This window comes from Bradyrhizobium sp. HKCCYLS20291, from assembly GCF_051167715.1.
In the GTDB taxonomy this organism is placed as follows: domain Bacteria; phylum Pseudomonadota; class Alphaproteobacteria; order Rhizobiales; family Xanthobacteraceae; genus Bradyrhizobium.
Window position 1 is genome coordinate 115,344 of sequence record NZ_JBNPTO010000014.1, and the last position, 56,247, is coordinate 171,590.

Here is a 56,247-nt window from a genome sequence, read left to right on the forward strand (position 1 = left end):
GGCCAGCTACAACCCGATCATGGGTCCCGACGGCAAGCCGTTCAAGGTCGTCAAATACGCCACCGACATCACCGCCCAGGTGAAGGCCTCCGAGATGATGCAGGCGGCCGTGGCGCAGACCCAGGACGTCGTGAACGCCGCCAAGCAGAACGACCTGCGCGAGCGCATCCCGCTCGACGGCAAGTCGGGCGAAATCGCCCAGCTCTGCGAGGGCGTTAACGGCCTGCTCGACACGATGTCGGCGATCATCGCCGATGTCGCGGAGAGCACGGAGACGATCAGCTCGGCGGCCCGTGAGATCGCGTCCGGCAACACCGACCTGTCGCAGCGGACCGAAGAGCAGGCGGCGAGCCTGGAGGAGACCGCAGCGAGCATGGAGGAGCTCACCTCCACCGTGCGCCAGAATGCCGAGAACGCCCAGCAGGCCAACAAGCTGGCATCGTCGGCATCCGACGTCGCGATCAGGGGCGGGTCTGTCGTCGCCGAGGTGGTCCAGACCATGGACGGCATCACCCAGGCCAGCCGCAAGATCGCCGACATCATCGGCGTCATCGACGAGATCGCCTTCCAGACCAACATCCTCGCGCTGAATGCCGCGGTCGAGGCCGCACGCGCCGGCGATCAGGGACGTGGGTTTGCCGTGGTGGCCGCCGAGGTACGCAACCTCGCGCAGCGTTCCGCCAACGCCGCGAAGGAGATCAAGGGCTTGATCTCGGACTCGGTCTCGAAGGTGGAATCGGGCTCGCGCCTGGTCGATACCGCCGGCAAGACCATGGAAGAGATCGTGCAGTCGGTGAAGCGTGTCACCGACATCATGGCCGAGATCTCGGCGGCGTCGCAGGAGCAGCGCGGCGGCATCGAGCAGGTCAACAACGCCGTGACCCAGATGGACAAGGTGACGCAGCAGAACGCTGCTCTGGTCGAGGAGGCTGCAGCCGCGGCCAAGTCGATGGAGGACCAGACCGGCACGATGGCCGAGATGGTCGGCAAGTTCCAGGTGCTGAGCGCGTTCGAGAGCGGCCGCGCGGCGCCCACCCGGACCGGCAATCCGGTGGTCGACCGTTCGCTCGGCTCGGGCCGGGAGAAGCTCGCCAACGTCCGTCCTGCGCCGGCAAGGCCTGCGGCCGCGAAGCCCGCTCCGCAGCCGAGCCGCACGGCCGAGGCGGAGCCCGCTCGCCGCCGCGCCTCGGGCGATGTCGACTGGAAGGAATTCTGACAACTGGACGGGCGTCACCTGCTTCGGGTGACGCCCGTTTGTAACGGGGAGAGTCGAGGGTGCACGAAGAATTCGCGCTTCAGGACAGGGAGTTTCACAAGCTTTCGAAGCTTGTGATGGATACCGCCGGGATCGTCCTGAGCGAGCGCAAGCGCGCGTTCATTCACGGCCGGCTCGGCCGGCGCCTGCGCGCGCTCGGCATGGGCAGCTTCTCCGAATATTGCAAGCTGCTGGAGACCGATGCCGGCGACGACGAGCTGCACAATTTCATCAACGCGGTGACGACCAACCATACGAGCTTCTTCCGCGAGGCACATCACTTCGAGTATCTGGCCAAGACCATCCTTCCCGCCATTGTCGCCGGGCATGATCGTCGCCGGCTGCGCATCTGGTCGGCCGGCTGCTCGACCGGCGAGGAGCCGCATAGCATTGCGATGACGCTGCTGTCGTGCGAGCAGCTGTTGTCCGGTTGGGACGTCAAGATCCTGGCGACCGATCTCGACACCAACGTGCTCGCGCATGCCGCCCAGGGCGTCTACGATTTCGAGCGCGCGGAAGGGATTCCGGAGACCTTCCGCAAGCGCTTCGTGTCTCTTCGCGGCAGCCAGGCCGTGATGAAGGACGAAGTGCGCGAGCTGATTTCGTTCGGCCATCTGAACCTGCTCGGGCCCTGGCCGATGTCGGGCCCGTTCGACATCATCTTCTGCCGGAACGTCGTCATCTATTTCGACCAGAACACGCAGCGCCGCCTGTTCGACCGCTACGCCGAGATGCTCAAGCCCGACGGCTGGCTCATCATCGGTCATTCTGAAAATCTGCTCAACATCTCCGACCGCTTCGATCTGATCGGCCGGACCATCTATCGCAGGATCAAATGAACAGCGCCAGGATGCCAAGGCGGTCCGCACGATCCGTGGATACTGATGCTTTCCACGGAGCGCGCAAGTATTACGACCCGCAGTTCGAGGCCACCGCCGTGAAGGTCTTCCCCGGCGATCACTACGTGTGCGCGAGCGAGGAAGAGATGCTGGTCACCGTGCTCGGCTCCTGCGTGGCGGCATGCATTCGCGACCCGCTGACCGGCGTCGGCGGCATGAATCATTTCATGCTGCCGGAATCGGCCGGCGCCGGATGGGGGAGCACCGCGTCGGACAGCATGCGGTATGGCAACGTCGCCATGGAGCGACTGATCAACGACATTCTCGCCCGCGGCGGCGCACGGCAACGACTGGAAATCAAGGTGTTCGGCGGCGGCAATGTCCTGAAGAGCGTCACCAATATCGGCCATCGCAATGCGGATTTTGTCGAGGAGTACCTGCTGGCAGAAAATCTTGGCATCACGGCCAAGCATCTGCGCGGGTCGCTGCCGCGCAGGGTCCATTACTGGCCGAGCAGCGGCAGGGTGATGCTGCTCGAACTGGCGCGCACCGAGCAGGATGCGGTCGTCAGGGAGGAGACATCCTACAAGAAGAAAATCCAGGTCGAGCCCGTTGCCGGATCGGTCGAACTCTTTTGAGGCTTGCGATGAGTGCCATCCGCGTCCTGATCGTCGACGACTCTGCCTTCGTCCGGCAGATTCTGACCGAAATCATGTCATCCGATCCCGACATCGACGTGGTGGGGGCCGCCCCCAATCCGATCGTTGCGCGTGACATGATCAAGTCGCTGAACCCCGACGTGCTCACGCTCGACATCGAGATGCCGCGCATGGACGGCCTCGCCTTTCTCGAGAAGGTGATGAATCTCCGGCCGATGCCGGTGCTGATGATTTCGTCTCTGACGCAGAAGGGCGCCGATACGGCCGTCCGTGCTCTGGAGATGGGGGCCGTCGATTTCGTGGCCAAGCCGGTGGTCGGTCTGGTCGAAGGCCTGCCGATGCTGCGTGAGGAGATCATCAGCAAGGTGAAGGCCGCGTCGGTCGCGAAGATCCGCTCGCCGGCGCAGCGGACGATCGAGACGGCTCACAAGCCCGGCGGCTCCTATTATTCGTCGGAAAAGATCATTGCCATCGGAGCCTCGACCGGCGGCGTCGAAGCTCTGCAGGAACTGCTGACCGCGTTTCCGTCGAACGCGCCGGCCATCGTGATCGCACAGCACATGCCTGCGGTGTTCACCGCCTCTTTTGCCGCGCGCCTGAACCAGCTGTGCGCCGTCACGGTCAAGCAGGCCGATGGCGGCGAGCGCGTTCTGCCGGGCCATGTCTACATCGCCCCGGGAGGCTACCATCTCGAGCTCGCGCGCAACGGCGCGAACTACGTCTGCCGCGTTCATGACGAGCCCGCCGTCTCCGGTCATCGGCCCTCGGTCGACGTGTTGTTCCGGTCGGTGGCGCATGCCGCGGGCCCGAATGCGATCGGGATCATTCTGACCGGCATGGGACGGGACGGCGCGCTCGGTCTGCTGCAGATGCGCTCGGCGGGTGCACCGACCATTGGACAGGACGAGGCAAGCTGTGTGGTTTACGGCATGCCCAAGGCCGCGCGCGAATGCGGCGCGACCGAAATCGAGCTGCCGCTCGGCAACATCGCGGCCAAGGTCTTGAAGCGCTGCGAGTCGCTGGCTGCGCGCGGAGTGAGAGTTTAGTCATGTTCAGATGGAGGCAGAGCAGCGCGGCATTGCCGAAGCTGGAGGAGGTCGAAGCCGTGCCGCTGGCGCCTGAGGCGCCGCAGGAGTCGATGGAGCCGGCCCGGCACGAAGAACTGATGCAGCGCTGGATCTCGTTTGCAGCCATGCAGCAGCGCGTGATCAGGACGCTGGTGTCCGAGATTCAGCAGACCTCCGCCGTCGTAGAGACGGAGGCGGACCATCTGAGCGGACGCTTTCAGCGCCTGGCGGTATGCGCCGAGCAGCAGACGGCACGGGTCGATGATTTGAGCAAGCTCGCGGTCGGAATCGAGGTCGACGGCGAGATCGTACCGATCGACCGGATCGCAGGTCTGCTCGAGGACACGCTGAGCGATGTCGTCGAGAAGATCCTGATGTTGTCCAAAGACGCGATGCAGATGGTGTATGCCTTGAGCGAGCTCAACACCAATGTCGACCGGGTCGACAGCTGCATGGCCGAGCTCAGCAAGATCAACCGGACCACCAACATGCTGGCGTTGAACGCCCGCATCGAGGCGGAGCGGGCCGGAGGGGCTGGTGCGGCGTTCAGAGTGGTCGCCGGCGAGGTGCGCGAGCTGTCGGGTGCAACGGCGCGCCTGTCGGTCGATATGGAGTCCGAGCTCAAGGCCGTGACAGACGGAATCGCCAGTGGTCATGAAACGCTCAAGCGCGTCGCCACGATCGACATGTCGCACAACCTGATGGCAAAGGACCGTCTCGAGGTTCTCATGGCCGCCCTGATCAAACGCAGCTCGAGCCTGGCCGCGGTCGTCGGCGCCGCCGTGAAGGAAGCCGAGGTGATTTCGTCCGATGTCTCGGCGATGATCACGGGGATCCAGTTCCAGGACAGAACCCGTCAGCGGCTCGAGCATGTGGTTGATACGCTTCACGTCGTCGACGAGGCGCTTGACGAACTGAAGGTCGCGACCGCGGAGGCGCTTCCGCCAATCCCGGAAGGACAATCGACCGATACCGAGTGGGTCAAGAAGCTGCTCGACCGCTTCACTCTCGGCGATCTGCGCGCGCGGTTCGTCGCCCAGATTCTCGACGGCGAGCAGCCCGTCGAAGCCGTTGCCGCCGAGAGCGCCTCGGCAAGCAGTGGAACCATCGAGTTGTTTTAGGAGGAAACCATGCAGATTCAAGTAGACCGCGGCGCCGGCCAGATCTCGATGAGCGGCGAGTTCACCTTCACCGATCACGCACCGTTCAAGCAGATGGTCGCCGAGCTGTTCGCAACGAGCGGCAAGTCGGTCATCCTTGATCTATCCAAGCTCGATTTCATCGATTCCGCCGGCCTTGGCATGCTCCTGCTGGCGCGAGACGAAGCCAAGAAGAACGACCGCGATCTCATCCTGCGCCGTCCGAGCGGACAGGTGAAGCGCATGTTCGGCGTGACCAAGTTCAGCACGCTCTTCACCATCGAGGATTGAGACATGAACAATTCCCCGCAGGTTCCGGAGTCCGCGCCGCGTGTCACCTGCTGGGACGGCGCCTCGGAGGCGACGCTGGAGGCAGCGTTGGAGCCGCCGGCAGTCCAATGCGTTGAGGTCGGACTCGCCGGCTCGTGCGACGGCGATCTCGATCGTGCCGCCGAGCCTGGGCATCTCAGCCTGGTGGTGACGACGCGCTCGGCCTACAAGCACTGCATCGTCAAGGTCTTCATTCATGCCATGGAGCACCGGACAGCCCTGAGCGAGGATCTCCGCGTTCGGGTCTACAGCGCCGTTCAGGAGGCGCTGATGAACGCCGTGCTGCACGGCAACCTGCAGATCAACCCGGAGTCGCGCGGCAGCTTCGACGGCCTGCTCGCGGCGCACGAGGCGATCGAATCGAAGCTGACGTCGTCCGACGTTGCTCAGGCTCCGATCCGGATGGATGCCCTCTGGGACCAGGCGCAACTGCGCGTCCTGGTTCACGACAGCGGCGCCGGATACGAGCCGGAAGCCGTTGAGTGCAGGGCGGGAGAAGACTCGATGGGGCGCGGGCTCGCGATCCTGCAGGCGTTTTCCGACAATGTCGCGATCCTCGATGGCGGCACCACGGTCGAGCTGGAGTTTCGGCTATGAACATTCAGGCCCACAGTGCCGGGACGGCCGCCGGCGATCGCAGCGGGGACGACGGAATCTGCGACGCCCGGATCCTGATCGCGGACGACGATCCGCTCTGCCGTCAGCTCGTCGAATCGGTCCTGCGCCGCCGCAACTTCGTCAACCTGGAGTTCGCGGAAGGCGGCGTCTCGGCGCTGGAGCAGTCTCGCAGTTTCAATCCGGATCTGCTGCTGCTGGACATGCAGATGCCGGACATGAGCGGCCTCGACGTGTGCCGCCACGTGCGATCCGATCCCAATCTGGCGGACATTCCGATCCTGGTTCAGACGGCGACCTTCGATCGCAAGAAGATGGGCGAGCTGTTCGCTGGCGGCGCCTCGGACTTTCTGTCCAAGCCGGTCAATCCGTCGGAGCTGATCGCCCGCGTCGTCGTGCATCTGGAGCGCTGGAATTCGCTGCGGGAGCTGCGCAGCTATCGCGAGCGGATCTCCCGTGAACTGGAGGCCGCGCGGCGCATGCAATTCGATCTGTTGCCGTCCAGCGCATCGCTCTCCGAGCACGCCGAGAAGGCCGGCATGAGGATCGCTTCCTACAACCGGCCGTCGTCCGAGCTCGGCGGCGATCTCTGGGGCATGCTGCCGATCGATGATGGGGTGCTCGGGTTCTTTCTCGCCGACTTCACCGGCCATGGCGTGAATGCCGCGCTCAACACGTTCCGGCTTCATGCCTTGATCCACGAGTACAAGAACCTTCATCATGCCCCTGCCGCGCTGCTCTCGATGCTGAACGAGCGGCTGGTGCACCTGCTGCCGCCCGGACAATTCGCCACGTTCCTGTATGTCGTCATCGATCATCGGCGAGGCGAACTGAGATTTGCCTCGGCCGGCGCGCCGCCGGCGATCCTGGTGCAGAGCCAGTCCGGAAGGCCGCGGCTATGCGAGGGCACCGGGCTGCCGCTCGGCATCGAGCCCGGCGTGAAATATCAAACTCACAAGCGCAAATTCCCCCAGGGTTCGCTTCTGCTGCTGTTCAGCGACGGACTTCCGGAATATCCCGACGCTCTCGGTGAGCGCATCGGCGAGGACGGCCTGCTGAATGTCCTGAATGCCTGCCACGGTGGGCTCGCGCCGCACGAGGTGATCGATCGGCTCTGCGCGGCAGCGGGAATCACCGGGCAGGCCGCGCTGCCGGACGACACGACGGTCATCTGTCTCGATCGCCGAATTCCCGAGCTGGATGATCAATCCTTGCCTGCAGCGGATGCGAAGACGCAGGCACCATACCGCGCGCGTCGATCTGCTCCCAGAATGGACATCAAACATGGATACCGTTGCTGAACGCGACCCGCTGCTCGACTCGGAGCAGATCGAGCTCCTGCGCGACGCCCTCGGCGACGAGGAGCTGCTGCGGATGTTGTCGCAATTGCCCGCTGCGGCTTCCGACACCCTGCAGAGAATTCGTGAATGCCTGGCCGCGGCCGATCTTGCCGAGACACGCAAGGCTGCCCACGTTCTGAAGGGTTTCTCTTCGAGCCTTGGCGCCGCGCGGCTCTCGGCGATCGCCTGCGAGATCGAGCTCGAACTCGCCACGATTGCGGACGTCGAGGCTCGCATGCCGGCGCTCTCCGAGACGATCGAGGCGACGATTGCTGCCGTGGCAGCGATGCAGGCGCGCTCATGACCCAAGGGGCGCATCACCCTGTCGGGGCCGGTACTGATGCCATGCACGGTCAGGCCCGGGCAGGTAACGGTAGCCTTTCGCGCAGGATGAGGTCGACCTATGCCACGATGATCGTGGCGGCATTTCTGACTGTCCTCATGCTGATCGCTGCAGGACTGACTATCAAGAACCTGCACGATCGGGTCGAGGACGAGACCAAGGCCAATCTCGCTCAGCTCTCCTTCGTGCTGTCCGAGGAGAGCTCTCGTTCGTTCAAGGCGATCGATCTGATCCTGAAGGATGCGATCGAGCACCTCGGATTGCACAACCTTCGCCGGGAGGGGGCCGAGGCGAAGATCGGCTGGCGCGAGACGCACGACTATCTCGACGAAAAGATGCAACTGTTGCCGCAGATCGACAGGCTGCTCATCATTGGCGCCGACGGCCGATTGAGGAATCACTCCCAGGTCTGGCCGATCCCGGAAATCTCGCTGGCGGACCGCGAGCGCTATCTCTTCTTTCGTGATCACGACACGTCGGATCTGTTCATCAGCGAACCGGTGCGCAATCGCCTGGACGGGTCGTGGATCGTGCATATGGCCAGGCGGCTCACCGATTCCGAAGGCAACTTTGCCGGCGTGCTCAGTGCCGGGGTCCGCACCGCCTATTTCACGCAGCTCTACGAGAACGTCGGGATTCATAACGGCGGATCCGTCTCGCTGCTGCGCCGCGACGGAATGATGCTCGCGCGCTATCCGTTCGACGACGACATGATCGGACGCCTTCATCCGAGCGCGAACTCCGGCCGCACCGCCGTCTGGAGCACTGGAGTTGAAGCCAGCTACAGCCACGTGGCCGTTCACGATGTGCCGGGCTTTCCGCTGATGATTTCCACCGCGATGTCGGAGGCCGCGGTGCACGGGTCATGGCGGCGGGACGCCATCATCCTGATGTTCGGGATAGCCGCGGCGGTTGCGGGCATCCTGTCACTGATCGTGCTGCTGGGCCGCAGGGTCCGTGGGATGAAAGACTCCGAGGAACTGCTTGCGAAGCAGAACGCGCTGCTTGCGGAGCAGAGCGAGCGCCTGCTCGAAGCGCAGCGGATCGGCAAGGTCGGGCACTGGGTCACGGATCCCAGCCGCGAGGCGGCGGTGTGGTCGGAGCAGCTGTTCGAGATCACCGGTCTGCCGCCGAGCCCGAACGTGCCGTTCGAGACGTTGCTTGACCTCGTGCACCCCGACGATGTCGTGGGCTATCTTCGGGCACGCGAGGCGGCTCGCGCGGCGTCGTCGGGATACAATCATGAGTTCCGCATCATCCGGCCGGACGGCGAGATGCGATGGGTGCGGATGGAAGCAGGCCCGCGCGGCCAGGGCGCCGACCGCTACTTCTTCGGGATCGTCCAGGACATTACCGAGCGGAAGACGGCCGAGACCGGCGCGGAAGAATCCAGGCTGCGCCTGGTGGACGCGATCGAGGCGCTGACCATGGGCTTCGTGCTGTTCGACAAGGACGACAAGTTCGTGATGTCGAATACGCATTTCCGCGAGATGTTTCCGGCCTGGGCCGCGCTGCTGGAGCCGGGCATCAGCTACCAGGACCTGTTCCGCAAGGCGCATCAGCTCGGCCTGATCAGTCCAAAAGGGGACGGTTTCGAGGACTGGCTGCAGCGGAAGGTCAGGCGGCATGTTGCCGGCAGCAAGGCCGTCGAGCGTCGCGAGCCGAGCGGGCGCTGGATCCAGAGTATCGATCATCGAACCTCCGACGGTGGCTTCGTCGGTCTGCGCACGGACATCACGGCATTCAAGACGATTCAGGCGCAGCTCGAACAGAAGCTCGCCTACGTGCAGGCGATCCGGTCCGACCTCGAGGATCAGAAGCACGAGCTGGAGGCGACGGGCGCCGAGTTGCGCGCCGCCCGCGACGCCGCCCAGGCCGCCAGTTGCGCCAAGAGCGACTTCCTCGCGATCATGAGTCATGAGATCAGGACGCCGCTCAGCGGCATGGTCGGCATGGTCGATTTGTTGCGCGGAACGCCGCTGAACGACGAGCAGAAGCGCTATACGGTGCTCGCCAAGGAATCAGCCGATCTGCTGCTCGAGGTCATCAACGACATCCTCGACTTCTCCAAGCTCGAAGCCGGGCGGCTGCAATCGGAGCAGATCGATTTCGACCTGCCGAACCTGATCGAGAGCGCGGTCTTGTTCATGGGTGAGCGGGCGAAGAAGAAGAATCTCGACATCAAGGCCGTCCTGGCGCCGGGATTGCCGCAGTTCGTCAAGGGCGATCCGACGCGGATCCGCCAGGTGATGTTGAACCTGGTCTCGAACGCCATCAAGTTCACCGAGCAGGGCTCCATCGAGGTGCGTGCCGCCTATCGCTATCAGGGCGATGGCGCGGCCGCCTTGAGGATCGAGGTGATCGATACCGGGATCGGCATGTCGCCCGAGATTCAAGCCCAGATCTTCGATCCGTTCGTGCAGGCGGACACGTCGATCTCGCGCAAATATGGCGGCAGCGGTCTGGGGCTCGCGATCTGCAGGCAACTCTGCACCACGATGGGCGGCACCATCGGCGTCGAGAGCGAACCTGGCCGCGGCAGCCGCTTCTGGCTCGAGCTGCCGTGCCCGCGCGGCGAGGCCCCGGTGGCGTCCTCCGAGCCGGTTGTCGATCCGACGAACCGGGAGCTCGACATCCTGGTTGCCGAGGACAGCCCGATCATCGCGACGCTGATTCGGAGCCTGCTGGTGAAGCAGGGCTTCAAGCCCACGATCGTCGTGAACGGCGCGAAGGCGCTCGCAGCCGTGTCCGAGCGGCGCTACGATCTGGTGCTCATGGACGTGCAGATGCCGGAGATGGACGGCATCTCGGCGACCAAGGCGATCCGCCAGCTGACGGGTCCGGAGGCCCAGGTGCCGATCATCGCGCTGACGGCAAATGCGCTGGTCGGACAGCGCGAGACCTATCTCGCGGCCGGCATGAACGACTACGTCACCAAGCCGATCCAGCCGCCGCTGCTGTTCGCTGCCATCCGCCGCTGGGCGCTGCCGCACAGTGCCGACGCGCCGCCGCTGCAGCCGGACCGCGCAGACCAGCCCGAGATGGTCGCTTCGTCCTGACTCCGATGGCCGTGCTGGCTGCATCGCCAGCGCAGAGATCGTCACACCACGTGAAAATTCGAGACCGAATCGTTGGCGAGCTGCGCGACCAGCTGCAGCTCCCAGTCGATATAGGCCTGCATCGCCTCGGCGGCGTTGTCGGTGCCCTCATAGGGACGCTTGTAGACGTCGTCTGACGGCGAGATCCAGACGTGGTGGTCGGCCTCCGACGTGTAGCCTGCTTCCGTCCAGGCGCGCGTGCCGCCGCTGAGGACGCGGATCTCCCGCGTTGTCGCGGCCCGCGCATCGGCGAGCGCGAACGCCGCCTCGGCGCCGTCGGCGCTCGTGAGCACGATCGGTCCATCGCCCGGCAGCTTGACGAGATCCTGGGCAAAGCGTGACGCCAGAACGAAGCTTGCGCCTGGAATATGCCCGGCCTTGTAGGCTGGACTGCGCGAGAGATCGGCGATCGTGCAGGCCGCGGCCTCGGCAGCGAGCTGCGCGACGCTGATCGCGGCGTCATCGATCTCCGGCAGCGCCGGCCGTCGCGCGGCGCGGATGCTCGTGTCCGTCGGCGCGACGACATCAGGCCCGACGATCGCGACGTCCCAGCCCATCTGCTTGAGCCATGACGCGGTCATGCGCGCGCGCACGCCGTCGTCGTCGAACAGCACCAGCCGCGCGCCGCGCACACCAACCCACTCGTCGGTTGCCTGCACCAGCTGGCCCCCCGGAGCGGAGATGAATCCCGCCGGATGGCCCGCGGCATGTTCCTCAGGGGTGCGAACGTCGAGGCAGTACAACGTCCGAACTTCGGCTTCCGCACGATAGCGCGCCAGGGTCGCGGCATCGAGCACGCCGACGCCGACGCGCTCGGCCCAGGCCTTGGCGTCGGCGAGCGCCGCTGGGTAGCTCGCCTTTGGCCGCTCGAGGACACGCGCCGTCCTGCCGCGCTCGACCTGGTGGCCGGCCAGCGTCCAGCCGATCGTGCCGTTGCGCAGCGCGTAGATGCGGTTGGGCAGCCCGGCATTGATCAGCGACTGCGTGCCGATGATCGAGCGGGTGCGGCCGGCGCAATTGACGATGATCGTGGTCTCGGCCGACGGCGCGATCTCGCGCGCCCGGAAGGCCAGCTCGCCGCCGGGCACGCTGACGCCGCGCGGAATGCTCATGGTGCGGTATTCCTCGAAGCGGCGGGCATCGAGCACCACGAGATTCGACTCGCGCTCGATCAGCGCCTTCGCCTCATCGGCCGATAGCGACGGCGTGTGCCTGATCGCCTCGACCAGCTCGCCGAACGCCTTGCTCGGCACGTTAACGTCGCGGAACACCTCGCCGACCCGCGCGTAGCCCTTGAGGCCGCCGTCGAGCACCGCGACGTCGCGGTAGCCCAGCGCGCGGATGCGCGGCACGGCCCGCGCGGCATAACCCTCGCCATCATCATAGACGACGACGGGCGCGCTCAACCGCGGCACCAGGTCGAGCATGCGCAGCTCGATCTGCGACAGCGGCAGCGACACCGCGAAGAACGGATGCGACAGCGAGTAGGGGCCTTCCTCGCGGACATCGAGCAGCGCCACCTCTTCGCCGGCGCGCCAGCGCCGCCGCAGCTCGGTCGGGGTCATGACCTGCGGTCGATCCGTCGCAGATCCAGTCGAACGAGAAGGTGTCGGCGATGTCATTCAGGGGGTCCGCAAGGTGGGGCTGTTGCGTTCCCAACCTTCGGGACGCCTGCCGTGTCGCCCTTCTGTGGCGGCATGGCGGGCATTTGTCCAGCCGCCACCGCGGGCGGCCGTGCCGGTCAGACGTGCGGGCCGAGCATGGCGAGATAGAACAGATCCTCCTCGTACGGATCGGTCAGTCGCTGGTCGTCATGATGGCCGGCAAAGAATGAGCCGAACCAGCCCTCGAACCACGAGACGTAGCGCATGACACGCTCCCTTGCTGCTCTGATCAGCGCATTGTAGCGCTGCGATCCGGCGTTGACAGAGCTGCATGAGCTCTGGGCGAAGTTCGACAGATCATGCTCTTTGCAGCGCCTCGTCGGCAAAATCCTTTTCCATCTCCTGCGGATCGCGCTGCTCTGCGTCTGCATGCGACGCGCTGTCGTCGATCCCCAGCAGCTGATCCTGCCAATGCGTCCGAAAGGCCATCCACGAGGCATGATCCTGGAACGCGACTTCGGCGAACCATTCGACCGTGACGGCGCCGCTGGGCCAATAGCGCTCCTGGTCATGCCAGCATACGACGGGCCAGCGCGGGTTGCGGAAGGAGCGGCCGGTGTCATCATGCAGCGACGGCCGGCCGAGATGATCGATCAGCCATGACATCACTTCGGGCAGGAACGTCGCAGCAAATGATACGCCGTGGCGGCCGAGCCGCTGCGGCATCCGCATGACGCGCTGATCGATGATGGCGAAAGCCGGCGGCACCGCGCCGACATTGAACTGCCGGATCATCAGCAGGCGGAAGCCGCAGTCGCAGAGTTCGGCGGGGACGGCATGAATCGCCGTCGGCTGCAGTGGAGCCGTCATGTTCATACCAGTGCTCCCTTCGCCTGTTCGAGCATATGGCCGGGTGAAAGCTGCGCTCCGTCGCGCTGGATGATCGCGCCGAAAGTCGTGGCCTTCAACGTCGCTGCGACATCGCATGCATCGGCGCGCTGCCCCTCGATCTCCGTAAAGCGCAGATCGAAACCGGCGTCCTCGCCATCGAGCGTACAGGGCAGGTATCCGGAGGTCTCGAGCGGCACGTAGCCGTCGTCGAGCGTCAGCGGGAACGGAAGGCCCGCGATGGCCTGCTGCAACGCTGTGCGTGTCGGCACCTCGGTGCGCTTTAGATAGGCGGTCAGAACGCGTGCCACATCGTGTCTCCCGTCGACTTCTGCACGATGCGGTTCGCAGCGTGCAGATCACCTCGCGCAGAGACGGTGACTGGGTCCCGCATCCGACGCGACGAACATCAACAATCTCCGACATCCCTGCCGGTGAGAGATAGCAGATCAAGTTTCGTGCCAGATGCGTCGAGATCAGTGGAGGCTGCGGCCGTCCGCGTTGTCGTCCGGGGAGATCATCTGCGCGATCGCACTGGATTGATGGTGGACCATCCGCCAGGCGCCGCCGACGCGCGCAAAGTGATTGGCGGCGGCGAGCGCAGCGCCGTCCACCAGCTCGAGGCAGACCACGTGACCGTGATCGCGGTCGACGATGGCGTGGGGTTCCGCACAGACGATCTGGGGCCGTGCAGGATTGCTCAGAATGTCGCGCCAGCTGCCGATCACGGCGTTGCGGCCGACGATCGCCGGCCATCCCGGGTGAATGCAGGAGATGCCGTCGCCATCCGCCCACAACGCTGCGAGCGCGGCGAAGTCGCCGGCTGCAAAGGCTGCGTAGAAGGCCGCGTTGGCCGCCAGGATGTCGTTCGCGTCGCTCATCGGACTGAGGTGGGCCAATCGATTGCGAAAATCAAGCAATGTTTGGAAACGCACACGACCGGCTCCCGAAAGCTTGCAAGCTTCTTGCAAGGCCTGGCGAAGACGCCATCGCAACGCATCAGCGGAGGTTCTGCCATGCTCGAAACGGCCATTGTCGGCGGCGGATTGTGCGGAATAGCACTCGCGCGCGGCCTGCAGCAGCGCGGCGGTACGTTGGCGTTGTTCGAAGCCCGACATCGCCTGGGCGGGCGGGTGTTGTCGGCCCGGAGCAAGACCGGGCTTGCGCTGGACCTCGGCCCGACCTGGTTCTGGCCCGAGACCCAGCCGCTGCTGACAGGATTGATCGCCGAGCTCGGACTGTCGCATTTCGCCCAGCACGACGACGGTACGGTGCTTCACCTCAAGGAGGCCGACAAGACGGCCGAGCAGATCGACGGGCCTCCGATCCATCAGGGCGCGCGCCGGCTCTCCGGCGGCATGACCCATCTGATCGAGGCGCTGGCGCGAGATCTGCCGCCGTCCTGCATCCATCTCGGTCACGAGCTGATGCGCATCGTCGATTGCGGCACGCATGTGCGGCTGATTTTCGCCACCGCGACGGAATCCGTCGCGATCGAGGCCAGGCGCGCCGTGCTCGCGCTGCCGCCGCGGCTGCTGGTCGACCATGTCGGCTTCTTTCCGGCGCTCGATGACGCGACGTTCGAGGCGATGCACAATGCCGAGACCTGGATGGCGGCGCAGGCCAAGGTCGTGCTCGCCTATGACCAGGCGCATTGGCGCGACAACGGTCAGTCCGGCAACGCCTTCGTCAGTCATGAGCAGGCCGTCATCGGCGAGATCTTCGATGCCTGTGACGAGGGCGGCGACCGTGCCGCGCTCGGCGGCTTTCTCGCCTTTCCTCCGGAGCTGCGTGAAGCCTTCAATGTCGGCTTGCCGCTGCTGATGGACAGCCAGATGGTGCAGCTGTTCGGCTCGGTGCTCGAGGGCGGTGAGCAGCACTACCAGGACTGGGCAGCCGAGCGCTTCACCTGCAGTGCGCTTGACCGCACCACGCCGGGCGGTGAACACAGCGAAATCGCCAATCCAATGCTGCGGCGAGCGCTGCGGGAGGGGCGCCTGCATCTGGGCGGCGCGGAGACCGCCAGCCATGCGGCCGGCTATCTCGAAGGCGCGCTGAATGCCGCGAGGCGTATCGAGCGGACGATTGCGCGCATGGCAGGCGAAGGCGCGCGTCCGGCCGCAGCCGTCGGCGCCGGCCTCTCCGGCAACGATGCCAGCCTCGCCTGGTTCGGCGCGTGGGTCGCGGCGCAACGCGATGCGGCGTTCGACGACTACCGGCAGCGACTGAACCGCAGCCTCGCCACCCAGCAGCGCGAGCAGCTGACGCAGCTCGCGGTGCTCGGCGCGATGGAGCAGGTGTTCGCGGCGGCCTTGCAGGTGCTGGATGCACTGACCTTCGAGATGCGCGATGTCGTCGTCGAGCGCGGGCGCTCGGCGTTGATGCCCGAGATCCAGAAGCCGTTTCGCGACGTGATGCAGTCGCTGCTGGACGATGCCGTCGCCTTCAACCGCACCTCCTGCGCCTTGTCGAACTTCCCGTTCGAGCACAAGCCGTCGAAGGACTACGTGCAGACCATCCTGCGCGACATCGCCGCCGCCTGGCAGGAGTTCTCGCTGGCCGCCAACCGGCTGCTGCTGGCGAAGGCGGAGGCCGCGCGCCAACCGACGAGCGTGACGTCGTGAGTAGCCCGGACCCGAGTGACGACCGATGAAGCTGCAGATCGAACGCCCGACCATCGAGGCCATGGCGGCGGCCTTTCCGAATCTCGCCTCGCTCCAGGAGCAGCTGCGCTTCGGCGACAAGGTCGAGGTCGACATCACCAGGCTCGCCGGCGCCGAGCTCGACTTCCTGCGCGACAGCTACCAGAAGGCCGGTCCGGAATGGCATGCCCGCGCGGCGCATATCGCGACCCTGCAGCGCGCCTTCAACGATTCCGGCACGCGCTTCTCGGAGCATGAGCTGGAATCCGTGCTGCCGGCGATCGCGCGCTATCTGATCTCGGGCGCCATCCGGGGCTGGATGTTCACCGCCAATGTCGCGAGCCGGCCGCTGCCCTATGTCGTGACGCGGCTCGACTACACCGCGCCGTCCAACGACGAGGCCGGACGCGTCTTCATCGAGCTCAAGGCCAATGCCAAGGGCGCGATCACGACGTCGACCTTGCGCATCTCGGTCGGCGACATCGTCGGCAGGACGGTGGCCGAGATCTTCGCTGCCAAGGGCTTTCTGAAGGAGACGCCCGAGCTGATCTCTGCCTATGACGAGACCGCCGAGCGCTACTTCGCCTGGCGCGGCCGCTATGGCGCGCAGTACTCCGGCCGCGGCATCGGCTTCTTCGCCGACGATCCGAATTCCTCGCATCGCGACGTGGACTGGTCGCGCAAGGACGTCATCGTGCTGTCCTCCGGCGGCGGCACCGCGCGGCTCGTCAACGACGAGGGCATCCTGACCGAGCGCGCGCTGACGCTCGAGGTCACCGGCGACATTCTCGGGCAATATCTGCGCAAGGCCGCCAAGAGCAATCTGTACGATGCCGAGCAGGAGGTGGAAGAATCCAAGGCGGCGATCCCGAAGGGCGTGTTCTGCAAGATTCCGGTCCACCCCTACATGCTGATGTTCCATCTCGACCTGCACCATTATCTCTGGGTGCACGCCGACGACATGACGCCGTACGCCTATCAGCCCGAGCTGAAGCAGAAGCTGGTGCTGCCGGAAGAGCAGACCGACCTGATCGACATCCTCACCGCCGAGATGGACCTCCTGATGGACGACATCGTCGCCGGCAAGTCGGGCGGCACCACCGTGCTGTGCGCCGGCCCTCCGGGCGTTGGCAAGACGCTGACGGCGGAGGTCTATGCCGAGATCATCGGCCGGCCGCTCTACCGCGTGCATTCGGGCCAGCTCGGGCTCAACGTCGCCGCGATGGAGAGCGCGCTGAAGGATGCGCTGACGCGCGCGCAGCGCTGGGGCGCTGTCATGCTGATCGACGAGGCCGACGTCTACATCAAGCGTCGCGAGGACGACATGACGATGAACGCCGTCGTCGGCGTGTTCCTGCGCGTGCTCGAATATTTCAACGGGCTGTTGTTCCTGACGACGAACCGCATCGACGACATCGACGAAGCGATCGTGTCGCGCTGCATCGCGCTGATCAAGTTCCAAGCGCCCGACGCCGAAGCACGCGGGCGAATCTGGCGGGTGATGTGCGAGCAGTTCGGCCTCAAGATCGAGCTGGCGCTGATCGAGCTGCTGGTGGAGACGTTCCCCGGCGCGTCCGGGCGCGACATCAAGGGGCTCGCCAAGCTCGTCGCCAAATACTGCCACCACAAGAGCGTGCATCCGACCATCGACGTCTTCCGCCGCTGTGCCATCTTCCGCGGCCTCGACCTGGGTGGCCACGAGCTGCTGCCGGAGGCGGCGGAGTAGGGCGCGGGGGGCGTCAGGCCAGCGATGTCGTTACTCGCCCGCTTTGCCGAGCGTCGCTGGATTGTAGCCTTCCTCGCGCAAGACGCGCTGCACCACCGGCCGCGCCAGCATCCGCCGGTAGTGCGCGAGCAGGTTGGCGGGCAGCGTGATGTCCGTCTTGTCGGCCCAGAACGCGACATAGAACAGGATCGGATCGGCGACCGAGAACGCGCCACCGAGGTAAAGCTGCTCGCCGAGCATCCGGCTCAGGATCGCAAAGCCCTTCACCACGATGTTGCGGCCGAGCGCGCGCACCGATTCCTGATCGGCTTCGTTGCGGCTGAAGGTCGGTGTCGCGAAGATGCGCGCGAAGCCGTGGCCGTGCACGGTGCCGGCGATGTAGGTCATCGCTTCGAGCAGCCTGGTTTCGGTTTCGACATCCGAAGGCCAGAGCCTGGCCCGCGGCCGCGAGCGGCCGAGCCAGTAGGCGATCGCGGGCACCTCGGTGAGAACGCTGCCGTCGCTGCGGACCAGGGCAGGGATCGTCGATTTCGGATTAATCGCCACGTAGTCGGGCTTGAAATTGTCGCCGGCCGGCAGGTTGACGATATAGGCCTCGAACACCTCCTCGAGCTCCTCGAGAATAATGTGGATGCCGGTCGAGCAGGATCCCGGCGTCATGTAGAACTTCATCGCGGCCATACCGCTAAAACCCGTCCGACTTCTTGCCCAGGGGTGACTGCCGGGCACCAGCGGCGCCTTGATGACCGCCTTCTCGACGTCGGCCTGGGACCTGAAGAACGTCGCCTCGTGCACCAGCGTGCCATTCTTGGTCGTCACCGCGACGTAGCGGGCCACGGTGTCGATGTCGCACAGATAGCCGCCGCCGGGATCGGCGGCGCTGCGCAGATTGCCGTCCCAATCGACGAAGAAGCCTTCACTCATCTCGGTCTCCGTGCAGGAAAGCGCTGCCGCCATGCCTCGTAGCCGCCGTCGAGACTGTAGACCTTCGTGAAGCCGAAATCGGAGAAGGTCTGGGCGTAGTCCTAGCTGGCATGGCCATGGTAGCAGTAGATCAGAATGGCGCTGTGCTTGGTCGTGCCGGAGATCAGCGCCGACAGGTTGCGCTGGGTCAGGTGCTGTGCGCCGGCAATATGTGCTGCGTTGAACGAGGCCTGGTCGCGGACGTCGAAGCGCAGCACATCATCGCGATGCAGCAGCTCGGCCGCCTGGCCGACGTCGATGCGCTGGAACGGAATACGCGGTCTCATGGCAGGACTCCCGCTTCATTGCGCGCGCGGCCGGGATAGGCCGGAAGCGTGGTGATGCGATCATCGGTCAGCGGACGGCCGATGGTGAAGTGATAGAGCGTCTGGTATTGGCTGCCGGCGATGCCGAGCATCTCATGCACGGAGTCGTCGAAATAGCAGCCGATGCCGGTGCCGCGCAGGCCGGCCGCCTCGGCTTCGAGATAGAGGATCTGGCCGAGCAGGCCGGCCTCCCAATGCAGCTGGCGATAGCGCCAGGCGTTGCCGCTGACGATCGGCGCGAACTCGGCCAGCATCGCCATCGCGAAGCAGCTGTCGCCGCCGATGGCCTGGTGGCAGCTCGCGGTGCGGATCACGCCGCGGCTGTCGGTCGGCAGCAGCCGGACCAACGGCAGGTGATCAGGCGTGCCCTCGACCCGTTGCCAGTCGAAATCGGGCCGCAGCGCGCGCTGCAGATCGCTTACGGCCTCGCCGCTGCGCGGCAGCGCGTAGAGCCCGGGCGTGAGGCCCTCGACACGGTGCACGAACAACAGCGGATGCAGCCGTGCTGTGTAGGGCCAGACCTGCCACGGCGGCGTGGCGCGCGGCAGCAGCGCATCGAGCATGTGATGGAAGGATGCGAGATCCATCGTGAACCTGGCATCGAAGCGCTGCGCGCTGCGGCGGTTGAGAATGAGTTCGGCCGCGCGTGCCGCTGATCGCTGCACGAGCGGCGGGAGGGACGCGGGCGCATCGATCGGATCCTGCGCCGCGCCCGTCGTCGCCGCACTGACCTCGGGGATCACGGGCCAGCGGTAGAGCGGATGGCGGTCGAGCCGGTTGGCCTGGCCTTTCCAGATGTCCGCGATGGAGCAGGGCGGCGGCAGGTCGGCATGCGCAGGTTCGCCCGTATCGCGCGGCGCGATGGCGACAAGGACATCGGCATCCTCGGCTTCGACGCCGGCGAAATCACTGGCGCGATCGAGGCCCATGATGGCGGCAAGCCTGCTGCCGTCGAGGCCGTCGACGACGCGTGCGGTCCAGCCGAGCGCCGCGGCCGCGTAGCTGATGGCGCCGAGCGCATGGCCGAGATCGAGCTGACAATAGCGGAACGCGCGCTCGCCATATTTCCACACCTCGCGCCAGTGGATCGAGGACAGAGCAAGCCACAGGCGCGGCGCGGCCTGTGATGCCGTGTCACGACGGCAGCGCTGCTCCAGCACGTGATCGCGGCTGACATAGTGATGGACCCCGTCGCTCAGCCCCTCCACGTTCTCCGCGACGATGTAGGCCTCGGTCGGATGCAGATTGCCGCTGGAGGGATTGCAGCGCAGCGCCCAGCGGTCCGGGCCGAGCTCCTTCCACGCGCTGAGCCCGAACGACAGCTCCAGCAGCAGCGCGATGCCATCGATCGTCAGCGGCTGCACCGGGGCCGTGCCGGCGCAGGCGTCGGCGAAGCGCGTGGCGAGGTGGTCCGATCTCAGCGGCAACGCCGTGCGCGGGCTGCCGACGAATTCGCGAAACGGGTTGGGCTGCGCATCCCAGTCCAGCGTCTCCGGTCCCGCCGCATAGCGTTTCAGCCTGTGCTTGGTGCGGGCGTGGTAGGCGAGCGCGATGTCGGCCGGGGACGGGATCATGACCGCGTCGACGGCGTGCGACTCCGGACAGAGCTTCGCGCGTCGCGATGACTGCCGGGCGTCAAGCCCGGCAGCGACCGGTTATCAGCAGCAACGAGCTCGAACGAGGCCATGGCGTGTGCCTCGATGGCCCTGGCCACGACGACCGTGTGCAGGATGTCGGACATCTGACAACTCTATCTTGCGAACCGTCTTACGGACGGCCGATGCAAGCGGAGGGCCAGATGGCCGACGCTGTCACACGATCGTCCCCTAGATCGTCTTGGAGACGGTGGTTGCCGAGCCGACATGGCTGGCACCGCCGATGGCGATGTTGTTGCCGCTGACCTCCTCGGAAGCTGCGCGATGCGAGTTGCATTGTCCCGCGATCGGATGTAAGAGCGTCGCCCACTTTAACTCCCAGAGCGTTCAACGCGAGAGGACTGAAGCCATGTCGAATCCACTGTGCGCGACACGATCCGTGCCGACGCAAGCAGTGCGTCCGGCTGTCAGTCCCTCCCTGAAGTTGAACGACCATGGCACAGTCATTGATGCGCCGCCGGCAGGAGGCCGAGCGCGCAAGAGTTGAAGCCTATGAGCTGACGCTGCGTCGCGTCTCGCGGCAGACTCGTCCGCCGCCGGACCTCTATGCCGCGATCCGCGAGGCCCAGTCCGGCTTCACAGCGCACATCATTCGTCCGGCTGAGGCGTGGAAGCCGCAGCTCAAGACCCGCGACGCCGCGCGTCTGCGTCTGGCGGCTGCGCGCCATCTGTTTGCGCGTTATCCGGTGGCGCCGCATCTGGAGCAGATCTGGATCGATGCGACCGGGCTCGGCCGCGACGAGACGCTGTTGCGCAAGAGCTGGTACATCGTCGCCGCCGGCGGCGGCTCGCTGTACAAGGCGGGCGTCTCGGCATTGCTGTCGCGCAAGGAGGTTCACGCCTTCCTCAATCCGTTCGGCCAGCCCGGCTTCGACGAGGCGATCTGGCAGGCAATCGTGCGCTCCTATACCGACGATCCGGCGCTGGTGACGCGGATCGCGCGGTCGAGGATCGCGCGCACGCCGCGGGGCGAGCTCGCGTTCTGGCGCGAGGCGGCGCAGTTCTTCTGCGCGCAGCCGACGACGCTGGAAGAGATCGACGACCTCTGCGACTACATCGCCCACCGGCGCCGGCGCGAGCGCAAGTTCAGCCTCAAGGGCCGCTCGCTCGCGGCGCTGCGCCGGCTGATGAATGCGTGGCATCGCGACCTCGCAGTGATCGCCCGCATCGAGGCGGCGCGGCAGCGGGCCCTGATGGCACAGCAGCGCGCGGCGGTGTCGGGGGCGGAGCTCGCGGCACATTGGCCGGGTGCGCAGCTTGCCGAGTGGACGTGGAGCCCGTCCGCCAAGGGGAGCGCGAAGCGCGACGACTATGTCGTCACGCAGTTGCGGACTGCCGAGGATCTGGTCGCCGAGTCGCGGGCCATGCGGCACTGCGTGTCGAGCTATGCGAGCAAGTGCATCACCGGCCATGCCTCGATCTGGTCGCTGCGTCACCGGCACATGGGGAGGACCGACCGGCTGCTGACGATCGAGCTCGATCGCCAGCATCGCGCGGTGCAGGTGCGCGGCTTCGCCAACCGCGTGGCGCATCCCGACGAGCGCAAGATCCTGGAGCGCTGGGCCAAGGCGCGCGGGATCGTCCTGCTGGAGACATGACCTGCGTCGCCCTTTCGCGGCGGCGCAGGTCGTGCGCATCTCATTGCGCGTCGATCGCATCCGCCTTGGCGCCGCCGGCCACCGAGTACCGCATCGGCACCTTGCGTGTCTTGAGGAACGCCTCCAGCGTCTCGCCGCGGAACGCCGCATAGACTTCCGGATTCGACACGCCGATCACCGCGGCCATCTTCTCCAGCACGAAGAAGCTCACCCCGCGCCTGATCATCTCGATCCATCTGCGGTTCCGGATCAGCTCGCGCTCCTCCTCCGTGAGCTCGAACTGATCCGCCAGCGCGTCGAAATCCTCAACGAAACGCTGGCGATGCGCCGGGATGACGAGGCGGTGCAGGAAGTCGTTGATGCGGAAATTGGCCTGGCTGCGCGCTTGCGTGAACGGATAGGTGCCGGCCAGCGTCTCTGCGCCGGCGAGCTCATGCGCCATATGCGCACGATAGGCTGCGACCTCCTGCGCATCGGGCGCGGCGCCGAGATCCTCGAACACCAGCGTTGCGATGTTGGTCACCGACGGCGCGTAGGTCTGCTTGTGCACCAGCTTCACCTGCTCGGACAGCGCGCCGCGCATGATCAGCCACATGATCACCTCGGCGCCTTCCATGCCGCCCTTGACCGCGTAGTCGGCGATGCGCATGGCCGTGAGTTGCTCCGGATCCTTCTCCAGCAGGTCGAGGAATTCGTCGTCCCACGCCTCGTTGAGAAAGCCGGCGCGCTCGCCATGGACCTGATGCGACAGCCCGCCGGTAGCGAAGATTGCCACCTTCAGATCCTCCGGATAGCTCTCGATCGCCTTGCGCAGGGTCTTGCCGAGCTTCCACATCCGGCTTGCCTTGGGGATCGGCAGCTGCAGCACGCCGACCTGCAGCGGCACCACGCTCCCCGGCCACGGGCCGCTGGCATCGCCCATCATCGATAGCGGCGACAGCAGGCCGTGATCTACCGGCTTACCCTGGAAGAACGACATGTCGAACTCGTCGGCGACCAGCGCCTGGCCGATGTGCTGCGACAGGCCGAGATGCCCCTTGGCCGGCGGCACGTCGCGCGGTCCGCCGCCTTCGTCGGCTGCGAGATAGCGGTCGTCGATGCCGAGCGCGAAGGCCGAATAGTGGTCGAAGAAGAACGAGGTGATGTGATCGTTGTAGATCATGAACAGGACGTCGATGTCCTTGCGCTTCACCCAGTCGCGGACGGCGTCGAAGCCGTCGAAGATCGGCTTCCAGGCCGGGTCGTTCTGCTTGTTGGTGTCGAGTGCGAACCCGATGGTGGGCGAGTGCGATGCGCCGATGCCGCCGATGATCCGAGCCATGTGGTCCCTCCGCGAATGCCGCGCCGCCAGGCTGTTTCACGCGGCGCGGGCCGACCTTACGTGGTTTCCTCCATTGAACAATTCTGCTAGTGTGCACGGATCGTTTCTTTGGATGGACGAGCGGAACCGGATGAAGTGGCGGATCGAGGACATTCCGGTATTCCACGCCGTCGTGGCGACCGGCGGCATGACCGGCGCCTCGCGCTCCCTCGGCATGCCGAAATCCTCGGTCAGCAAGTCGGTCGCGCGGCTGGAGCAGGACCTCGGCGTCCGCCTGTTCGACCGCAATTCGCGGCGCGTCCGCGTCACCCGCGAAGGCGAATTGTTCTTCCAGCAATGCCAGAAGATCCTCGACCACGTCGCTGAAGCCGATGCCGTCATGACCGGGCTGGTCGGCGTGCCCAGCGGGCGGCTGTCAGTGGCGCTGCCGCCGGCGTTCTGCGAGGAGATTCTGGCGCCGAAGCTGGCCGAATTCCATCGCCGCTTTCCGCGCATCGAACTCGACGTCGAAGCCACCACGCGGGCGATCGACATGCTGGCGGATCGCTTCGACATCGCAGTCGTCGTCGGCGTGCAGGAGAATTCCGAGCTGGCGCAGAAGGTCCTGATCGGCGGCCGGCTGATCTGGGTGACGAGCCCGGCCTATCTCGCCGCCCATGACATCGGCGACGACCTCCGCGCTCTCGAGAGCCATCTGATGATCTGCGAGCGCCGCTACGGCGACCGCACCCTGATGATCAAGCAGCACGGCCATCTCGTCCGCTTCGACGTCGGGCCGCATGTCGCCCGCATCAACAATCCGCTCGCGGTGCGTCGCGCCGTGGCGCACGGCGCCGGCCTCTCGTTCCTGCCGGAACATTACTGCGTCGAACTGCTCGGCGAGGGGCGCCTCGTCGAGATCGGCAAGGAGGTCGTGTTCGACACCCGCGCCGCCCAGCTCACCGCGATCTTTCCGAGCCGCAAGCTGATCTCCTCGCGCGCCCACGCCTTCCTCGACTTCCTCGAGGAGATCTGCGCCGAGCCCGCGCGCGGTTGAACGGGGACGTGCAACCAAAACGTCACATGACACGCCTCACGAAGGAGTTTAAGACGCGCGGCTCTTGAAGGTGAACCGTCAGGCGAGAGGCCGCCATGAATCTGCGCGAGCAATGGGAAGATCAGGCCGCGCAATGGCTCGCCTGGGCGAGGGCGCCGGGGCATGACAGCTTCTGGCGCCATCATCGCGAGCAGTTCGAGAGCCTCCTGCCGGCGCCGGGCGCGTTGACGCTGGACATCGGCTGCGGCGAGGGCCGGCTGTCGCGGCATCTCACCTCGGAAGGGCACAGGGTGATCGGCATCGACGCCTCGCCCTCGCTGATATCAGCGGCGCGCGCCGCCGATGCCGCGATCCCCGTCATGCGTGCCGATGCGGCATCGCTGCCGCTCGCCGATTCCTGTGCCGATCTCGCGATCGCCTTCATGTCGCTGCAGGACATCGATGCGATGCCGTCAGCGCTGCGTGAGGCGGCGCGGGTCCTCAGGCCGGGCGGCCGGCTCTGCATGGCGATCGTCCATCCGCTCAACTCGGCCGGCAAGTTCGCCAGCCTCGAGGCGGATGCGCCGTTCGTCATCAAGGGCAGCTATCTCGACTGCTTCAACTACAGCGACCCGGTGGAGCGTGACGGCTTCAGCATCGTCTTCCACAGCGCGCATCGGCCGCTGCAGGTCTATTTCGCCGCGCTGGAGGAGGCGGGGTTCCTGATCGAGCGGCTGCGCGAGCCATCGATCCCGGCAGAAACCATCACCCGCGACAGCAGCAAGCGCTGGCTGCGCGTGCCGCTGTTCCTGCATCTGCGCTGCCTGCGTCCCTAGCGCCGGAGCGCAGTGGGGCGCTCCGGCGTCGTGCATCGTCAGCCGCGCCTGGCCGCCTCGATTGCCGCGATGTCGATCTTGTGCATCGGCATCATTGCGGCGAACACGCGTTTGGCAACATCGCCGCCTTCGGACATCGCGTCGGTCAGCGCGCGCGGGGTGATCTGCCAGGAGATGCCCCATTTGTCCTTGCACCAGCCACATCGGCTCGCCTTGCCGCCATTGTCGACGATGGCGTTCCAATAGCGATCGGTTTCGGCCTGGTCGTCGGTCGCGATCTGGAACGAGAATGCCTCGCTATGCGTGAATGCGCTGCCGCCATTGAGCCCGAGGCAGGGGATACCCAACACGGTGAATTGCACCGTCAGCACGTCGCCGGCCTTGCCGGAGGGATAGTCGCCGGGCGCCCGGTGCACGGCCGTCACGTGGCTGTCGGGAAACAATTCGGCATAGAACCGCGCGGCGGCCTCGGCGTCCTTGTCGAACCACAGACAGATCGTGTTCTTGTGCTTTGCCATGGGGCTTCCTTCCGTTCTCGAATGTCAGGCCGCGCTTCGGCCGTCTGATCGGCGGCCGTGCGGATGTAAGCCAGCTGGTCTCGATCTGGCTGATCCAAGGACGGCCGTGGTAGTCGCAATCCGACACCGAGTCAGAAGATTTTTTTGCTCCCGGTTCAACGGTTCCATGGCCTCCTCCGGATCACCACGGCGCTGGAGGCGCTGTTCGGTCGAGCTGCTGAAGCGGCCGATCATACGGTGCGCTGCGAGCGATGCGGATCGGCGCCTCCGCTTGAAAATTGTTGTTGCTATTTTTCCGAAATCGTAGTCTTGTTGGCGCAACCCGCCTCGAGCAGAGGGACGTACGCGTCGTCACGAACGTGAGGTGGGCTGCGATGGACGTGACATCCGTGCTTGACGAACGCGGTTGGCACGGACGGAAAAGTCGTGTGGTCCTGGCCTCTCGGTGCTGAGGTCAAGTTCGCGGTCGATGCTGTGACGGCTCGCGCGGGCGATGGGGGCAAGAGAGCCGATCCCCAGGGAGAGCACGAAGGACACCGTTAAAACCAGTCGCGCGGGGAAGGCCGGGATGTCCCAGCCGAACCTGTGGTACCTGCCGCCTGCATTTTTTTCTGCAGGCGGGCCATGGGGGCGGCAGGCTCCCGGCCTTCTCCGCGCCCTCGATTTGAGGAGGGCGATGACGAATGCATCACTCGGGCACGATGTGTCGCGGGAACGTGATGTCGCGTGTCATGAGTTGCCGCAGCCGCCAACCCCATCCACCGCTGTCGTCCCGGACAAGCGCGCGGCCACGCGCGCGCAGATCCGGGACCCATAACCCCAGGGAGATGTTCGAGGCACGATGGCTGCCACATCGCGCCCAACCACGACCGACACGGCGTATGGATCCCGGGTCAGCGGCCACCAACGCTGCGCGTTGCCGGCCTTGCCAGGGATGACAGCGAATGTGTAGCGCGCTCCTGGCAGCCATGATCAGCCGTGACTTTGCAGCGCCATCCCGATCCCGTATCCAGCAGCGACAACGCAGAGAGGAAACCACAATGACCAAGACTGCAGCAGAGATCGAGGACGACAGGCAGATTCGCGAACTGCTGCAGAACTGGGCGATCTGGCGCGATGCCGGTGACTGGGAGCGCTTCCGCACGGTGTGGCATCCGGATGGGCGGATGATGGCGACGTGGACGCAGGGCACTGGCGACGAGTTCATCGCGATCAGCAAGGCGGCCTGGGCGAAGGGCGTCAACATCCTGCACTTTCTCGGCGGCATCTCGGTCGATCTCGAAAGGGACCGCGCCGTCGCGCAGACCAAGATGACGATCTCGCAGCGGGCCGAGGTCGAGGGCGTGCTCTGCGACGTGCTGTGCACCGGCCGCTTCTACGACTTTCTCGAAAAGCGCGCGGGACGATGGGGCATCGTGCTGCGCCAGCCGATCTACGAGAAGGATCGCATGGACCCGGTGACGCCGGGCGCCGTGCCCGCGCTCGATCGCGCGCTGCTGGAGCAGTTTCCGGTCGGCTATCGTCACCTGGCCTATCTGCAGACGCGCATCGGCTACACCGTGAAACGCGACATGCCGGGATTGAAGGGCCCCGAAGTCGAAGCGCTGTACGCCCGCGGGGCGGCGTGGCTCAGGGGCAAGCCGCTGTGAGCTTGGGAGGGTCGGCCGGGAAGGGCGGCAAGAATCGCGGCAAGAACCGCGGCCCTCTCGCTCTGATCCGCCGGAGCCGCTGTTCCGTTACGAGGTCGGGTTCCGCCCCGAAGGTGCATGGCGGGGCTACGCTCACCGGCTGAATCGTGCGTCGGGCCCGCTGATTTTCCAAGTCATTGAATCGGAAAGGATTTGCGCGACACTCATGGCCGCTTCGGAGACTTCGTATAGCTTTATGTATACAGGATCGGTATCTTGCTGCCAAAAAATCTCGGAACTTGCGCCAAACGCCTCAATTGCTGTATACAATGATCTGATCAAGGTATACTGTCACAAGGATACGCCATGGCCGCTTGCTTCCCGATGAACGCCTGGTATGCCGCGGCCTGGGACGCCGAGGTCAAGCAGGCGCTGCTTCCCCGCACGATCTGCGGCAAGCATGTCGTCATGTACCGCAAGGCCGACGGCACGATTGCCGCGCTGGAGGATGCCTGCTGGCATCGGCTGGTGCCGCTGTCGAAGGGCCGGCTCGAAGGCGACACGGTCGTCTGCGGCTATCACGGCCTGAAGTTCAGCCCGCAGGGGCGCTGCACCTTCATGCCGTCGCAGGAGACCATCAATCCCTCCGCCTGCGTGCGCGCCTATCCGGCGGTCGAGCGTCATCGCTACATCTGGCTGTGGATGGGCGATCCGGCGCTGGCCGATCCGGCGACCATTCCGGACATGCACTGGAATCATGATCCGGCCTGGGTCGGCGACGGCAAGACCATCCAGGTGAAGTGCGACTATCGCCTGGTGGTCGACAACCTGATGGATCTGACGCACGAGACCTTCGTGCACGGCTCCTCGATCGGCAACGACGCCGTCGCCGAAGCGCCGTTCGACGTCACCCATGGCGAGCGCACCGCGACGGTGACGCGCTGGATGCGCGGCATCGAGCCGCCGCCGTTCTGGGCCAGGCAGCTCGGCCAGCCCGGGCTGGTCGATCGCTGGCAGATCATCCGCTTCGAGGCGCCGTGCACCGTGACGATCGACGTCGGCGTGGCGCCGGCGGGCACCGGCGCGCCGGAGGGCGATCGCTCGCACGGCGTCAACGGCATGGTGCTCAACACGATCACGCCGGAGACCGACAAGACCTGCCACTATTTCTGGGCCTTTGCCCGCAACTACAAACTCTCCGAGCAGCGGCTGACGACGGAAATTCGCGAAGGCGTATCGGGCATCTTCCGCGAGGATGAGCTGATCCTGGAAGCGCAGCAGCACGCGATGGACGAGAATCCGGGGCGTGAGTTCTACAATCTCAACATTGATGCAGGGGCGATGTGGGCACGGCGGATCATCGACCGGATGATCGCGCGTGAAACGCCGCTGCGCGAAGCGGCGGAGTGAATGGAATGGCTGAGCGTGACAACGAGCGCTCGATCTCGCAGACGGTCCGGGCGCAGCTCACGCTGCGCGACCTGATCCTGACCGGGGCCCTGCGCGCCGGCGAGCGGATCTCGGAGCTGCAGGCGGTGGAAGCCGCCGGCGTCTCGCGCACGCCGGTGCGGATGGCGCTGGTGCGGCTGGAGGAGGAGGGGCTGCTGGAGGCGATTCCGTCCGGCGGCTTCATGGTGAAATCGTTTTCCGAACGCGACGTGCTCGATTCCATCGAGGTGCGCGGCACGATGGAAGGCCTCGCCGCGCGGCTCGCCGCCGAGCGCGGCGTCTCCGTGCGCGATACCGAGCCGATGCGCGAATGTCTCGCCCAGATCGACGAACTGATCGCGCCGCCGGAAATCTCCTTCGACGCGTTCTCGGCCTATGTCGCGCTCAACGCGCGCTTTCATGCGCTGCTGGCCGAGCTGTCGCGCAGCCCGCCGGTGATCCGCCAGGTCGATCGCGCCAGCGCGCTGCCATTCGCCTCGCCGAGCGGTTTCGTGATGGCGCAATCGGCGTTGCCGGAGGCGCGGCACATCCTGGTGGTCGCGCAGGAGCATCACCGCATCGTCATCGACGCGATCGAGAACCGCGAAGGGGCCCGGGCCGAAGGGATCATGCGCGAGCATGCCCGTCTGGCAGCCCGCAATCTGCGGCTGGCCGTGAAGGCCCGCGGTCCGATGGACCTGGTGCCGGCCGCGGTGCTGATCAAGACGCAGATCACGAACTGAGGGAGACGATCATGCGCTTCCAGGACAGCTGGTCGGCCGCGACGCTGGTCTCGACCCGTGATCTCGCGCCGGGAATTCGCGAGTTCGTGCTGCGGCCGGACGGTTATGTCTGCGCGCCCTATGCCATCGGCAGCCACATCAAGGTCGGCGTGCTCATCGGCGGCCAGCCGGATGTGCGATCCTACTCGCTGGTGGGCGAGGCCGACCCGCGCGGGTATCGGATCGCGGTGCGATCAGCCGAGGATTCGCGCGGCGGATCGCGTTATCTGTGGTCGCTGCAGCCCGGCGCCCGGATCGACGTGACCAGCCCGAGCTCGCTGCTGCAGGTCGACTGGCAGCGCCAGCATTATTGTCTCGTCGCGGGCGGCATCGGCATCACGCCGCTGGTCGGCGCGGCGGCTGCGCTGCTGCGCAAGACGCCGAACGTCTCGCTGCACTATGCAGTGCGATCGCAGGGCGATGCGGCCTATGTCGAGGAGCTCTCGACGCTGCTCGGCGACCGGCTTTCCGTGTACGCGGCGAGCGAGGGGCAGCTGCTGGATCTGTCCGCTCTGTTTGCCGGTCTGCCGGCCGGCGCTGCGGTGCTGTTCTGCGGACCGATGCGCATGCTCGATGCGGCGCGCGCTGCGTGGGCGGCCTGTGGCCGTGCGCCCGCGGATCTCAGCTATGAAACCTTCGGATCGAGCGGCCGCCTCGCCACCGAGCCGTTCACGGTGCGGCTGCGCGGCTCTGGCGAGGAGATCCTGGTGCCGCGCGACCGCTCGATGCTCGACGTGCTCAATGCGGCGGGGCACGAGATCATGGCCGATTGCCGCCGCGGCGAATGCGGCGTCTGCGCCATCGACGTAGTCGGCGTCGAGGGCGAGATCGACCATCGCGACGTGTTCTTCAGCGAGACGCAGAAGCACGAGAACCGCAAGCTGTGCGCCTGCGTCTCGCGTGCCCATGGCGTGGTCACGATCGACACGCTGGAGCGCGCCGACGCGCTGTGAGGTCGGTGCGCGCTATTTGTCGGCGACGCTGACCGGCATTGGCGTCGGCGGCCGGGCCTGCGACTTCCGGCCGGTCTGCTCGGCAGTCAGTGCGGCTCGCGCCGCCTTGAGCCGCGCATCGGTGTCCTTGTCGGCGAGCAGCGCGTCGGTGAGGTTGGCTTCGGCGACGTGGGCCGCTTCGGCCGCGGCCTTCGCCGCCGCGAAGTTGGCCGGGGTCGGGTTGGCTTTCGCCAGCGCGTCCGCGGTGTCGCGGTCGGACACTGCCTTCTCGTTGGCCGCCAGCGCGGCGTCGAGCTTGGCGTCGGCGATCTCCTCCGCGGCCTGCGCAGCGGCCAGCGCCGCGGCGGCCGGACTGAGCGGCGGCGGCCGTATCTTGGCCACTGGCGCCGGCGCCGCTGGCTTGGTGCTCGCCTGTGGCGGCGGCGGTGGTGCGACGACCGGCGGGGGAGCAGGCTGTTGAATGGAAGGAGGTTGCAGCGACGGCATGGTCGGCACCAGCTCGAGCGGCACCACGCGCGCGAACGAGCTGCGCGCGTCGCGCAGCAGGCCGCCCATGACCTGGTCGAGCGGCTCGGCCATCGCAGTCCCGCTCAGCGCCGCAGAGCCGAGCACGGCCAAGGCGACGTTTCTCGAGGTGATGCAGACGGCCATCGGAGACTCCCTACCGACACGATCGGCGCAGCCGACCCTCGGCGTTCACGGCCTGCCTTATTCCGCCAATGGGGTCTCAGGGTGGCGACGTCGTGGAGGACGCCGCCCAACATGCGTCACGTCGGCCGCAATGCGCTCATGCGAGTTCTTCGCGCACCCGCGCCGCCGCCGCGCACATCGCCTTCAATTTTCCGAACGCGGTCGAGCGTGGCAGATACTTCATCCCGCAATCCGGCGCGACGACCAGTCGCTCCGGCGCCACGACTTTGAGGCCGTTGCGGATGCGCTCGGCGATCACCGTGACCGGCTCGACCTCGGGATCGCCGAGATCGAGCACACCGAGCACGATGGTCTTGGCCGAGAGCTCCTTGAGAATGCCAAGGTCGAGCCGCGGCTGCGCCGCCTCGATCGCGATCTGCGTCGCGCTGCAATCGGCGAGCTCGGTCAGAAACGGATATCCGTTCGGCTTGCTCGATCCCGGTACGATCGCGGCATAGCCGAAGCAGACGTGGACGATGGTCGGCACCGTGATGCGATCGAGCGCGCGGTCGATGGCCTTGACGGCATAGCGCCGTGCCGATTGCGGATTGTTGCGCACCCACGGCTCGTCCAGCTGGATCACGTCGGCGCCCGCACGCTGCAGGTCGCGGGCTTCGGCATTGACGACCTCGGCAAACGCCATCGCGAGCGCCTCGTCGTCGCGATAGAAATCGTCCTGCGCCTGCTGGCTCAGGGTGAACGGTCCGGGCAAGGTGATCTTGGCGGCGCGCGTGGTGTTCCGGCGGAGAAATTCCATGTCGCGCAGCTCGACCGGGTACTTCCGCCGGATCGGGCCGACGACACGCGGCACCGGCGTCTTGATTCCGGACGGAGATATGATGATGGCGGGATTGTCGGCATCGATGCCGTCGAGCGCGGTGGCAAAGCGGTTCGAGTAGCTCTCGCGCCGGATCTCGCCATCGGACACGATGTCGATGCCGGCCTGCTCCATGTCGTGAATGGCGACGATGGTGGCATCGTCCTGTGCTTCGTCCAGCAGCGGCCGCTGAATGCGCCACATGCCCTGCAGCCGAATGCGCGGAACGGATTTCGAAAGCATGGCGCGGTCGACCAGCCAGTCCGGCTGCGGATAGCTTCCGACCACGGTGGTCGGCAGGAGATGTTGGGGCATGTTCACCGCAATGGTCCTCCCGCGGTCCGATTCGCTCGCGCCAAGCATGATAGCAGACGATTTGCTAGGCGCCCTGCGGATCGGAACATCCAGGCCGCGCAAACGTCGACCAGTTCGTCCGTTCGTGCATCCTTTTCACCATACAGGTGTTATTTGTAGTGAAAACGCTAGCCATCACCCATCTTTGGATCGTCATCAAAATGCATCGTATTTTGCGCAGTTTGTGAGTTGATGAAGCCGGTCGCGAGGCGCCATGCGAGAACGACAAATCCTGACGCTCAATTCGGGCTCCTCCTCGCTGAAGTTCGCCTTGTTTGAACAGGGCGCCGATCTGGTCGAGACCATGCGGGGCCAGATCGAGGGACTTGGCACCGCGTCACCTCATCTTCAAGCGCGGATGAGGGGAGACGCGCTCGCGGATGAGCGGCTCGGTGCCGCTGATGCGGCTGATCCAGAGGCCGCCCTGCGCGTCGTGCTCGGGCTATTGCAGCGTGTGACCGGACGTGAAGCGGTCGACGCGGTGGGTCATCGCATCGTTCACGGCTGTCTCGCATTTGACCGGCCCGTAGTGATCGACGACGATGTTGTGAGGAGCCTTGAAACGCTCAATCCGCTGGCGCCGCTCCACCAGCCTCACAATCTCGCCGGCGTCCGCGCCGCCCATCGCGCCTTCCCAGAAGCGCTGCAGATTGCTTGCTTCGATACCGCGTTCCATCGCTCGCACCCCTGGGTGAACGATACCTATGCGTTGCCGCGCGAGTTTTACGATGCGGGCGTCCGTCGCTACGGCTTTCACGGACTGTCCTACGAGTACGTCGTCGCAAGGATGAAGGAGGTCGCGCCGCGCGAGGAGAAGGGACGCATGGTCGTGATGCATCTCGGCAATGGCGCCTCGATGTGCGCGATCCGTGACGGGCAGAGCATCGGCTCGTCGATGGGCTTCACCGCGCTGGATGGACTGCCGATGGGCACGCGGTGCGGACAGCTGGATCCCGGCGTCGTGCTCTATCTTTTGCAGGAGAAAGGGATGACGGCGGAGGCTGTCACGGATCTCTTGTACAATCATGCGGGGCTGAAGGGACTCTCCGGTTTGTCGCAGGACATGCGCGAACTGGAGGCGGCCGGCACGGTCGAGGCCATGCAGGCGATCGCGTATTTCGTCGACCGGATCAGGCGTGAGCTGGGCGCGATGGCGGCCGTGCTCTCGGGGCTCGATGCAATCGTGTTCTGCGGCGGCATCGGCGAGCACGCCTGGCAGATCCGCGAGCGCGTCTGCGCCGGCTTCGGGTGGCTCGGCATCGCATTGGACGCGGGCAGAAATCGCGCAAGTGAAACCTTGATCTCGTCCGACGGCTCGGCCGTCCGGGTCTTCGTGATCAACACCAACGAGGAGATGATGATCGCGCGGCACTCCGCCGCATTGCTCGCGAGCCGCGGCAACGACTGACCCGGTGACCAGATCTGCGGATTTGCCGCTTGCACGTCCTGGCATTTTGGTATCTCCAGGAGGAAAGAAAGAGAATTTGGGAAGGGAAGCAATGGACGGCAGCGCGGCGTTGCGTGATGCGGACCTCGAATTCGACTACGTGATCGTCGGCGCCGGTTCGGCCGGCTGCGTACTCGCCAACCGGCTCAGCAGCGACGGCAGGCACAAGGTGCTGCTGCTGGAGGCGGGCCCGAAGGACACCAACATCTGGATCCACGTCCCGCTCGGCTATGGCAAGCTGTTCAAGGAAAAGGCCGTCAACTGGATGTACCAGACCGAGCCCGAGCCCGGGCTCGACGGACGCTCGGTCTTTCAGCCACGCGGCAAGGTGCTCGGCGGCTCCAGTTCGATCAACGGTCTGCTCTATGTGCGCGGCCAGCACGAGGACTATGACCGCTGGCGGCAGCGCGGCAATGTCGGCTGGGGCCACGATGACGTGCTGCCCTATTTCAAGCGCGCGGAAAATCAGTCGCGCGGCGCCGACGACTATCACGGCACCGGCGGCCCGCTGCCGGTCTCGGATTGGCGGCACGAGGATCCGCTGTCGGAATCCTTCGTCAAGGCGGCGGTCGAGGCCGGACTGCCGTTCAATGCCGATTTCAACGGCGCCAGCCAGGAAGGCGCAGGGTTCTTTCAGACCACCACGAGGCGCGGGCGTCGGGCCAGCAGCGCGGTGTCCTATCTGCGCCCGGCGCTCGGGCGCGGCAACCTTCACGTCGAGACCGATGCGCTGGCACAGCGCATCCTGTTCGATGGCCGCCGTGCCTGCGGCGTGAGCTTCAGCCAGCGCGGCCGGCTGCGAACCGCGCGCGCCCGCAAGGAGGTCCTGGTCTCGAGCGGGGCCTACAACTCGCCGCAACTGCTGCAATTGTCCGGCGTCGGCCCGGCCGACCTGCTGAAGCAGCACGGCATCGACGTTGTGCTCAATACACCCGGTGTAGGCAACGACCTGCAGGACCATCTGCAGGTGCGCATCGTGATGCGCTGCAGCCAGCGGATCACGCTCAACGACATCGTCAATCATCCCGTGCGCAAGGTGCTGGCAGGCGCGCAATACGCCGCGTTCCGCAAGGGGCCGCTGACGATCGCGGCCGGCACCGCCGGCGCGTTCTTCAAGACCGATCCGCGGCTGGCGAGTCCGGACATCCAGATCCATTTCATTCCATTCTCGACCGACAAGATGGGCGAGAAGCTGCACACCTTTTCCGGCTTCACCGCCTCGGTCTGCCAGCTCAGGCCGGAAAGCCGCGGCTCGCTCCGGATCAGGAGCGCCGACCCGGCGGCCCCGCCGGAGATCCGCATCAATTATCTCGCCAGCGAGACCGACCGGCGCGCCAATATCGACGGCATCAGGATGCTGCGGAAAATCCTGGCGGCGCCCGCGCTGAAGCCGTATGTCTCGGATGAAGCCTATCCGGGTTCCAAGGTCGTGAGCGATGACGACATCCTGGCCTATTGCCGGCAGCACGATCTACCATCCGACCTCGACCTGCCGGATGGGGAGCGATGCTCTGGCCGTGGTGGATCAGCGCCTGCGCGTTCGCGGCATCGACGGTGTGCGCGTGGTCGATGCCTCGATCATGCCGGACCTGGTTTCGGGCAATACCAATGCGCCGGTCATCATGATCGCGGAGAAGGCCTCCGACATGATCTTGCAGGACGCGCGCTGACGCAGGAATGAGTTCGTGACAATTTTCCGGATCGGCACCCGCAAGAGCACGATGGCCCTGGCGCAGACGGAGGAGATCGCGCGCCGGCTGCAGGCCGCGATCCCGTCGCTCGACATCGAGATCGTCAAGTTCGAGACGACGGGCGACTCGGACCAGACCAGCAAGCTGTTGACGCATGGTGGCAAGGGCGGAGCCTTCGTTGCCGAGATCCGCCGCGCCATGCTGGACGGCAAGCTGCATGCGGCGATGCACTCGTTGAAGGACATGCCGGGCAACGAGGAGACTCCGGGTCTTGTCATTGCTGCGCTGCTGTCGCGCGATCCGCCGGGCGACGTGCTGGTGCTGCGGAAAGGGCTGTCGCTCGACGAGTTCCGCAAGGACGGCGGGCGGGGCTTCAAGATCGGCACTAACGCGGTGCGCCGGGCGGCCTATGCGCGGCGGCTGTTTCCGCACGCCGAGCTGATCCATTTCCGCGGCGCGGCCGATACCCGCATCCGCAAGCTCGACAATGGCGAGCTGCAGCGGCTGCCGGACGGCGGCGCGGTCGGGCCGGCCGACGCGCTGATCATGGCACGGTCCGGGCTGGAGCGGGTCGGGCTGGCCGACCGCGGCTCCTATGAATTCCCTGCCGCCGACATGCTGCCGGCGGCCGGGCAGGGCATCGTGGCCGTCGAGTGTCCCGCGGCTGACTTCGAGACCCGGCGCATCCTTGCGACCATCGACGATGCGGCGGCGCGCGCTTGCGCCGATGCCGAGCGCGAGGTGCTGTGGGTGCTCAACGGCCACTGCAACTCGCCCATCGCGGGCTTTTCGACCATCGACGGCGCGCAGATGACGTTGACTGCCTCGGTGCTCGACGAGGATGGCGGCCGCTTCATCGAGGCCCAGCGCGTAGGCCCCGCCGATCGTCCGCGCGAGCTCGGCCGTGCGGTCGGGCTCGAATTGCTTGCCAACGGCGCGGCGGCGCTGATCGAGCGCAGCCGGCCGCGCTGATCGGTCAGCCCTTGTAGGCGCGCACCCGCGCCAGCATCTGCTCGACATGGGCGATCGGGGTCTCCGGCGTGATGCCGTGGCCGAGGTTGAAGATATGCCGGCCGCCGGCATAGCTCGCCAGCACGTCGTCGACCGCCTGGTCGAGCGCCGCGCCGCCGGTGATCAGGGCCAGCGGATCGAGATTGCCCTGGACGGCGACTTTGCTCTGCACCCGCTCGCGCACCAGTCCGGGCTCCGCCGTCCAGTCGATGCTGACGGCATCGATGCCGGTCTCGCTGACATAGCCCGGCAGCAGCGCGCCGGCGCCGCGGGGGAAACCGATGATCTTGGCGTCCGGCCGGACCTTGCGCACGCCCTGGACGATGCGCCGCGTCGGCGCCACCGACCAGCGGGCGAACTCGCGCGGCGGCAGCACGCCGGCCCAGGTGTCGAAGATCTGCAGCGCGTCGGCGCCGGCCTCCAGCTGCTGCAGGAGGTAGGCGATCGAGCTGTCGACCAGCGCGTCGATGATCTTGCTGAACGCCTCGGGATGCCGGTAGGCCAGCAGCCGCGCCGGCGCCTGGTCGGGCGTCCCTTGGCCGGCGACCATGTAGGTCGCGACCGTCCATGGCGCGCCGCAAAAGCCGATCAGCGCGGTGCTCTTTGGCAGTTCGGCGCGGACCCGGCGCAGCGCCTCGAATACCGCCTCGAGCTTGGAGAGGTCGGCCTCGCCGGACAGCGTCGCGATCTTTTCGGGCGTGTCGAGCGGATCGAGCCGGGGACCTTCGCCGACCTCGAAGCGGACGCTGCGGCCGAGCGCGTGCGGGATGACCAGGATGTCGGAGAAGATGATGGCCGCATCGAAGCCGAACCGGCGGATCGGCTGCAGCGTAACCTCCGCCGCGAGCTCCGGATCGAAGCAGAGGTCGAGAAAACCGCCCGCCTTGGCACGCACCTCGCGATATTCCGGCAGGTAGCGGCCGGCCTGCCGCATCATCCAGATCGGAGGCACGCTCTTGCGCTGACCGGCCAGCACGTCGAGGAAGGGCTTGTTCACGGCAGTCTCACTCACGCTGGGGCTCCGCAACATTCGGGAACGGTTTACCGTCCGTGATACATGCCTCCGCGGTTCCGGCCAAGGTCATATCGGACGCCCGCCATCGCGATCGTCGCAGCGCCCTGCTGCAGCGTGCCGCCGCCAACGCCGGGGAACACCCGTTTCGGCCATGCGTTGTCGTCGCACAGGGAGATCGATCATGGCCGAGAAATTCAATCCCGCCCCGCGCGACAAGCATGCGGTCGACCCGCGTGAGGCCGCTCGTCTCGACCGCGAGGATGCGACGCAGCTCGACAGGGGACTCATGGATACGTTTCCGGCGTCCGATCCGGTGAGCCTGCAGCAGCCGTCGACGACGCGCGTGAAGGGTGGCGATCCCGGCGAGAGCGAGCAGCGCGAGCCGTCGCTATGGGACAAGGTGCGGTCGGTGTTCGCTCGTTGAACTATCAACTTCGCCGTCGTTCGTGTTCGATGCGTCTCTCGTTCTCCGTAGAAATACGGCTCATGCCGTAGTCTTACGGTGTGCTTCGGACCGGGGCTGATCCCGCGCATTTCAGATTTAAATAAGATGTCCATGGGACTCTCGCGCCGTCCGGAGAGTTCCGCGGAATGGACGTTGCTGCGACCAGATCTGATAGAAGCCGTCTGCCGATGTGGGCGGCTGGCGTCCTCGCGCTGGTATGTGGCGCCATTGTCGCCTTCAGCGGCTGGAGCGAATGGGAATCGCGCAACGCCGAGTTGCACAACGCGGAGACCGATCTCGGCAATCTCGCGCGTTCGCTGACGCAACACGTCGAAGACTCGTTCGAGCTTGCGGACTCGCTGCTCCGCGGCGTCGTCGCCGCGCTGGAGACCGACGACGGCAAGCCGGGGGTGGCCACGCGGCTGCAGACGATTCTCAAGTCCAGAAAAGCCAACCTTGGCCGCATCCGCGGTGTGTTCGCCTATGACGAGAACGGCGACTGGATCGCGACCACCGAAGATGTCGTGCTGTCCAACTACAACAATGCCGATCGCGATTACTTCAGCCATCACCGGACGTCGGCCGACCGCTCGCTGCTGATCGGCAACCCGGTGCGCAGCAAGGCCGGGGGACAATGGGTGATCACTTTGTCGCGGCGCTGGAACCACGGCGATGGCCGTTTCGGCGGCGTTGTGCTGGCGACCATCGATGTCGCCTATTTTGCCCAGTTCTACCGCCAGTTCGACGTCGGCCGGCACGGCTCGATCAGTCTGATCAGCCGCGACGGCGTTCTGCTCGCCGACAATTCCGAACCCAGTTCGCAGCTGCTCGGCAAGCCTCCGATCGAGCAGATTCCCTATCACCCCACATCGGGTGCCTTGCACTTCCGGCGGCCTGACGAGAGCTCGGATCGCCTCGGCTTCTACCAGCACGCCCAGCGCTACCCGTTCCTGATGATCGTGGCCCGCTCCGAAGCGGACGTGCTCGCGGGCTGGCAGCGCGAGGCGCGCGTTCGTCTCTCGGTCCTCGTCTGTCTGGTCGCGCTGATCATTGCGATCGGCGTCTTCCTGGTCAAACAGCTGATCAAGCGGCAGCAACTGGCATCGGCGCTTGCGGCAAAGGAGGAGAACTTCCGGCTGATCGCCGAGGGCTCCAGCGACATCGTGACGCGCATCGAGCTCGACGAATGCATCGGCTACGTCTCGCCCTCGACGATGCGCGTTCTGGGATGGCATCCCTCGCAGTTGCTCGGCAAGCGTGCGATTTCCGGCGTGCATCCGCTCGATCGCCCGCAACTGCAGGAGATCCTGGATCAGCTCAGGAACGGGACCGCCGACGAAGCCCGCGCCACCTATCGCATGCGTCGTCGCGACCGGTCGGAGATCTGGGTCGAGGCCACCGTGCGCGCGACCCGGCGGCCGGACGGTACTCTCGATGGCTTCGTCGCCGTGACGCGGGACGTGACCCAGCAGAAGACGCTGCAGGGCAGGCTCGAAACCCTGGCCATCGAGGACAGCCTCACCGGGCTTGCCAATCGCCGCCGCTTCGACGAGCGGCTGTTGGAGGAGTGGGGCAGGGCGTATCGCGACAAGACGTCGCTGGCGCTGCTGATGATCGACATCGACCACTTCAAGGCGTTCAACGACGCCTATGGCCACCCGGCCGGGGACGAATGCCTGCACAGCGTCGCCAGCATCCTTGCCGACGAGGCGCAGCGCAGCGCGGACTTCGCGGCGCGCTATGGCGGCGAGGAGTTCGCGATGCTGCTGCCGAACACCGATGCCGCGGGATGTGCCCGCCTCGGCGAGCGGATCCGGCGGGCGCTGCATGAGGCCGGCATCGTTCATGCCCACAATCCGGCCGGCATCGTGACGGCCAGCATCGGCGGCGCCGTCTGTCGTCCCGGCTTCGAACGTTCCGCCGGCCCGGCTTCGCTGATCGAGGCGGCCGACCGCGCGCTGTATGCCGCGAAGGATGGTGGGCGCGACCGCGTCGTCATGACCGCCGAGGTGATCGAGCTGTCGTCCAGCAAGGCGCCGACGACGGCTCCGGCGTGAGCTGGCGGTTGCCTCAGTAATGCGGCGGCCGCTCATTGCGCGGTCCCTCGGCCTGATCCTGCGCGTCCGCGAGCCGCTCGACCAGCAGCGCAATCTGCCGCTTCAACGCGTCGATCTCGCGCCACTGCGCGGTGATGGTCTGGTTCAGCGTCTCGATCGTGTCGTCCTGGAACGTCAGCCGCATCTCGAGCCGGTCGATCCGCTCGCTGATATCATTGCTCGACGGCTCAAAGCTGCTCATCGCGGACGTCCTCCTGGTCTGCGCCGGCGGCGATCGGCTGCTCCAGCAGCCCGTGCCCCAGCGCGACGCGTTCGTCGAACACGAAGCAGCCGCCGCGCCAGCGGCTGTCCTGTTCCGGGACCTCCTCCAGATATTTGAGGATGCCGCCCTTGAGATGGTAGACTTCGGCAAAACCCCGCGCGAGCAGCAGCGCGCTCGCCTTCTCGCAGCGGATGCCGCCGGTGCAGAACATCGCAATGCGCTTGTGCCTGTCAGGGTCGAGCGCCCGCGCGGCAAAATCCTTGAACTGGCCGAAGCTCTGCAGGCCGGGATCGAGCGCGCCTTCGAACGTTCCCATTGCGACCTCGAACGCGTTCCGCGTGTCGAGCACCACGACATCCGGCGAGGCGATCAGCGCGTTCCAGTCAGCGGCGTCGACATAGGTCCCGACTCGCCGGGTCGGATCGGCGGCGGGATCGCCGAGTGTCACGATCTCCCGCTTCAACCGCACCTTCAGCCGCTGGAACGGCATGGCTGCAGCGCTGGAGAATTTCAGCTCCAGATTGTCCAGTCGTCCCGCGAACGCCTCTCCTTGGCGCAACTGCGTCACCAGCGCGGCGATGGCTTCGTTCGTCCCGGCGACGGTGCCGTTGATACCCTCCGCGGCGAGCAGGATGCTGCCCTTGATACCGTGCGCGGCGCAGAACGCCTTCAGCGGCTCGCGGAGGTCGTGAAAATCAGGCAATGCAACGAACTGATAGAAGGCGGCGACGGTCAGGGGCATGGGGCGGTTTACCAGCAGACCTGACCATAGAAAAGCTCGTAGCACCGGCCATTGCCGAGGCCGGAAAGAATGTGTCATGTAGCCGGTCAGCCCTGGCATTCCAGCCCTCCGACGATCACGCAGCGAGCAACGATGAGAAGCTTCCATTTCCCCGGCAGGTCCACGGTCCACGCCCAGAATGGCATGATCGCAACCTCGCACCCGCAGGCCGCGCTGGCCGGCATCGAGGTGCTGCGTGCCGGCGGGACCGCTGCGGACGCTGCCGTGGCGGCGTGCGCCCTGCTCGGCGTCATCGAGCCGCAGTCCACCGGTATCGGCGGCGACTGCTTCGCGCTGGTGCAGGCCAAGGGCGAAGGCCGGGTCACGGCCTATAACGGCTCGGGCCGGGCGCCGGCCGCCGCCACCGTGGACTGGTATCTCGAGCGCAAGATGCATTCGGTGCCGCTGACCTCGGCCCATGCCGTGTCGGTGCCGGGCGCGATCGATGCCTGGGACCGCATCCTGCGCGACCACGGCCGGCTCGGGCTCGACCGGTTGTTGCAGCCGGCCATCCGCGCCGCGGAGGAGGGCTATGTGGTGGCGCCGCGCGTCGCCTTCGACTGGAACAACCAGTTCGAGAAGCTCCGGAACGGCACCAACACCGCGCGCTATTTCCTGCCGCGCGGCAAGGCGGCGGTCGTCGGTGACGTGATCCGGCAGCCGGAGCTGGCGCAGACGCTGCGCGTCATCGCCAAGGAGGGGCCGAAGGGCTTCTACACCGGTGCGGTCGCCGAGGACATGGTGCAGACCCTGCGCGGCATCGGCGGCCTGCACACGCTCGAGGATTTCGCCAGCCACCACACCGAGGTGACCGCGCCGATCGGCACCACCTACAAGGATCACGAGGTCTGGCAGTGCCCGCCGAACGGCCCGGGCATCACCATGCTGGTGATGCTCAACATCCTCTCGCGCTTCGACCTCACGCGCATCGATCCGCTTAGCGTCGAGCGCTTCCATCTCGAAGCCGAGGCGGCGCGCATCGCCTACATGATGCGCGAGCAGCACATCGGCGACCCCGAGCACATGACCACCGAGGTCGCAAGCATCCTCGCCAAGGAATTCGCCGACGAGTACATTTCGCAGATCAGCCTCGACAAGCTCCTGGACCTGCCGAGCGTCGCGCCGCCGATGAACCCGGAGACCGTGTACATCACGGTGGTCGACCGCGACCGCAATGTCTGCTCCTTCATCAACTCGATCGCCCATTCGTTCGGCTCGGCCATCGTCTCCAACGAGACCGGCGTGCTGCTGCAGAATCGCGCCGGCGGCTTCCGCATCCAGCCGGGCCATCCGAACTGCATTGCGCCTGGCAAGCGTCCGCTGCACACCATCATCCCGGCGCTGGCCACCAAGGCGGGGCGCGCCCAGATGTCGTTCGGCGTCATGGGCGGCCAGTACCAGCCGGTCGGCCAGACCCACGTGCTGACCAACATCCTCGACTATGGCTGCGACGTGCAGGAAGCGATCGATATGGCGCGCGGCCTGCACTACGAGGGCGTCTATCAGCTCGAGGACGGCGTGCCGGCCGAGGTGGTCGAAGGCCTGCAGCGGATCGGCCACAAGACCACCAAGGTGGTCTCGCCGCTCGGCGGCGGCCAGGCAATCTGGATCGACTGGACCAAGGGCACCCTCACCGGCGGCTCCGACCCGCGCAAGGACGGCTGCGCACTGGGCTATTGAGGCGGGCGTCGCAGGCTCTGCTGGCGTCACCGCCGCGCGCCGTGCAGTAGGGTGGGCAAAGGCGCGCCAAGATTCATCAGCATGCCTCGCTGTCTCCCGCGCCGTGCCCCCCATTCGCGCACCAGTCTCGCTGACAAACGGTGGGCACGCTGCCGCCCTGCGGGCGGCCGCTTTGCCCACCCTACGGCACCTCCACATTCCGCCGTCGTCCCTGCCCAGTGCGCAATTGCGCACGCGGCGCAGGGACCCATACCCCCAGGGCGAAGTTTGAGGCCCGCTGGTCATTGGCATTTTGCCCGTCACATCTGCTGCGGCGTATGGGTCCCGGATCGGCGCTGCGCCGCGCTGCGCGCGTCACAGCTTGTCCGGGACGAGGGCGGAGGAGTTGGCGCATTTGCGGCTCGCACAGCTAAGACGCAGAAGATCATTCTCGCGGCGTGTCGCGCCCGAGGTCTGCGATCAGTTCGTCCCTCGCGAGAAGTGCAAGGGGGCGCAGGGAATGCCGGGTGAGGGCCTCACCCATGGCCCGCCTGCGAAAAGAATGCAGGCGGCAGGTACCACAGGCAAAGCCGGTCATCCGGCATTCCCTGCGCGACGGTCTCACGCTTATACGCAGTCTCCCTGGTGCGCCGGGCTTGTTGGCCACCATCGCCACGCGGCACATCAGCGCCAGCGCGGCTTGATACCAGCGTCGGGGTATCAGGACGCTGCGACTTCACGTCCGCAAGCGATCGTTCGTCCGCACCCTCGTTTGAAGAGGATGCTGCGATCTCCCGCGGCCATCGCATCCCCGCCTCGCGTGTCGTGACGATCGCGCGCAACGCCCCTCGCAGTGAAGCGGGATGGGCCTACACAATCATGAATTCCGATAAAGAGCAAGATATTTATTTTTTTCAGAATTTGAAGGCGAAGGGTGACGGGCTGGTCACCTGCGCCGCCATGCGCTAAACCGCGGCTCCCGTGAACGAGCAGAGGCAGTCCGAGCATGCGGCGTCCGATCGATCGAAGAGTTGTGCTGACGGTGGCGGCATCGGCAGCAGCCGCCGTGCTGGGCCCTCATGTGGCTTCGGCACAGACCAGTTCCGCCAAACCGACAGGAAAGACCATGACCACTCCCTCCGGACTGCAGATCATCGACACCAAGGAAGGCACCGGCGCGACGCCGTCGCGCGGCCAGACCTGCGTGATGCACTACACGGGCTGGCTCTACGAGAACGGCCAGAAGGGCAAGAAATTCGACTCGTCGGTGGATCGCAACGAGCCGTTCGAATTCCCGATCGGCATGAAGCGCGTGATCGCCGGCTGGGACGAGGGCGTGGCGACGATGAAGGTCGGCGGCAAGCGCACACTGATCATCCCGCCGGAGCTCGGCTACGGCGCCCGCGGCGCCGGCGGCGTGATCCCGCCGAATGCGACGCTGTTGTTCGACGTCGAGCTGTTGGGCGTGAAATAAGTCGCAAATGGTCCCGGGTGGCAACAAAGTGTGATGCCCGATACAGCGCCCTCTCCCCCAAGCGAAGCAAAGCTTCGCCAGGGTGGGAGAGGGCATCGCCGGCCTATCCGGGCATGCGGTTGGGTGAGGGGTCTCTCTCCGCAAGCGACGGTCGGGGAGGCAAACCCCTCACCCAACCGCGCTTGCGGCGCTGTCCTACCTGCCCTCTCCCACAAGGGGAGAGGGCGCATTCATGAGCGCTGGCGAGGATCCTGCAGCGATCTGGTTGTTGGTGGCCATCCATCATCAACTAACAACGACAAGACCGGCCCGCGAAGAGCCGGTCTTGTTAGTCTCTCAAGCATCATCGCGTGATATCAGCGGTCGCGCCGACCCTGCTCACAGATTCTTGTTGGCCGCGCCAGCGGCGCTGTTCACGGCGTCCTTGGTCGCCTCCTTTGCGTCGCCCATCGCCTTCTGGCCCTTGCCCTTCACTTCCTGGATGGCGCCTTCGCCCTGCAGGCGCTCGTTGCCGGTGGCTTCGCCGATGCCCTGCTTGGCCTTGCCGATCGCCTCGTTGGCCGCGCCTTTGATCTTGTCCGTGGTCGAACCCATGGTGTGTCTCCATTGTGTGTGTAGACTGTGCGAGGTTCAACGCGGGCATGGCGGTTTGGTTCGCCGGGAACCCGAATGGCGCCGATGCGGCATTTCGACTAGGATTCAGCTGGGTTCCCTCAGAGAACGTCGAGAAGAAGAAATCATGTCAGGTACTCACGATCACGCGCATGGCCACTCCCATGATCACGCCGACGAGCGCTGGAAGCACGATGGCGTGCGCGTCATTCCCGGCAATCAGCTCGACTCCAATGTGCCCTCGACGCCGGGCATGGACCGCAAGGCCGCGATCAATTTCGCGCGCGTCGGCGCGCAGAAGCTCTGGGCCGGCACCGTCACGATCAAGCCGGACGCCAAGACCGGCGCGCACCATCACGGCCATCTCGAAAGCGTGATCTACGTGGTGAAGGGCAAGGCGCGGATGCGCTGGGGCGAGCAGCTGCAGTTCACCGCGGAAGCCGGTCCCGGCGACTTCATCTTCGTGCCGCCCTACGTGCCGCACCAGGAGATCAACGCCAGCCGCGACGAGGTGCTGGAATGCGTGCTGGTGCGCAGCGACGGCGAGGCCGTGGCCATCAACATCGACATCGAGCCGGTCGAGAAGCCCGAGACGGTGCTATGGATCGACCCGGTGCATCGCGATCCGGCCGAGACGAAGTCGTGAGGCGCGCGAGATAGGATTGACCGGCTGACCACGGGGATGCCGCCCTCCCTCTCCCCGTTCTTCACGGGGAGAGGGGCGGGGTGAGGGGCAGCGGCGCGGGTGCTGCTAGTTAGTAGTCCTGAAATTAAGTACAGGCCAAAGACAATTACTCCTCGTGCTTCGACAAGATCAATCACGAGATAGATACACACCGCCCGTGCGGCTGCCCCTCACCCCACCCCTCTCCCCGTGAAGAACGGGGAGAGGGAGCGCGGCGTCGCTTGGGGATGGCAGGTCGGGCTCAATGAGGAATGCGAGCGGATATTCGCGTATGCAAGAACTTATTTGTGCAGAGTGACGCCGCTCGCCGCGAGCGCCGCTGCAACTCCCTCTCCCCGTTCTTACGGGGGCGCGGCGAGCTTCGCTCGCGCTGGGAGGGTTGGGGTGAGGGGCAGCCACACGGGAAGTGCTACTTGTTAGCTGCCGGAGCTTTCATCGAAAGCCAGTCCAAAAACCCGCTACCTCGCCAGAAACGCCGTGCCGGCTGGGCCGTTGGCGACGGACATCGACAGCGCGCCGGGGGCGATGTTCCAGTTGGTGGCATTCAGGATCAGGGTGTTGAACACCATGGTCACGCTGTTGCTCGAGACGTTGGACACCGAGTTGATGGTGACGTTGCGGCTGGGAAGGTACATCAGCCCGGTGAACGACGAACCGCTGGTGCCGTTGATCGGCAGGTTGCTCGTCGACAGGCCGGTCGGCTCGTACATCAGGATGTTGGCATAGGTGCCCGTGGTCGGCGCCGACAGCGTGGCGTTGACGTTGCCGTTGAAGGTGAGGGTCGCGTTCTGATCGACCAGGTAGAAGGTGACGCCGGTGCCGGTGACTGTCCAACTGGAGTTGAAGGTCATGCCGCCGTTCTTGATGACGTAGAGTCCGGGATTGAGCTTCAGCGTGCCGGAGCCGTTGAAATTGGTCCATCCGCAGTAGACGCCCGGATCGAGGGTCACGGTGCCGGAATCGTAGGTCTTGTTGTTGAAGGTGCAGGACCCCACGGTCGGCACCGGCAGGGTGCCCGCGAACGGATCCGAGATCGCCGCGCAGCTGGTCTCGGCGGGCGGGTTGACGCCGCCGTTCTTGATGATGGTCGAGCCCTTGATGCAGATGCGCTTGGCGTTCAGCGTAGCGTTGAAGATCGCGGCAGGACTCTGCGTCGACAGCACGTGCACCTCGCAGGTCGGCGCATTGAGCTGGGCGCCGGAATTGACCAGCAGCGATTGCGAGTTGAGCGTGCTGACGAGCAGGATGCACACCGGCGTCCTGGTCTGGGCGCCACCCTTGGCGGTGGCCGTGGCCGTGACGCCGAGCGACGTGGCGCCCATGACGTTCAGGAATGTGGTCGGGACCGTCGCATTGGCGGTGCCCGAGACCGAGCCATCAGCGTTTGCGACGAAGGTGGCGGATTTCGCCGTGCCGAAACGGCTGGCGAAATCGCTCTTGAACACGGCGTCGGCGGTCGAGATCTGCTGCCCGCTGGGCTGGATCACTGCGGCCAGGACCGCGGCGTCGACCGACTTCTGCAACTTCGCCTTGACGTCGCCGCTCTTGGCGAGATCCACCGCCGCGCCCACCGAGATCAGGATCGGGATACTGGCGATCGCGAAGATCATGCTGATGTTACCGTTCTCGGCACGCCAAAACCTGCGCGACAGACGGCGAACGGAGTCGAGTGAGAACGATGCGGACATAGGTGCGACGCTTCCTGCTGGGTTGCTGTCCGAGGCTCGGCGCTGGCGAAGCGAGCCCGTGCTGCAGGAGTGGACCGCCAGACGTTACCGCCGACTGAATCCGGTTTCATAAAGAAACCTTTGGGAGCGCTGACGGGAACGGAAGGTTATCATTGTGTTTTACTAATTGTGGAGAAGTCGCCCCTGGTACCATTCAGCGGTAGTGATGCCATCAGATACCTTCAAACGGCGGTACCATCAGCTTGCTGTCAGTTGTGGGCAGGAGGAATTCTCGTCTTCGTCGATGCGCGGCTACGGCGAGTGTGTGTGCCAGATTCCACGTGATGCGAGCACGAGGCTGCAGACCAGGGCGTAGGCCATGAGCGACAGGGTGACCATGGCCGCCAGCGAGGCCATGCCGCCGCCGAGCAGGACGATGGCGACGAAACCGCCGCCGGCTGCGATCAGGATGCGCAGCGCGGAGCCCACGAATGGCCACAGCACATGGCCAGCGCCCTGGCCGGCAAACGACAGCACGAAGCCGAAACCGAGCGCGGCATAGGCGGGGGCGACGGTGCGCAGGTAGGTGGTGCCTTCGTGCAGCACGTCGGCATCATGACTGAACAACGTGAGCCAGAGCGGCGGATGCAGCGCCACGATCAGCCCGATCGCGCCGACCAGGGCCGCACCGCTCAACGCGCTGATCCAGGCGATGCGGCGAGCGCGCACGCCCTGGCCGGCGCCGACATTGATGCCGACCATGGTCAGGGTGGCGGTGCACAGTCCGAACAGGATTGGTATCATGATATAATCCAGCCGCGAGGCGATGCCGTAGGCGGCGAGCTCCGAGGTCCCGAAACGGCCGGCCAGCGCGGTCACCAGGATGACGGTGAGGTTGACCATGACGGCATTGAGCGCTGTCGGCAGGCCGACCCTGAGAATGTCGGCGAACAGCCGGGGCTGCAGCGGCGCGACGCGCACATGCAGGCTGGAGCGGCCCGAGGCCATGTAGCGCAGCAGCACCAGCATCGCGCCGCAGTAGTACAGTCCGAAGGCGATGCCAGCGCCGGCGATGCCGAGTGCCGGCAGCGGGCCGAGGCCGAAGATCAGCATCGGAGAGGTGGGGATCATGACCAGCGCGCCGACCAGCGTGACCAGCGCCGGCACGCGGACGTTACCGGCGCCGCGCAGCGCGGCCGCCTGCAGGTTGACGATCCACACCGGAATGGCGCCGGCGAACAGGTAGTTGGAATAGCGTAAGCCCGCCTCGAGCGCACCGGCGCGGCCGCCGAGCGCGTGATACAGCGCCGGACCGGACAGCGTGATGGCGAGCGTGAACAGGCCGCCGGCGATCACCGCGAGCACGATGGCATGAAAGGCGATGGCGTCGGCATCGGCCTGGCGCCCCGCGCCCACGGCGCGCGCGACCGCAGAGGAGACGCCGCTGCCAATGCCGCCATTGGACATCATCGTCATCAGCATGAACAGCGGGAACACCAGCGCGGCGCCCGCCAGCGCGTCGGTGCCGAGGAAGCCGACATAATAGGCCTCGGCGACGTTCACCGCGGTCTGCGCCACCAGCACCGACATCGTCGGCAGCGCCAGGCGGACCAGGGTCGGCAGCACCGGGCCGCTCAACAGCGCCGCACGCGTCGCCGCCGCCTTGCTGCGCGACGGGTCGGCGATGCCGGGGGAGGGCAGCTTGTCCGGAGCGCCGGTCTGCGGCGCCTCGCGGGTCCGGGTCGAAACGTCCATCCTGCCTCCCGCACGCCGGGCAAGCCCGAGGCGTTTGAATGACGATCATCATTCAATAGGGCCGCGGCCGCGCAGGGGCAAGGTCGGCCTTGCGCAGACCGATCATGAATTCTTGAAGGGACGGCCGCGCAGCGCAGAGAGGGAGCAAAAGCATGATGTGTTTCTACGAAATCGCATCGTGGCAGCCTCGCGGACGTTTTCCGATTTCGCAGCTGGTAGCTTGGAAGTCGGCCTCGCTATCACCCTCCCCTGGAGGGGCCTGGAGGGGGAGGGTCGGTTCACATGCGCAAAGCGCAAGTGAACCGGGGTGGGGTGATCTCTCCACTTGCACCGGTTTCCGCGACTTCACCCCACCCCGCTCGCCCGCTTCACGTGCGATAGCCCTGCCCTCCAGGGGAGGGTGAGACCGAGATCGCGGTGCCTGCCGTCTTCATGATCGGGACGTTGACGATGAAAGCATGATGCGTTTCCACGCAATCGCGTCACGCTCTAGTAATGGACGCGCAGGCCGATGCCGCCGTGAATGGTGTTGCCGACCGGCTGCGGACCGAGCGTGCCGTTGACGAACAGGTCGGCGATCCAGCCCTGGGACAGCCGGAACCCGAGCCGGCCGCCATATTCGAACCAGCCCTGGTTGCCCATGGTCGGCGTCACCGTGCCGTTGCCGGTGACGGTGGCGACAATGCCGGATCGGGTGCCGAACGACTGCACGTAGCCGCCATTGATGTTGGCCTCGATGGTCGAGCCGAACAGATGCGTCCACTGGCCGCCGACCTTGACCAGGCTGGTGCGGTCGGTGCCGCCGGCGATCGCGGCGTCGGACGGGTTGAACGTCACGGTGGGATCGCGATAGGCGGCGACGTTCTGCCACAGCTGCCACAGCTCGACCGAGGCGGCGAGCTCGTCGCGCGGCGACATCCGGCTGATCCAGCCGGCGCGGCCATAGACCGCGTAGTTCGACGCCGTCGTGGTGCCGTCGACCGTCACCGTGCCGAGGCTCGTGTTGTAGCTGCGGCCGTAGCGCACGCGCTCATGCGGCGTCAGGATGGTGCCGACGTCGAAGAACGGCCGCGACGATCCCCAATCGGTGGCGTCGTAGCGCAAGGCGAAGGCGCCGATCGGCGCCGACGTCACGTGATAGCCGTTCTCGTTGTACTGCGTGTAGGCGAGGCCGGCGAGCAAAGCGAGATTGCCGGTGAGCTGCTTGCGGCCATGGATACCGGCTGAGAACGAGCCGGCCGAGCCGAACGCGCTGATGCAGTCGTTGCAATTGACCTGCTCGTTGACGCCGAGCAGCACCAGGCCGAGCACCCGGTTGGTGACCATCTGGTTGAAGCGCTGGTCGGCGAGCCCGTTCACCGCACCGCGGCTGGAATCGGCGCCGTTGGGCGTCGGCGAGGCGGCAGGCGACGGTGTCGGCGTCGGCGTCGGGCAAGGCGCCGCGTTGATCGTCTCGACGTTGCAGCCGCTCTGGGCCGCGGCCGGGACGGCCTGCCAGGCGAGCGCGAGGCCGGCTGCGGCCATGGCCATGATCAGGAGGGGTGGGCGGGCGCGCATCGTCATCGCCCACACAGGATGCCGGTGAAGTCTTGCGGCGGCGCGTTGCTGGCGAGATCGGTGACGGTGCACAGTCCGGTCGTCGACGTGCAGGTCGCCGCAAAGCTCCAGGACGGGTTGTTGGTCTTCGTGATCGTGCTGCGGCCCTGGCCGGTCGCGGTGATGATTGCGGTATCGCCCGGCTGGGTCAGCTCGATGCACTGGAAGGTGAGGGTGCAGACGCGCGATGCGCCCTCCTGCAGCACGACCATGGTCTGGCCGCGTTGCGACCTGATGTCGAGAATGGTGCCGCGCACGCCGATGGTCGCGAGAGGCGTGTTGATCTTGTAGGCGGCCTTTTCGGAATGACCGGTGACGAAGCGGAACGCGCCGGTGCCGAGCCGGATGGCGATGTCGCGATAGCTGGTCTCGTCGTTGAAGACGGTGCGGTCGAGCGTCAGGGTCGCGTTCGGGCCGAGCGAGAGATTGGTGCTGTCGAGCATCACGAGCCGGGCGGCGCTGTCGCTGCCGGTGCGCACGGTCTCGTTGCGCACGACGCCGTCGCCGACGCTGATCGGGCTGCTCGCGGCGCCGGCCACGCGCGCGACGTCCTTCTGCACCAGCACAGCCTCGCCGATGCGGCTGTCGGCCAGCACCGGGCCGGCCGCCGCCAGCAGGGCGGCGGTCGAGACGGCGGCCACGATTGTACGGCGACGCAGGCTCATGTCAGACTCGATGTTGGTTCCCTCGCGATCCTAGCGCAAGACGGGCCGCAGGAATGTTGTAAGATGGACACAAGTCGGTCGTGATGCGCACGCTGGTTAGTTGCGCCCATGGTGAGATCAGTTCAATCGCATGCCCACGAAGGTATCTGCTTCTCGCCACACGGCTGACGACGACACCGACGATGCGGCGCCGGCGCGCGCGGATTCGCTGCGCCGCTTCGTGCTGACGACGTTGCTGATCTTTTCGATCGCGCATGTGCTGCTGATGGTCGGCCTCGCGTCGCCGCCGAAATTCATGTTCGACGAGGTGCACTACGTGCCGGCCGCGCGGCAGATGCTCGGCGTTTCGCCTGTGAGCCCGCAGCTCAATCCGATGCATCCGCCGCTCGCCAAGCAACTCATTGCGCTGTCGATCAGGACGTTCGGCGACAATCCGTTCGCGTGGCGCTATCCTGGTACCGTGCTCGGCGGGCTCGCCATCGCCGCGATCTATCTGTGCGGACTGGCCCTGTTCGCGGCGCAGGGACCGGCGATCACGGCGGCGCTGCTCGCCTTCGTCAACCAGATGCTGTTCGTTCAGGCGCGCGCCGCGATGCTCGACATCGGCGCGCTCGCCTTCAGCCTGCTCGCGATCGCCGCCTTCCTGTTCGCCTTCAGGCTGCGGCGGCCGCAACCGGTTTTCGCGCTGGCGGGCGTGATGTTCGGGCTCGCCATCGCCTGCAAATGGAGCGGGCTGTTTCCGCTGCTGACGGCGCTTATGATCATCGGCGTGATCAAGCTGCTGCAGCATTGGCAGACGACGTTCGGCGATTCCGAGCCGACCGACTGGTATCAGCCCGAGCAATGGCCGCACCTGCGATGGTGGCACGTCGCGCTGTGCCTCGGTGTGCTGCCGGCGCTGTGCTATCTCGCGACCTTCGTTCCGCTGCACGGGCTGTCGATCGGCGCGATTTTCGAGGCGCAGCGCCGCATCTTCGCCGACAGCGTCACGACCGCGATCGCCGGCCACACCTATATGAGCCCGTGGCCAACCTGGCCTTTCCTCGTCCGTCCGGTCTGGTTCCTGTTCGACAAGGCAGGCGACAACGACATCGCCGCGGTGGTGCTGCTCGGCAATCCGCTGGTGCTGTGGCCCGCGCTGCTGGCGCTCGCCGCCTGTGCCTGGGACTTCGCGGCACGGCGCAGCGCGGCCGCGTTCCTGATCCTGGCGTTCTATCTCGGCTGCTATCTGCCCTGGGCGCTGCTGCCGCGGGCGCTGAGCTTTCTGTACTACTATCTGCCGTCGGCGACGCTGGCGAGCCTCGCGCTCGTGCACGTCCTCACACGCCTGCCGCGCTGGGCGACATGGGCCTATGTCGCCGTCGCGGTCGCCGGCTTCCTCGCGCTGCTGCCGGTCAGCGCCGCTTTCCTCGGCACGACGATGCAGACCTTCACAAGGCTGATGCTGTTCCAGAGCTGGATCTGACGACGCTCAAAAAAACGCCCCGCCTGCCAGGGGATCTCGAGCAGGCGGGGCGATGGGCGGCGGAGCGCTCACTTCGCCGCGGTCTTGGTGTCCATGTTGACGACCTGGACCCGCCGGTTGAGCGGATCGGCCGGGTTGGCCGCATCCTTCAGCTTGGTCTTGCCATAGCCGACGGTGACGAGGTCCTGGCCGGTCAGGCCGAACTTCTCGACCAGATAGCGCTTGATGGTGTCGGCGCGCCGCTCGGACAGGCCCTGATTGAAGCTCTCGCCGCCGATGCCGTCGGTATGGCCGGCGACCACGAAGGTCGAGCCCTTCAGGTTCGGATCGGACAGCGCCTTGCCGAGCTCCTGCACCGCCGGCATCGACGCCTTGCTGATATCGGCCGAGTTGTAATCGAACTGGATCTCGAGATCGATCTTCGGCTTGGTGGCGGCGAGTTCGGCGATCTGCTCGCGCTCGCCGAGCGACAGCGAGCGTGTCTTGCGGTTGCGCATGCTGTCGAGGAACGCGGCCTGCTTCGCCTGCGCCGCGGTGTCGACCGGCTGGGCCGCCTGCGGCCCAACCGTCAGGCCGCGCGTGGCCGATTTCGGCTTCAGCGCATTCAGGATCTGGTCGGCCGACACGGCTTCGCCGGCGAGAGCCACACCTGCGCTCATCGTCACCAGGGCGGACAGCGTGGCGGCTTGAATTGCAAAACGTCCAAAATATCGGGTCATCGTCGTCATCCTCGGGTCGTCATGACCTATGGCCATTGGATGTGCCGAGACTACAACCGGTTCAAAGCGTTCGAATGTGATCGATGTCACTCAGCGCCGCCGGCTGGTCTGTTCGCGCGCCGGCACGGCGGGTGCTGCGAGGTTGTCGCAAAGCCATCGGGCCTCGGCCGGCCTGCCAACAACAAATCGGCAAGATGCGGTTCTACCGGATATCCATCGCCGGAAAAAAATCGCAAACGGGGGGTGCGACGCAGGCCAGCGGCGAATTGAGTCAAGAAACGCCAACAGAAAAGCTTTAGCCGTGTTCAACTCATCACCCAGGCGCGACTACCAGTCTCATCGGGCCGGCAGCCAGGACCAGGCGGGATCCTCGAGTTCCATGTCGACGCTGATCGGCGCCGGCATCATCGCAGCCTCGATCCTGCTGTCGACGCTGATCACCGCGGTCGGCAACCGCTATGTCGGGCTGGAGAGTCCTGCCGACGACACGGCCTGGCTGGTCGATCGGCTGACCGGGCGGATCTACAAATGCCGCGCGCCCGATCCCGGCCGCGCCAGCTGCAGGACCGAGATCGCGACCGGCAGCATTCCGGACAAGGCGAAGCCGTAAGTTCCTCGGGCGGGATCCGCCGCGTGATTGCCGTTGCGGGCATGGGCCCGAATCTCGCACACATCGTTGTGTCATGGCTTCCGTTCCCACGCCTGTTGCGCTCTCGAAGACGGCCGCGCGCCGGAGCTGGCTGCGCGCCCAGCGCCTCGATGCCGAGGCGCCGTTCGGCGCGGGCGCGGATGCGGTTGCTGCGGCCATCGCTCATCTCGGTTACGTGCAGATCGACACCATCAATGTCGTCGAGCGTTGTCACCACCACATCCTGTTCAGCCGCATTCCGAGCTATCGCCGTGCCGATCTCAGGCAGGCGCAGAGCATCGACAGGTCGGTCTTCGAGTATTGGACGCACGCGTTGTCCTACGTGCCGGCGCGGGATTTCCGCTATTTCGTTCCGGCGATGCGGCGCACTCGCCGTGAAGGACATCGCTGGCTCACGACCGTGAAGCCCGAGGACAGCCGCAAGGTGATGCGGCTGATCCGCCAGGGCGGTGCGCTCACCATTCGCGACATCGATGACGACGAACTGCGTGAGAAGGACCACGCCTGGGCTAGCCGCAAGCCGTCGAAGCGCGCGCTGCAACTCGGCTTCTACGAGGGCGTGCTGACGGTCGCGAGCCGCGACGGCATGCTCAAGACCTATGACCTCACCACCCGGCATTTCGGCTGGGAGCGGCTGCCGAAGGGGGCCACCGAGCGCGAGATCACGGCCTATCTGCTCGACCGCGGGCTGCGTGCCCAGGGCGTCGTCAGCCTCGACTCGCTGTGCCATCTCAACGCCTCGCGCAAGGCGGACGTGCGCCGCGTCATCGAGGCCCGGGTCCGCCGCCGCGAACTGGTGCCGGTGGCGCTGGAGGGCGCCGGACGGCAGGAGCATTGGGCCGCGCCGGCTGCGCTCGAGGAACCGGTCGAGATCAGCCCCGAGCGGGTTCACATCCTGTCACCGTTCGATCCGCTGATCATCCAGCGCAAGCGGACGCAGCTGATCTTCGACTACACGCATCTGTTCGAAGCCTACGTGCCGAAGGAGAAGCGCAAGCTCGGCTATTTCGCGCTGCCCGTCCTGGCCGGCGAGGACATCGTGGCGGCGCTCGACCTCAAGACCGACCGCCAGAACGGCAAGCTGCTGATGCAGAAATGGAGCTGGGTCGGTCCGGGGAAGGCGGCGCGCGGCGACGCCCGGAAGGATCTGAAGCGGCGCATCGAGGAGGAGCTGCACCGGTTTCAGCGCTTTCAGCTCGGCGACTGATCGGGCTCGGCGCGCGCCGCTGCGACTGAGATGATCATCCGGTCGATCCAGATGCCGAGCAGGACTCCCACCGCATAGGCGACGACGTTCCACAGCGAGAAGATCCGTCCGAGCAGCAGGGCGCCGGCGAGCGTCAGGCGGAAGCTGTCGAGCCATGGCGTGTGAAGCAGCCGGCTCGCCTCGACGATGACGGCCACGGCCATCGCAAGCAGGCCGATCCGCCGCCATGACATCCGCGGCAGCAGTGCGACGAGGAGCACATAGACCATCGTCGCCTACAGGACGGAGCCGCCATATTTGACCACGAAGGCGGAAAGGCCGAGGCCGCGACCGTAGACCCTCAAGCCGAGCCCGAGCGCGATCACGACCAGCGCCGTCACGACTGCGAGGCCGGTGCGGCGGCGGGCGTCAGCTGAACTCAGCATGTGCGTTGGCGTGCTGGCGATGCAATTGCCGCGCGCCCGCAATGTGTCGCTGTCCAACAGGCTGCTTCCGATTGCCTCGCCACCACTCAGTTCTCGCTGCCGGTGCTCGCCTCGACCGCGCTGATCGCGGTCGTCGTCTGGATGGAGCTTACTGCACGCCGCGCGTCCTGCCACAGGTTGGCGGTCCTGTTGGCCGTTCGGAGCCTGTCCAGCACGTGAGCACCTGCGGCAACATGTCCGGATGTTCACGAAGTCCTGATCACTGACGATTATTGACATTCGTCAGTCAACAATCGACATTCCTTCGCAACAGCAGCGAAGGGGTATCCGATGCTCGTCGATCAGGTTTTTTCCAGCTTTTCCAGGCTGTTAAGCGGCGCAGCCCTGGCTGCTGCGGCGATCTCGCTGGCCGGCTGCAATGAAACCGTCGCTCAGAAGGCCGAGCCGGTCAGGCCGGTTCTGGTCGCCTCCGTCCACTACGAGGCCGAGACGCCGGAGCGCAGCTTCGTCGGCACCGTCCGGCCACGGATC

The 56,247-nt window shown here is 66.0% G+C and carries 52 protein-coding genes and 4 pseudogenes (2 of these 56 running past the window's edge); 31 read left to right on the forward strand and 25 right to left on the reverse strand.

Translation table 11 applies throughout. The features are described 5' to 3' along the window. The 10 genes from ACQR07_RS26605 to ACQR07_RS26650 form a co-directional block, all read left to right on the forward strand. Positions 1-1,216, forward strand: partial view of a methyl-accepting chemotaxis protein gene (locus ACQR07_RS26605; RefSeq protein WP_434905079.1) — the 3' portion only. Its footprint begins 1,157 nt before the window's first position; the window shows 1,216 of its 2,373 coding nt (coding positions 1,158-2,373); its start codon lies beyond the left edge, outside the window; it ends in the stop codon at positions 1,214-1,216. A 59-nt stretch (positions 1,217-1,275) separates the two neighbouring features. Beyond that, complete coding sequence (locus tag ACQR07_RS26610) at positions 1,276-2,094, forward strand: CheR family methyltransferase (protein ID WP_434905080.1); 819 nt, start codon at positions 1,276-1,278, stop codon at positions 2,092-2,094. Next, positions 2,091-2,732, forward strand: coding sequence for a chemoreceptor glutamine deamidase CheD (gene cheD / locus ACQR07_RS26615; RefSeq protein WP_434905081.1), 642 nt, complete (start codon positions 2,091-2,093; stop codon positions 2,730-2,732). Before ACQR07_RS26610 ends, cheD begins: the two co-directional genes overlap by 4 nt. Positions 2,733-2,740: 8 nt before the next feature. Next, positions 2,741-3,799, forward strand: a complete 1,059-nt coding sequence (locus tag ACQR07_RS26620; protein ID WP_434905082.1) for a protein-glutamate methylesterase/protein-glutamine glutaminase — start codon at positions 2,741-2,743, stop codon at positions 3,797-3,799. A gap of 2 nt (positions 3,800-3,801) precedes the next feature. Beyond that, positions 3,802-4,941, forward strand: a complete 1,140-nt coding sequence (locus tag ACQR07_RS26625; RefSeq protein WP_434905083.1) for a methyl-accepting chemotaxis protein — start codon at positions 3,802-3,804, stop codon at positions 4,939-4,941. A 9-nt stretch (positions 4,942-4,950) separates the two neighbouring features. Next, positions 4,951-5,250, forward strand: coding sequence for an STAS domain-containing protein (locus ACQR07_RS26630; protein ID WP_434905084.1), 300 nt, complete (start codon positions 4,951-4,953; stop codon positions 5,248-5,250). A gap of 3 nt (positions 5,251-5,253) precedes the next feature. Then, a complete protein-coding gene (locus tag ACQR07_RS26635) occupies positions 5,254-5,886 on the forward strand; it encodes an ATP-binding protein (RefSeq protein WP_434905085.1) in 633 nt (210 codons plus the stop codon). Then, positions 5,883-7,205, forward strand: coding sequence for a PP2C family protein-serine/threonine phosphatase (locus ACQR07_RS26640; protein WP_434905086.1), 1,323 nt, complete (start codon positions 5,883-5,885; stop codon positions 7,203-7,205). The genes ACQR07_RS26635 and ACQR07_RS26640 overlap by 4 nt, the downstream gene beginning before the upstream one ends. Beyond that, complete coding sequence (locus ACQR07_RS26645) at positions 7,189-7,548, forward strand: Hpt domain-containing protein (RefSeq protein ID WP_434905087.1); 360 nt, start codon at positions 7,189-7,191, stop codon at positions 7,546-7,548. The genes ACQR07_RS26640 and ACQR07_RS26645 overlap by 17 nt, the downstream gene beginning before the upstream one ends. A gap of 137 nt (positions 7,549-7,685) precedes the next feature. Next, positions 7,686-10,646 (forward strand): ATP-binding protein, encoded by a 2,961-nt coding sequence (locus ACQR07_RS26650; RefSeq protein ID WP_434905088.1) that lies wholly within the window; start codon positions 7,686-7,688, stop codon positions 10,644-10,646. Between the two features lie 41 nt (positions 10,647-10,687). Here the strand turns inward: ACQR07_RS26650 and ACQR07_RS26655 are convergent, their stop codons facing one another. The 5 genes from ACQR07_RS26655 to ACQR07_RS26675 form a co-directional block, all read right to left on the reverse strand. Then, on the reverse strand, positions 10,688-12,250 hold the full coding sequence (locus ACQR07_RS26655) for a rhodanese-like domain-containing protein (RefSeq protein ID WP_434905089.1): 1,563 nt from the start codon (positions 12,248-12,250) through the stop codon (positions 10,688-10,690). Between the two features lie 176 nt (positions 12,251-12,426). Beyond that, positions 12,427-12,555, reverse strand: a complete 129-nt coding sequence (locus tag ACQR07_RS26660; protein WP_434905090.1) for a hypothetical protein — start codon at positions 12,553-12,555, stop codon at positions 12,427-12,429. A gap of 91 nt (positions 12,556-12,646) precedes the next feature. Further along, on the reverse strand, positions 12,647-13,159 hold the full coding sequence (locus ACQR07_RS26665) for a hypothetical protein (RefSeq protein WP_434905169.1): 513 nt from the start codon (positions 13,157-13,159) through the stop codon (positions 12,647-12,649). Between the two features lie 2 nt (positions 13,160-13,161). Beyond that, the gene (locus tag ACQR07_RS26670; RefSeq protein ID WP_434905091.1) at positions 13,162-13,488 is read right to left on the reverse strand and encodes a hypothetical protein; all 327 of its coding nucleotides are present in this window, start codon (positions 13,486-13,488) and stop codon (positions 13,162-13,164) included. Positions 13,489-13,653: 165 nt separating this feature from the next. Beyond that, entirely contained in the window at positions 13,654-14,058 is a 405-nt protein-coding gene (locus ACQR07_RS26675; RefSeq protein WP_434905092.1) for a nuclear transport factor 2 family protein, read from the reverse strand. Positions 14,059-14,193: 135 nt separating this feature from the next. Here ACQR07_RS26675 and ACQR07_RS26680 point away from each other — a divergent pair, with 135 nt between their 5' ends. Both ACQR07_RS26680 and ACQR07_RS26685 read left to right on the forward strand, forming a co-directional pair. Then, entirely contained in the window at positions 14,194-15,801 is a 1,608-nt protein-coding gene (locus tag ACQR07_RS26680; RefSeq protein WP_434905093.1) for a flavin monoamine oxidase family protein, read from the forward strand. 25 nt (positions 15,802-15,826) lie between these two features. Beyond that, positions 15,827-17,545, forward strand: coding sequence for an ATP-binding protein (locus ACQR07_RS26685; protein WP_434905094.1), 1,719 nt, complete (start codon positions 15,827-15,829; stop codon positions 17,543-17,545). Between the two features lie 30 nt (positions 17,546-17,575). Here the strand turns inward: ACQR07_RS26685 and ACQR07_RS26690 are convergent, their stop codons facing one another. The 5 genes and pseudogenes from ACQR07_RS26690 to ACQR07_RS26710 form a co-directional block, all read right to left on the reverse strand. After that, the gene (locus ACQR07_RS26690; protein WP_434905170.1) at positions 17,576-18,217 is read right to left on the reverse strand and encodes a glutathione S-transferase family protein; all 642 of its coding nucleotides are present in this window, start codon (positions 18,215-18,217) and stop codon (positions 17,576-17,578) included. 15 nt (positions 18,218-18,232) lie between these two features. Then, positions 18,233-18,469 (reverse strand): annotated as a pseudogene (locus ACQR07_RS26695) (hypothetical protein); the annotation flags it as partial. An 8-nt stretch (positions 18,470-18,477) separates the two neighbouring features. Beyond that, positions 18,478-18,726, reverse strand: a pseudogene (locus ACQR07_RS26700) (thiosulfate sulfurtransferase GlpE); the annotation flags it as partial. Between the two features lie 65 nt (positions 18,727-18,791). Next, entirely contained in the window at positions 18,792-20,408 is a 1,617-nt protein-coding gene (locus tag ACQR07_RS26705; RefSeq protein ID WP_434905095.1) for a nitroreductase family protein, read from the reverse strand. After that, positions 20,405-20,575 (reverse strand): hypothetical protein, encoded by a 171-nt coding sequence (locus ACQR07_RS26710; RefSeq protein ID WP_434905096.1) that lies wholly within the window; start codon positions 20,573-20,575, stop codon positions 20,405-20,407. The genes ACQR07_RS26705 and ACQR07_RS26710 overlap by 4 nt, the downstream gene beginning before the upstream one ends. A 348-nt stretch (positions 20,576-20,923) precedes the next feature. Between ACQR07_RS26710 and ACQR07_RS26715 the strand changes: the two genes are divergently transcribed. Beyond that, entirely contained in the window at positions 20,924-22,087 is a 1,164-nt protein-coding gene (locus ACQR07_RS26715; protein WP_434905097.1) for a PcfJ domain-containing protein, read from the forward strand. A gap of 40 nt (positions 22,088-22,127) precedes the next feature. Here ACQR07_RS26715 and ACQR07_RS26720 read toward each other — a convergent pair whose 3' ends face one another. After that, positions 22,128-23,408, reverse strand: a complete 1,281-nt coding sequence (locus tag ACQR07_RS26720) for a gallate dioxygenase (RefSeq protein WP_434905098.1) — start codon at positions 23,406-23,408, stop codon at positions 22,128-22,130. Between the two features lie 112 nt (positions 23,409-23,520). Between ACQR07_RS26720 and ACQR07_RS26725 the strand changes: the two genes are divergently transcribed. After that, a complete protein-coding gene (locus ACQR07_RS26725; RefSeq protein WP_434905099.1) occupies positions 23,521-24,444 on the forward strand; it encodes a LysR family transcriptional regulator in 924 nt (307 codons plus the stop codon). Between the two features lie 95 nt (positions 24,445-24,539). Then, a complete protein-coding gene (locus ACQR07_RS26730) occupies positions 24,540-25,259 on the forward strand; it encodes a class I SAM-dependent methyltransferase (RefSeq protein ID WP_434905100.1) in 720 nt (239 codons plus the stop codon). Between the two features lie 38 nt (positions 25,260-25,297). On the opposite strand, the gene ACQR07_RS26735 is transcribed toward ACQR07_RS26730, so the two are convergent. Further along, positions 25,298-25,777, reverse strand: coding sequence for a VOC family protein (locus ACQR07_RS26735; RefSeq protein ID WP_434905101.1), 480 nt, complete (start codon positions 25,775-25,777; stop codon positions 25,298-25,300). Positions 25,778-26,817: 1,040 nt separating this feature from the next. Between ACQR07_RS26735 and ACQR07_RS26740 the strand changes: the two genes are divergently transcribed. The 4 genes from ACQR07_RS26740 to ACQR07_RS26755 all read left to right on the forward strand — a co-directional run bounded on the left by ACQR07_RS26740 (position 26,818) and on the right by ACQR07_RS26755 (position 30,568). Next, the gene (locus tag ACQR07_RS26740) at positions 26,818-27,426 is read left to right on the forward strand and encodes a nuclear transport factor 2 family protein (protein WP_434905102.1); all 609 of its coding nucleotides are present in this window, start codon (positions 26,818-26,820) and stop codon (positions 27,424-27,426) included. Between the two features lie 345 nt (positions 27,427-27,771). After that, the gene (locus ACQR07_RS26745; protein ID WP_434905103.1) at positions 27,772-28,815 is read left to right on the forward strand and encodes a Rieske 2Fe-2S domain-containing protein; all 1,044 of its coding nucleotides are present in this window, start codon (positions 27,772-27,774) and stop codon (positions 28,813-28,815) included. Between the two features lie 5 nt (positions 28,816-28,820). Continuing rightward, positions 28,821-29,576, forward strand: a complete 756-nt coding sequence (locus ACQR07_RS26750; protein WP_434905104.1) for a GntR family transcriptional regulator — start codon at positions 28,821-28,823, stop codon at positions 29,574-29,576. Positions 29,577-29,587: 11 nt separating this feature from the next. After that, the gene (locus ACQR07_RS26755) at positions 29,588-30,568 is read left to right on the forward strand and encodes a PDR/VanB family oxidoreductase (RefSeq protein ID WP_434905105.1); all 981 of its coding nucleotides are present in this window, start codon (positions 29,588-29,590) and stop codon (positions 30,566-30,568) included. Positions 30,569-30,580: 12 nt separating this feature from the next. Here ACQR07_RS26755 and ACQR07_RS26760 read toward each other — a convergent pair whose 3' ends face one another. Further along, the gene (locus ACQR07_RS26760) at positions 30,581-31,219 is read right to left on the reverse strand and encodes a hypothetical protein (protein WP_434905106.1); all 639 of its coding nucleotides are present in this window, start codon (positions 31,217-31,219) and stop codon (positions 30,581-30,583) included. Positions 31,220-31,355: 136 nt separating this feature from the next. After that, on the reverse strand, positions 31,356-32,390 hold the full coding sequence (locus ACQR07_RS26765; RefSeq protein ID WP_434905171.1) for a 5-methyltetrahydropteroyltriglutamate--homocysteine methyltransferase: 1,035 nt from the start codon (positions 32,388-32,390) through the stop codon (positions 31,356-31,358). Between the two features lie 253 nt (positions 32,391-32,643). Between ACQR07_RS26765 and ACQR07_RS26770 the strand changes: the two genes are divergently transcribed. The 3 genes and pseudogenes from ACQR07_RS26770 (at position 32,644) to hemC (ending at position 36,539) form a co-directional block, all read left to right on the forward strand. Then, positions 32,644-33,837, forward strand: coding sequence for an acetate/propionate family kinase (locus ACQR07_RS26770; RefSeq protein WP_434905107.1), 1,194 nt, complete (start codon positions 32,644-32,646; stop codon positions 33,835-33,837). A 91-nt stretch (positions 33,838-33,928) separates the two neighbouring features. After that, a pseudogene (locus ACQR07_RS26775) lies at positions 33,929-35,546 on the forward strand (GMC family oxidoreductase). Between the two features lie 15 nt (positions 35,547-35,561). Then, entirely contained in the window at positions 35,562-36,539 is a 978-nt protein-coding gene (hemC, locus tag ACQR07_RS26780; RefSeq protein ID WP_434905108.1) for a hydroxymethylbilane synthase, read from the forward strand. A gap of 4 nt (positions 36,540-36,543) precedes the next feature. On the opposite strand, the gene hemE is transcribed toward hemC, so the two are convergent. After that, the gene (gene hemE, locus ACQR07_RS26785; protein ID WP_434905172.1) at positions 36,544-37,575 is read right to left on the reverse strand and encodes a uroporphyrinogen decarboxylase; all 1,032 of its coding nucleotides are present in this window, start codon (positions 37,573-37,575) and stop codon (positions 36,544-36,546) included. A gap of 199 nt (positions 37,576-37,774) precedes the next feature. Here hemE and ACQR07_RS26790 point away from each other — a divergent pair, with 199 nt between their 5' ends. Together ACQR07_RS26790 and ACQR07_RS26795 are read left to right on the forward strand one after the other, a co-directional pair. Beyond that, complete coding sequence (locus ACQR07_RS26790) at positions 37,775-38,017, forward strand: hypothetical protein (RefSeq protein ID WP_434905109.1); 243 nt, start codon at positions 37,775-37,777, stop codon at positions 38,015-38,017. A 167-nt stretch (positions 38,018-38,184) separates the two neighbouring features. Continuing rightward, on the forward strand, positions 38,185-40,095 hold the full coding sequence (locus ACQR07_RS26795) for a sensor domain-containing diguanylate cyclase (protein ID WP_434905110.1): 1,911 nt from the start codon (positions 38,185-38,187) through the stop codon (positions 40,093-40,095). A 13-nt stretch (positions 40,096-40,108) separates the two neighbouring features. On the opposite strand, the gene ACQR07_RS26800 is transcribed toward ACQR07_RS26795, so the two are convergent. Both ACQR07_RS26800 and ACQR07_RS26805 read right to left on the reverse strand, forming a co-directional pair. Further along, the gene (locus ACQR07_RS26800; protein ID WP_434905111.1) at positions 40,109-40,336 is read right to left on the reverse strand and encodes a SlyX family protein; all 228 of its coding nucleotides are present in this window, start codon (positions 40,334-40,336) and stop codon (positions 40,109-40,111) included. Continuing rightward, positions 40,323-41,099, reverse strand: a complete 777-nt coding sequence (locus tag ACQR07_RS26805; protein ID WP_434905112.1) for a rhodanese-related sulfurtransferase — start codon at positions 41,097-41,099, stop codon at positions 40,323-40,325. Before ACQR07_RS26805 ends, ACQR07_RS26800 begins: the two co-directional genes overlap by 14 nt. A 132-nt stretch (positions 41,100-41,231) precedes the next feature. On the opposite strand from ACQR07_RS26805, the gene ggt reads away from it, so the two are divergent. Both ggt and ACQR07_RS26815 read left to right on the forward strand, forming a co-directional pair. Then, complete coding sequence (ggt, locus tag ACQR07_RS26810; protein WP_434905113.1) at positions 41,232-42,818, forward strand: gamma-glutamyltransferase; 1,587 nt, start codon at positions 41,232-41,234, stop codon at positions 42,816-42,818. A gap of 985 nt (positions 42,819-43,803) precedes the next feature. Beyond that, positions 43,804-44,271 carry an FKBP-type peptidyl-prolyl cis-trans isomerase gene (locus ACQR07_RS26815; RefSeq protein WP_434868645.1) on the forward strand — a complete coding sequence of 156 codons (468 nt, stop codon included), beginning with the start codon at positions 43,804-43,806 and terminating at the stop codon, positions 44,269-44,271. A 378-nt stretch (positions 44,272-44,649) separates the two neighbouring features. Here the strand turns inward: ACQR07_RS26815 and ACQR07_RS26820 are convergent, their stop codons facing one another. Next, positions 44,650-44,865: a CsbD family protein gene (locus tag ACQR07_RS26820; RefSeq protein ID WP_434905114.1), complete on the reverse strand. Its 216-nt coding sequence runs from the start codon at positions 44,863-44,865 to the stop codon at positions 44,650-44,652. A gap of 145 nt (positions 44,866-45,010) precedes the next feature. Between ACQR07_RS26820 and ACQR07_RS26825 the strand changes: the two genes are divergently transcribed. Beyond that, positions 45,011-45,529, forward strand: coding sequence for a cupin domain-containing protein (locus tag ACQR07_RS26825; RefSeq protein WP_434905115.1), 519 nt, complete (start codon positions 45,011-45,013; stop codon positions 45,527-45,529). A 497-nt stretch (positions 45,530-46,026) separates the two neighbouring features. Here ACQR07_RS26825 and ACQR07_RS26830 read toward each other — a convergent pair whose 3' ends face one another. The 4 genes from ACQR07_RS26830 to ACQR07_RS26845 all read right to left on the reverse strand — a co-directional run bounded on the left by ACQR07_RS26830 (position 46,027) and on the right by ACQR07_RS26845 (position 51,251). Next, entirely contained in the window at positions 46,027-47,256 is a 1,230-nt protein-coding gene (locus tag ACQR07_RS26830; RefSeq protein ID WP_434905116.1) for a TadE/TadG family type IV pilus assembly protein, read from the reverse strand. Positions 47,257-47,547: 291 nt separating this feature from the next. Beyond that, positions 47,548-48,990 (reverse strand): MATE family efflux transporter, encoded by a 1,443-nt coding sequence (locus tag ACQR07_RS26835; RefSeq protein WP_434905117.1) that lies wholly within the window; start codon positions 48,988-48,990, stop codon positions 47,548-47,550. 489 nt (positions 48,991-49,479) lie between these two features. Next, entirely contained in the window at positions 49,480-50,520 is a 1,041-nt protein-coding gene (locus ACQR07_RS26840) for a hypothetical protein (RefSeq protein ID WP_434905173.1), read from the reverse strand. Between the two features lie 29 nt (positions 50,521-50,549). Continuing rightward, positions 50,550-51,251 (reverse strand): FecR family protein, encoded by a 702-nt coding sequence (locus tag ACQR07_RS26845; RefSeq protein ID WP_434868639.1) that lies wholly within the window; start codon positions 51,249-51,251, stop codon positions 50,550-50,552. Between the two features lie 130 nt (positions 51,252-51,381). Between ACQR07_RS26845 and ACQR07_RS26850 the strand changes: the two genes are divergently transcribed. Continuing rightward, positions 51,382-52,716 carry a glycosyltransferase family 39 protein gene (locus ACQR07_RS26850; protein WP_434905118.1) on the forward strand — a complete coding sequence of 445 codons (1,335 nt, stop codon included), beginning with the start codon at positions 51,382-51,384 and terminating at the stop codon, positions 52,714-52,716. 68 nt (positions 52,717-52,784) lie between these two features. Here ACQR07_RS26850 and ACQR07_RS26855 read toward each other — a convergent pair whose 3' ends face one another. After that, the gene (locus tag ACQR07_RS26855; RefSeq protein WP_434868637.1) at positions 52,785-53,435 is read right to left on the reverse strand and encodes an OmpA family protein; all 651 of its coding nucleotides are present in this window, start codon (positions 53,433-53,435) and stop codon (positions 52,785-52,787) included. Between the two features lie 379 nt (positions 53,436-53,814). Between ACQR07_RS26855 and ACQR07_RS26860 the strand changes: the two genes are divergently transcribed. Together ACQR07_RS26860 and ACQR07_RS26865 are read left to right on the forward strand one after the other, a co-directional pair. Beyond that, the gene (locus tag ACQR07_RS26860) at positions 53,815-54,045 is read left to right on the forward strand and encodes a hypothetical protein (protein WP_434905119.1); all 231 of its coding nucleotides are present in this window, start codon (positions 53,815-53,817) and stop codon (positions 54,043-54,045) included. A 73-nt stretch (positions 54,046-54,118) separates the two neighbouring features. Then, entirely contained in the window at positions 54,119-55,291 is a 1,173-nt protein-coding gene (locus ACQR07_RS26865; RefSeq protein WP_434905120.1) for a winged helix-turn-helix domain-containing protein, read from the forward strand. Here the strand turns inward: ACQR07_RS26865 and ACQR07_RS26870 are convergent. Both ACQR07_RS26870 and ACQR07_RS26875 read right to left on the reverse strand, forming a co-directional pair. Continuing rightward, positions 55,276-55,716 (reverse strand): annotated as a pseudogene (locus ACQR07_RS26870) (DUF2809 domain-containing protein). The gene ACQR07_RS26865 and the pseudogene ACQR07_RS26870 sit on opposite strands and share 16 nt — an antisense overlap. Before the next feature lie 86 nt (positions 55,717-55,802). Beyond that, positions 55,803-55,931 (reverse strand): hypothetical protein, encoded by a 129-nt coding sequence (locus ACQR07_RS26875; RefSeq protein ID WP_434905121.1) that lies wholly within the window; start codon positions 55,929-55,931, stop codon positions 55,803-55,805. 115 nt (positions 55,932-56,046) lie between these two features. Here ACQR07_RS26875 and ACQR07_RS26880 point away from each other — a divergent pair, with 115 nt between their 5' ends. Continuing rightward, positions 56,047-56,247, forward strand: the 5' end (the start) of a protein-coding gene (locus ACQR07_RS26880; protein WP_434905122.1) for an efflux RND transporter periplasmic adaptor subunit. It continues 906 nt past the right edge of the window; the window shows 201 of its 1,107 coding nt (coding positions 1-201); its start codon is at positions 56,047-56,049; the stop codon falls past the right edge of the window.

Coding starts and splice junctions, on each gene's coding strand:
- cheD (WP_434905081.1), top strand. CDS start 2,091: ATGAACAGCGCCAGGATGCCAAGGCGGTCCGCACGATCCGTGGATACT.
- ACQR07_RS26620 (WP_434905082.1), top strand. CDS start 2,741: ATGAGTGCCATCCGCGTCCTGATCGTCGACGACTCTGCCTTCGTCCGG.
- ACQR07_RS26625 (WP_434905083.1), top strand. CDS start 3,802: ATGTTCAGATGGAGGCAGAGCAGCGCGGCATTGCCGAAGCTGGAGGAG.
- ACQR07_RS26630 (WP_434905084.1), top strand. CDS start 4,951: ATGCAGATTCAAGTAGACCGCGGCGCCGGCCAGATCTCGATGAGCGGC.
- ACQR07_RS26635 (WP_434905085.1), top strand. CDS start 5,254: ATGAACAATTCCCCGCAGGTTCCGGAGTCCGCGCCGCGTGTCACCTGC.
- ACQR07_RS26640 (WP_434905086.1), top strand. CDS start 5,883: ATGAACATTCAGGCCCACAGTGCCGGGACGGCCGCCGGCGATCGCAGC.
- ACQR07_RS26645 (WP_434905087.1), top strand. CDS start 7,189: ATGGATACCGTTGCTGAACGCGACCCGCTGCTCGACTCGGAGCAGATC.
- ACQR07_RS26650 (WP_434905088.1), top strand. CDS start 7,686: ATGCTGATCGCTGCAGGACTGACTATCAAGAACCTGCACGATCGGGTC.
- ACQR07_RS26655 (WP_434905089.1), bottom strand. CDS start 12,250: ATGACCCCGACCGAGCTGCGGCGGCGCTGGCGCGCCGGCGAAGAGGTG.
- ACQR07_RS26660 (WP_434905090.1), bottom strand. CDS start 12,555: ATGCGCTACGTCTCGTGGTTCGAGGGCTGGTTCGGCTCATTCTTTGCC.
- ACQR07_RS26665 (WP_434905169.1), bottom strand. CDS start 13,159: ATGACGGCTCCACTGCAGCCGACGGCGATTCATGCCGTCCCCGCCGAA.
- ACQR07_RS26675 (WP_434905092.1), bottom strand. CDS start 14,058: ATGAGCGACGCGAACGACATCCTGGCGGCCAACGCGGCCTTCTACGCA.
- ACQR07_RS26680 (WP_434905093.1), top strand. CDS start 14,194: ATGCTCGAAACGGCCATTGTCGGCGGCGGATTGTGCGGAATAGCACTC.
- ACQR07_RS26685 (WP_434905094.1), top strand. CDS start 15,827: ATGAAGCTGCAGATCGAACGCCCGACCATCGAGGCCATGGCGGCGGCC.
- ACQR07_RS26690 (WP_434905170.1), bottom strand. CDS start 18,217: ATGAAGTTCTACATGACGCCGGGATCCTGCTCGACCGGCATCCACATT.
- ACQR07_RS26705 (WP_434905095.1), bottom strand. CDS start 20,408: ATGATCCCGTCCCCGGCCGACATCGCGCTCGCCTACCACGCCCGCACC.
- ACQR07_RS26710 (WP_434905096.1), bottom strand. CDS start 20,575: ATGTCCGACATCCTGCACACGGTCGTCGTGGCCAGGGCCATCGAGGCA.
- ACQR07_RS26715 (WP_434905097.1), top strand. CDS start 20,924: ATGGCACAGTCATTGATGCGCCGCCGGCAGGAGGCCGAGCGCGCAAGA.
- ACQR07_RS26720 (WP_434905098.1), bottom strand. CDS start 23,408: ATGGCTCGGATCATCGGCGGCATCGGCGCATCGCACTCGCCCACCATC.
- ACQR07_RS26725 (WP_434905099.1), top strand. CDS start 23,521: ATGGACGAGCGGAACCGGATGAAGTGGCGGATCGAGGACATTCCGGTA.
- ACQR07_RS26730 (WP_434905100.1), top strand. CDS start 24,540: ATGAATCTGCGCGAGCAATGGGAAGATCAGGCCGCGCAATGGCTCGCC.
- ACQR07_RS26735 (WP_434905101.1), bottom strand. CDS start 25,777: ATGGCAAAGCACAAGAACACGATCTGTCTGTGGTTCGACAAGGACGCC.
- ACQR07_RS26740 (WP_434905102.1), top strand. CDS start 26,818: ATGACCAAGACTGCAGCAGAGATCGAGGACGACAGGCAGATTCGCGAA.
- ACQR07_RS26745 (WP_434905103.1), top strand. CDS start 27,772: ATGGCCGCTTGCTTCCCGATGAACGCCTGGTATGCCGCGGCCTGGGAC.
- ACQR07_RS26750 (WP_434905104.1), top strand. CDS start 28,821: ATGGCTGAGCGTGACAACGAGCGCTCGATCTCGCAGACGGTCCGGGCG.
- ACQR07_RS26755 (WP_434905105.1), top strand. CDS start 29,588: ATGCGCTTCCAGGACAGCTGGTCGGCCGCGACGCTGGTCTCGACCCGT.
- ACQR07_RS26760 (WP_434905106.1), bottom strand. CDS start 31,219: ATGGCCGTCTGCATCACCTCGAGAAACGTCGCCTTGGCCGTGCTCGGC.
- ACQR07_RS26765 (WP_434905171.1), bottom strand. CDS start 32,390: ATGCCCCAACATCTCCTGCCGACCACCGTGGTCGGAAGCTATCCGCAG.
- ACQR07_RS26770 (WP_434905107.1), top strand. CDS start 32,644: ATGCGAGAACGACAAATCCTGACGCTCAATTCGGGCTCCTCCTCGCTG.
- ACQR07_RS26790 (WP_434905109.1), top strand. CDS start 37,775: ATGGCCGAGAAATTCAATCCCGCCCCGCGCGACAAGCATGCGGTCGAC.
- ACQR07_RS26795 (WP_434905110.1), top strand. CDS start 38,185: ATGGACGTTGCTGCGACCAGATCTGATAGAAGCCGTCTGCCGATGTGG.
- ACQR07_RS26800 (WP_434905111.1), bottom strand. CDS start 40,336: ATGAGCAGCTTTGAGCCGTCGAGCAATGATATCAGCGAGCGGATCGAC.
- ACQR07_RS26805 (WP_434905112.1), bottom strand. CDS start 41,099: ATGCCCCTGACCGTCGCCGCCTTCTATCAGTTCGTTGCATTGCCTGAT.
- ggt (WP_434905113.1), top strand. CDS start 41,232: ATGAGAAGCTTCCATTTCCCCGGCAGGTCCACGGTCCACGCCCAGAAT.
- ACQR07_RS26815 (WP_434868645.1), top strand. CDS start 43,804: ATGCGGCGTCCGATCGATCGAAGAGTTGTGCTGACGGTGGCGGCATCG.
- ACQR07_RS26820 (WP_434905114.1), bottom strand. CDS start 44,865: ATGGGTTCGACCACGGACAAGATCAAAGGCGCGGCCAACGAGGCGATC.
- ACQR07_RS26825 (WP_434905115.1), top strand. CDS start 45,011: ATGTCAGGTACTCACGATCACGCGCATGGCCACTCCCATGATCACGCC.
- ACQR07_RS26830 (WP_434905116.1), bottom strand. CDS start 47,256: ATGTCCGCATCGTTCTCACTCGACTCCGTTCGCCGTCTGTCGCGCAGG.
- ACQR07_RS26835 (WP_434905117.1), bottom strand. CDS start 48,990: ATGGACGTTTCGACCCGGACCCGCGAGGCGCCGCAGACCGGCGCTCCG.
- ACQR07_RS26840 (WP_434905173.1), bottom strand. CDS start 50,520: ATGGCCATGGCCGCAGCCGGCCTCGCGCTCGCCTGGCAGGCCGTCCCG.
- ACQR07_RS26845 (WP_434868639.1), bottom strand. CDS start 51,251: ATGAGCCTGCGTCGCCGTACAATCGTGGCCGCCGTCTCGACCGCCGCC.
- ACQR07_RS26850 (WP_434905118.1), top strand. CDS start 51,382: ATGCCCACGAAGGTATCTGCTTCTCGCCACACGGCTGACGACGACACC.
- ACQR07_RS26855 (WP_434868637.1), bottom strand. CDS start 53,435: ATGACCCGATATTTTGGACGTTTTGCAATTCAAGCCGCCACGCTGTCC.
- ACQR07_RS26860 (WP_434905119.1), top strand. CDS start 53,815: ATGTCGACGCTGATCGGCGCCGGCATCATCGCAGCCTCGATCCTGCTG.
- ACQR07_RS26865 (WP_434905120.1), top strand. CDS start 54,119: ATGGCTTCCGTTCCCACGCCTGTTGCGCTCTCGAAGACGGCCGCGCGC.